The sequence below is a fragment of the Burkholderia sp. AU45251 genome, assembly GCF_030482905.1.
Taxonomy (GTDB): domain Bacteria; phylum Pseudomonadota; class Gammaproteobacteria; order Burkholderiales; family Burkholderiaceae; genus Burkholderia; species Burkholderia aenigmatica.
The window spans coordinates 1-57,671 of the sequence record NZ_JAUJQH010000015.1 but is presented as its reverse complement, the minus strand read 5'-3'; the positions used below and the strand labels follow the sequence as shown (position 1 = coordinate 57,671).

The 57,671-nt window shown below is 65.0% G+C and carries 44 protein-coding genes and 2 pseudogenes (1 of these 46 running past the window's edge); 18 read left to right on the top strand and 28 right to left on the bottom strand.

Going from position 1 to position 57,671, the window contains the following annotated elements; all coding sequences use genetic code 11:
• The 3 genes in view from QZM67_RS25620 to QZM67_RS25610 are tightly spaced (at most 54 nt apart) and all read right to left on the bottom strand, a layout consistent with a single transcriptional unit that may run on beyond the window.
• On the bottom strand, nucleotides 1-1,451 hold the 5' portion of the coding sequence (locus QZM67_RS25620; RefSeq protein WP_301807553.1) for a TonB-dependent receptor. The gene continues 1,126 nt to the left of window position 1, outside the view; the window shows 1,451 of its 2,577 coding nt (coding positions 1-1,451); the start codon lies at nucleotides 1,449-1,451; its stop codon lies beyond the left edge, outside the window.
• Between the two features lie 54 nt (nucleotides 1,452-1,505).
• The gene (locus QZM67_RS25615) at nucleotides 1,506-2,492 is read right to left on the bottom strand and encodes a FecR domain-containing protein (RefSeq protein WP_301807550.1); all 987 of its coding nucleotides are present in this window, start codon (nucleotides 2,490-2,492) and stop codon (nucleotides 1,506-1,508) included.
• Between the two features lie 3 nt (nucleotides 2,493-2,495).
• Nucleotides 2,496-3,005, bottom strand: a complete 510-nt coding sequence (locus QZM67_RS25610) for a sigma-70 family RNA polymerase sigma factor (RefSeq protein ID WP_301807547.1) — start codon at nucleotides 3,003-3,005, stop codon at nucleotides 2,496-2,498.
• Nucleotides 3,006-3,570: 565 nt separating this feature from the next.
• Here QZM67_RS25610 and QZM67_RS25605 point away from each other — a divergent pair.
• Together QZM67_RS25605 and QZM67_RS25600 are read left to right on the top strand one after the other, a co-directional pair.
• Entirely contained in the window at nucleotides 3,571-4,731 is a 1,161-nt protein-coding gene (locus QZM67_RS25605; RefSeq protein WP_301807544.1) for a porin, read from the top strand.
• 408 nt (nucleotides 4,732-5,139) lie between these two features.
• Nucleotides 5,140-6,381 (top strand): transglycosylase SLT domain-containing protein, encoded by a 1,242-nt coding sequence (locus QZM67_RS25600; RefSeq protein ID WP_301807542.1) that lies wholly within the window; start codon nucleotides 5,140-5,142, stop codon nucleotides 6,379-6,381.
• Nucleotides 6,382-6,601: 220 nt separating this feature from the next.
• Here QZM67_RS25600 and QZM67_RS25595 read toward each other — a convergent pair whose 3' ends face one another.
• The 5 genes from QZM67_RS25595 to QZM67_RS25575 form a co-directional block, all read right to left on the bottom strand.
• Nucleotides 6,602-7,078 carry a hypothetical protein gene (locus QZM67_RS25595; protein WP_301807538.1) on the bottom strand — a complete coding sequence of 159 codons (477 nt, stop codon included), beginning with the start codon at nucleotides 7,076-7,078 and terminating at the stop codon, nucleotides 6,602-6,604.
• Nucleotides 7,079-7,450: 372 nt separating this feature from the next.
• The gene (locus tag QZM67_RS25590) at nucleotides 7,451-8,467 is read right to left on the bottom strand and encodes a hypothetical protein (RefSeq protein WP_301807536.1); all 1,017 of its coding nucleotides are present in this window, start codon (nucleotides 8,465-8,467) and stop codon (nucleotides 7,451-7,453) included.
• Nucleotide 8,468: 1 nt separating this feature from the next.
• Entirely contained in the window at nucleotides 8,469-8,882 is a 414-nt protein-coding gene (locus QZM67_RS25585; protein ID WP_301807535.1) for a hypothetical protein, read from the bottom strand.
• Between the two features lie 116 nt (nucleotides 8,883-8,998).
• Nucleotides 8,999-9,328, bottom strand: coding sequence for a hypothetical protein (locus tag QZM67_RS25580; protein WP_175023965.1), 330 nt, complete (start codon nucleotides 9,326-9,328; stop codon nucleotides 8,999-9,001).
• A 326-nt stretch (nucleotides 9,329-9,654) separates the two neighbouring features.
• Nucleotides 9,655-10,401: a MipA/OmpV family protein gene (locus tag QZM67_RS25575; RefSeq protein WP_043182380.1), complete on the bottom strand. Its 747-nt coding sequence runs from the start codon at nucleotides 10,399-10,401 to the stop codon at nucleotides 9,655-9,657.
• A 245-nt stretch (nucleotides 10,402-10,646) separates the two neighbouring features.
• On the opposite strand from QZM67_RS25575, the gene QZM67_RS25570 reads away from it, so the two are divergent.
• Nucleotides 10,647-11,372, top strand: coding sequence for a response regulator (locus QZM67_RS25570; protein WP_114176716.1), 726 nt, complete (start codon nucleotides 10,647-10,649; stop codon nucleotides 11,370-11,372).
• Complete coding sequence (locus QZM67_RS25565) at nucleotides 11,373-12,749, top strand: ATP-binding protein (RefSeq protein WP_301807527.1); 1,377 nt, start codon at nucleotides 11,373-11,375, stop codon at nucleotides 12,747-12,749.
• An 80-nt stretch (nucleotides 12,750-12,829) separates the two neighbouring features.
• Here the strand turns inward: QZM67_RS25565 and QZM67_RS25560 are convergent, their stop codons facing one another.
• The 6 genes from QZM67_RS25560 to QZM67_RS25535 all read right to left on the bottom strand — a co-directional run bounded on the left by QZM67_RS25560 (nucleotide 12,830) and on the right by QZM67_RS25535 (nucleotide 20,025).
• Nucleotides 12,830-13,870 (bottom strand): iron ABC transporter permease, encoded by a 1,041-nt coding sequence (locus QZM67_RS25560; protein WP_301807525.1) that lies wholly within the window; start codon nucleotides 13,868-13,870, stop codon nucleotides 12,830-12,832.
• Entirely contained in the window at nucleotides 13,867-14,877 is a 1,011-nt protein-coding gene (locus QZM67_RS25555; protein WP_301807523.1) for an ABC transporter substrate-binding protein, read from the bottom strand. The genes QZM67_RS25560 and QZM67_RS25555 overlap by 4 nt, the downstream gene beginning before the upstream one ends.
• Nucleotides 14,874-15,641, bottom strand: a complete 768-nt coding sequence (locus tag QZM67_RS25550; protein WP_301807520.1) for an ABC transporter ATP-binding protein — start codon at nucleotides 15,639-15,641, stop codon at nucleotides 14,874-14,876. The genes QZM67_RS25555 and QZM67_RS25550 overlap by 4 nt, the downstream gene beginning before the upstream one ends.
• 29 nt (nucleotides 15,642-15,670) lie before the next feature.
• Complete coding sequence (locus QZM67_RS25545; RefSeq protein ID WP_301807745.1) at nucleotides 15,671-17,761, bottom strand: TonB-dependent siderophore receptor; 2,091 nt, start codon at nucleotides 17,759-17,761, stop codon at nucleotides 15,671-15,673.
• Nucleotides 17,762-18,030: 269 nt separating this feature from the next.
• The gene (locus tag QZM67_RS25540) at nucleotides 18,031-18,939 is read right to left on the bottom strand and encodes a transporter (RefSeq protein ID WP_367620452.1); all 909 of its coding nucleotides are present in this window, start codon (nucleotides 18,937-18,939) and stop codon (nucleotides 18,031-18,033) included.
• Between the two features lie 162 nt (nucleotides 18,940-19,101).
• Nucleotides 19,102-20,025: a LysR family transcriptional regulator gene (locus QZM67_RS25535; protein ID WP_301807517.1), complete on the bottom strand. Its 924-nt coding sequence runs from the start codon at nucleotides 20,023-20,025 to the stop codon at nucleotides 19,102-19,104.
• 118 nt (nucleotides 20,026-20,143) lie between these two features.
• Between QZM67_RS25535 and QZM67_RS25530 the strand changes: the two genes are divergently transcribed.
• From QZM67_RS25530 to QZM67_RS25510, 5 genes are read left to right on the top strand one after another with little or no spacing between them, the layout of a single operon-like run.
• Nucleotides 20,144-21,025: an intradiol ring-cleavage dioxygenase gene (locus QZM67_RS25530; protein ID WP_301807515.1), complete on the top strand. Its 882-nt coding sequence runs from the start codon at nucleotides 20,144-20,146 to the stop codon at nucleotides 21,023-21,025.
• The gene (locus tag QZM67_RS25525; RefSeq protein WP_301807513.1) at nucleotides 21,022-21,324 is read left to right on the top strand and encodes a Dabb family protein; all 303 of its coding nucleotides are present in this window, start codon (nucleotides 21,022-21,024) and stop codon (nucleotides 21,322-21,324) included. Before QZM67_RS25530 ends, QZM67_RS25525 begins: the two co-directional genes overlap by 4 nt.
• Before the next feature lie 7 nt (nucleotides 21,325-21,331).
• The gene (locus QZM67_RS25520; RefSeq protein ID WP_301807510.1) at nucleotides 21,332-22,399 is read left to right on the top strand and encodes a maleylacetate reductase; all 1,068 of its coding nucleotides are present in this window, start codon (nucleotides 21,332-21,334) and stop codon (nucleotides 22,397-22,399) included.
• 50 nt (nucleotides 22,400-22,449) lie between these two features.
• The gene (locus QZM67_RS25515) at nucleotides 22,450-24,096 is read left to right on the top strand and encodes a bifunctional 3-(3-hydroxy-phenyl)propionate/3-hydroxycinnamic acid hydroxylase (protein ID WP_301807507.1); all 1,647 of its coding nucleotides are present in this window, start codon (nucleotides 22,450-22,452) and stop codon (nucleotides 24,094-24,096) included.
• 13 nt (nucleotides 24,097-24,109) lie between these two features.
• Nucleotides 24,110-25,186, top strand: coding sequence for a S9 family peptidase (locus QZM67_RS25510; protein ID WP_301807505.1), 1,077 nt, complete (start codon nucleotides 24,110-24,112; stop codon nucleotides 25,184-25,186).
• Nucleotides 25,187-25,234: 48 nt separating this feature from the next.
• Here the strand turns inward: QZM67_RS25510 and QZM67_RS25505 are convergent, their stop codons facing one another.
• The gene (locus QZM67_RS25505) at nucleotides 25,235-25,966 is read right to left on the bottom strand and encodes a transporter substrate-binding domain-containing protein (RefSeq protein WP_301807500.1); all 732 of its coding nucleotides are present in this window, start codon (nucleotides 25,964-25,966) and stop codon (nucleotides 25,235-25,237) included.
• Nucleotides 25,967-26,022: 56 nt separating this feature from the next.
• Nucleotides 26,023-27,183 (bottom strand): pyridoxal phosphate-dependent aminotransferase, encoded by a 1,161-nt coding sequence (locus tag QZM67_RS25500; protein ID WP_301807498.1) that lies wholly within the window; start codon nucleotides 27,181-27,183, stop codon nucleotides 26,023-26,025.
• 167 nt (nucleotides 27,184-27,350) lie between these two features.
• Between QZM67_RS25500 and QZM67_RS25495 the strand changes: the two genes are divergently transcribed.
• Entirely contained in the window at nucleotides 27,351-28,784 is a 1,434-nt protein-coding gene (locus QZM67_RS25495) for a PLP-dependent aminotransferase family protein (protein WP_175023976.1), read from the top strand.
• A 32-nt stretch (nucleotides 28,785-28,816) separates the two neighbouring features.
• Here the strand turns inward: QZM67_RS25495 and QZM67_RS25490 are convergent, their stop codons facing one another.
• Nucleotides 28,817-29,257, bottom strand: coding sequence for a nuclear transport factor 2 family protein (locus QZM67_RS25490; protein ID WP_301807495.1), 441 nt, complete (start codon nucleotides 29,255-29,257; stop codon nucleotides 28,817-28,819).
• A 43-nt stretch (nucleotides 29,258-29,300) separates the two neighbouring features.
• A complete protein-coding gene (locus QZM67_RS25485) occupies nucleotides 29,301-31,325 on the bottom strand; it encodes an NADPH-dependent 2,4-dienoyl-CoA reductase (protein WP_301807494.1) in 2,025 nt (674 codons plus the stop codon).
• 150 nt (nucleotides 31,326-31,475) lie between these two features.
• On the opposite strand from QZM67_RS25485, the gene QZM67_RS25480 reads away from it, so the two are divergent.
• Nucleotides 31,476-32,012, top strand: coding sequence for a PadR family transcriptional regulator (locus tag QZM67_RS25480; protein ID WP_301807493.1), 537 nt, complete (start codon nucleotides 31,476-31,478; stop codon nucleotides 32,010-32,012).
• Between the two features lie 22 nt (nucleotides 32,013-32,034).
• The gene (locus tag QZM67_RS25475; RefSeq protein ID WP_301807491.1) at nucleotides 32,035-32,679 is read left to right on the top strand and encodes an SGNH/GDSL hydrolase family protein; all 645 of its coding nucleotides are present in this window, start codon (nucleotides 32,035-32,037) and stop codon (nucleotides 32,677-32,679) included.
• Nucleotides 32,680-32,735: 56 nt separating this feature from the next.
• On the opposite strand, the gene QZM67_RS25470 is transcribed toward QZM67_RS25475, so the two are convergent.
• The 6 genes from QZM67_RS25470 to wecB form a co-directional block, all read right to left on the bottom strand.
• A complete protein-coding gene (locus QZM67_RS25470; protein ID WP_301807490.1) occupies nucleotides 32,736-33,716 on the bottom strand; it encodes an NADPH:quinone oxidoreductase family protein in 981 nt (326 codons plus the stop codon).
• 148 nt (nucleotides 33,717-33,864) lie between these two features.
• A complete protein-coding gene (locus QZM67_RS25465; RefSeq protein ID WP_301807488.1) occupies nucleotides 33,865-35,694 on the bottom strand; it encodes an acyl-CoA dehydrogenase in 1,830 nt (609 codons plus the stop codon).
• Between the two features lie 107 nt (nucleotides 35,695-35,801).
• Nucleotides 35,802-36,569 carry a class II aldolase/adducin family protein gene (locus tag QZM67_RS25460; RefSeq protein WP_301807487.1) on the bottom strand — a complete coding sequence of 256 codons (768 nt, stop codon included), beginning with the start codon at nucleotides 36,567-36,569 and terminating at the stop codon, nucleotides 35,802-35,804.
• A gap of 68 nt (nucleotides 36,570-36,637) precedes the next feature.
• On the bottom strand, nucleotides 36,638-38,962 hold the full coding sequence (locus tag QZM67_RS25455; RefSeq protein ID WP_301807486.1) for a xanthine dehydrogenase family protein molybdopterin-binding subunit: 2,325 nt from the start codon (nucleotides 38,960-38,962) through the stop codon (nucleotides 36,638-36,640).
• Complete coding sequence (locus QZM67_RS25450; RefSeq protein ID WP_301807485.1) at nucleotides 38,959-39,420, bottom strand: (2Fe-2S)-binding protein; 462 nt, start codon at nucleotides 39,418-39,420, stop codon at nucleotides 38,959-38,961. Before QZM67_RS25450 ends, QZM67_RS25455 begins: the two co-directional genes overlap by 4 nt.
• Nucleotides 39,421-40,261: 841 nt before the next feature.
• The gene (wecB, locus tag QZM67_RS25445) at nucleotides 40,262-41,479 is read right to left on the bottom strand and encodes a non-hydrolyzing UDP-N-acetylglucosamine 2-epimerase (RefSeq protein WP_175023987.1); all 1,218 of its coding nucleotides are present in this window, start codon (nucleotides 41,477-41,479) and stop codon (nucleotides 40,262-40,264) included.
• Between the two features lie 1,329 nt (nucleotides 41,480-42,808).
• Here wecB and QZM67_RS25440 point away from each other — a divergent pair.
• On the top strand, nucleotides 42,809-43,897 hold the full coding sequence (locus tag QZM67_RS25440; protein WP_301807484.1) for a hypothetical protein: 1,089 nt from the start codon (nucleotides 42,809-42,811) through the stop codon (nucleotides 43,895-43,897).
• A 49-nt stretch (nucleotides 43,898-43,946) separates the two neighbouring features.
• Entirely contained in the window at nucleotides 43,947-45,764 is a 1,818-nt protein-coding gene (glmS, locus tag QZM67_RS25435) for a glutamine--fructose-6-phosphate transaminase (isomerizing) (protein ID WP_301807483.1), read from the top strand.
• Between the two features lie 138 nt (nucleotides 45,765-45,902).
• Here glmS and QZM67_RS25430 read toward each other — a convergent pair whose 3' ends face one another.
• Complete coding sequence (locus QZM67_RS25430; RefSeq protein WP_301807482.1) at nucleotides 45,903-46,520, bottom strand: recombinase family protein; 618 nt, start codon at nucleotides 46,518-46,520, stop codon at nucleotides 45,903-45,905.
• 497 nt (nucleotides 46,521-47,017) lie between these two features.
• On the opposite strand from QZM67_RS25430, the gene QZM67_RS25425 reads away from it, so the two are divergent.
• From QZM67_RS25425 to QZM67_RS25410, 4 genes and pseudogenes are all read left to right on the top strand, one after another.
• Nucleotides 47,018-48,961: a DUF262 domain-containing protein gene (locus QZM67_RS25425; protein WP_301807481.1), complete on the top strand. Its 1,944-nt coding sequence runs from the start codon at nucleotides 47,018-47,020 to the stop codon at nucleotides 48,959-48,961.
• 791 nt (nucleotides 48,962-49,752) lie between these two features.
• Nucleotides 49,753-51,174, top strand: a complete 1,422-nt coding sequence (locus QZM67_RS25420; RefSeq protein WP_301807479.1) for an integrase family protein — start codon at nucleotides 49,753-49,755, stop codon at nucleotides 51,172-51,174.
• A gap of 374 nt (nucleotides 51,175-51,548) precedes the next feature.
• The gene (locus QZM67_RS25415) at nucleotides 51,549-53,645 is read left to right on the top strand and encodes a helix-turn-helix domain-containing protein (RefSeq protein WP_301807476.1); all 2,097 of its coding nucleotides are present in this window, start codon (nucleotides 51,549-51,551) and stop codon (nucleotides 53,643-53,645) included.
• A gap of 836 nt (nucleotides 53,646-54,481) precedes the next feature.
• Nucleotides 54,482-54,758 (top strand): annotated as a pseudogene (locus QZM67_RS25410) (4Fe-4S dicluster domain-containing protein); the annotation flags it as partial.
• 140 nt (nucleotides 54,759-54,898) lie between these two features.
• On the opposite strand, the gene QZM67_RS25405 reads toward QZM67_RS25410, so the two are convergent.
• The 3 genes and pseudogenes from QZM67_RS25405 to QZM67_RS25395 form a co-directional block, all read right to left on the bottom strand.
• On the bottom strand, nucleotides 54,899-55,900 hold the full coding sequence (locus QZM67_RS25405; RefSeq protein ID WP_301807474.1) for an NADP-dependent oxidoreductase: 1,002 nt from the start codon (nucleotides 55,898-55,900) through the stop codon (nucleotides 54,899-54,901).
• A 55-nt stretch (nucleotides 55,901-55,955) separates the two neighbouring features.
• Nucleotides 55,956-56,939 (bottom strand): NADPH:quinone oxidoreductase family protein, encoded by a 984-nt coding sequence (locus QZM67_RS25400; RefSeq protein WP_301807471.1) that lies wholly within the window; start codon nucleotides 56,937-56,939, stop codon nucleotides 55,956-55,958.
• A gap of 123 nt (nucleotides 56,940-57,062) precedes the next feature.
• Nucleotides 57,063-57,542, bottom strand: a pseudogene (locus QZM67_RS25395) (alpha/beta fold hydrolase); the annotation flags it as partial.
• Nucleotides 57,543-57,671 lie beyond the last annotated feature (129 nt).

Genomic DNA, 57,671 nt, shown 5'->3' with positions numbered 1-57,671 from the left:
GCGTCGTTGCTGCGCGTCATCGTGCCCTTCACCGGATCGACGCCCGTCGTGCGCAACTGGTTCGCGTCATAGGTCTCGCGGTTGTAGCTGTAGCCGACATGCGCGCTCCAGTCCGCGTTGAACTGGTGATCGACGCTCAACTGCGCGAGGTGCGATTCGCCGTCCATGTTGTTGAACGGCTCGTCGATGCGCCGTCGCGCGGGAATGTCGAGCGGCGCGTTGGTGCGCGGGTCGAGCGCGGTACCGCGGTCGAACGGCGAATGGAATTTCCGGTACTGGTAGGACACCGTGACCTGCGTATCGCGGCCATACCATGCGAGCGACGGCGCGACGAAGGTCTGCCGGTATTCGCCGAAGTTGCGCCAGTACTGCTCGTTCGACTGGTCGACGATCAACCGGTACGCGAGCCGCGAATCGCCGACCGGCCCGGTCGAATCGAAAGTGGCACTGCCGCCGTTCTTGCCGTGCCCGAACGTCGACGCGCCGAGCGAGATCGCGTTGTAGCGCTTGAGCTGCGGCTGCTTGGTGACGACGTTGACCACGCCGCCCGGGTCCATCAGTCCGTACAGCAGCGACGTCGGCCCCTTCAGCACCTCGACGCTGTCGACCGCCGCGTTGAACGCGCGCCCCTGCACGAGCGGCATCCCGTTCTGCATGATCGAGCCGTCGCGGTTGCCGCCGAAGCCGCGCTTCATGATGGTGTCCTGCGTGCCCGCGAGCGTGTTGCCCTGCGTGATGCCGCTGACGTTGCCGAGCGCGTCGTCCAGATTGCGCGGACGCTGGTCGCGCAGCACCTGCGCAGGCACGATGTTGACGGCCTGCGCGGTGTCGAGCAGCGGGATGTCGGAGCGCAGCACGCCCGCCTCCTTCGGCGCGCGATAGCTTTCGGCGCGCAGCGCGCTGGTGCGCACATGGATCGCGGGCAACTCGGCGCCCGCGCCCACGCCGGCCGCCACGGGGCGCGCCACCGCGCCGTCCGCGCGCTTCACCGTGTAGCCGCCGCCCGGCTGGCGCAACGCGACGAGCCCGGTGCCCGCCAGCAGGCGGTCGAGCGCGCCGTCGACGTCGAAGCGGCCCTGCACGCCACCGCTCGTCAGGCCGGCCGTCAGCTCGGCCGGAAACGCGACCAGGATGCCGGCATCGCGGCCGAACCGGTTCAATGCCGCTTCGAGCGGCCCGGCCGGAATGTCGAACGCACGGCGCGCCGCGCGCTGCGCGGCCGGCGCCGCATCGGTGTCGGTGTCGGCCAGCGCAGGCAGCGGCAGCAACGCCGACACCAGGACGGCGCCGGCCAGCCGGCGCGCAAGGCGACCTGGCATGGCGGGGACGGCCGGGCGCGTGGCGCGCGGCAGATGTCGGGCGGGCGCCGGACGGCGCCGATACGTGAGACGGATGGAAACCATGATCGGGAAGTCGGTGGACGATGGGCCAGTGCTGCTTTCATTACCCATGTCACGCGAACATCGAGAAACAGCTCAGGTCGGCGGAAAATTTTTTCGACGTGCTCACGAACGGGCCGGAACGACCGTCGCCCAGTAGCGCGTCAGGTAGTGAACGTCGATCGGCAAGGCCGCCTTCAGCGTGTCGAGCACGCGCGCAGGATCGTCGAGCGGATAGGTACCCGACACGCGCAGGTCGGCCACGGCCGCCTCGCAGCGCAGGCTGCCGCGGCGATAGCGGTCGAGTTCGGCGACGAGGTCGGCCAGCCGCATGTGCGACGCGACGAGCATGCCGCCCGTCCATGCAGACGCATACGCGTCGAGCGGTGCCGGCACGCCGATCGCGTCACGCGTGAAATCCGCGCCCTCTCCAGCCGCGATCACGCGCGCGTCGGCCGCCGCATCGTCGGGCTGCACGTGGACGGCACCGGCAAACACCTCGATACGCGTCGCGCCATCGCGCTGCCGCACCGCGAAGCGCGTGCCGAGCGGCCGCAGTTCGCCCTGCGCGGTCGCGACGACGAGCGGGCGCGCGGGCACACGCTCGTCGTGGCCGCTCGTCACCATGATCGTGCCGCGCAGCAAGCGCAGGCGGCGCGCGGTGTCGTCGAAACGCACGTCGAGCGCCGTGTCGGTATCGAGCACGACGACCGTGCGATCCGCGAGCGTCACCGTGCGCCGTTCGCCGACCGCCGTGCGCAGGTCGGCCGGCCAGATCGCCGCGCGCCGCGCGGGCTCGGCCATCCATGCGGCGCCGCCCGCGAACAGCAGCACCGCCAACGTTTTCACGGCCGCGCGGCGGCGGCCCGCGCGCGGCGGCAGCAGCGCCGCGCGTGCAGCCTGCGGGTCGAGCCCGGCCGCCAGCCCGCCGAACCTGCGCTGCATCGTTTCGATATGACGCCATGCCGCGTCGTGCGCGGGATCCTCCGCGCGCCAGCGCGCGAGCGCCGCGTCGAACGCGTCGCCCGTCTGGCCGGCCTGCCGGTCGACCCACCATTCGACCGCGCGCCGCGCAACCTCCGGCGGCACCGCCGGCACTCCCGGGGCGGCCATCGGTCAGGCCGCCATCGCGAAGAAGCACTGCGCGCCGGCCTTCACGAGATGGCGCTTCACCGTCGCCAGCGACACGCCGAGTTCGCGCGCGATCTCGGCCTGCGTGAGCCCATCGAGTTGCGCGAGCAGGAACGCACGCTTCGCCGCGAGTGGCAGGCCGTCGAGCAGCCGGTCGATTTCGAGCAGCGTCTCGAGTACGACGGCCCGCTCCTCCGGCGATGGCGCACAGGCTTCAGGGCGCTGCGCGAGCACATCGAGATACGCGCGCTCGATCTGCTCGCGCCGCCAATGGTTGCTCAGCACGCGCTGCGCGACCGTCGTCAGGAACGCGCGCGGCTCGTCGGCGCCGATCGGCTCGTCGCGCGCGAGCAGCCGCATGAACGTGTCGTGCGCCAGATCGGCCGCGCGGTGCGCGCAACCGAGCTTCCGGCTCAACCAGCCGCGCAGCCACGCGTGATGGCCGGTGTAGAGGGCGTCGATTTCTCGATGGAGAGACAGCTTGTCAGCAGACATGGCCGGGTTCCGGGGTGCGCAGGCGTCAACGATTTTGTAAATGAGAATGATTATTATATACAAAACGAGACAGGCGGCCGGGGTTTCGGTGGGGATGGCGGGTGCTGCCGCGCTCTGGCGGGCAGCGTGCTCCTGCCGGTCACGCCGTGAGAGCCCAGGCACGGTGTTCCACGCACGCCGCGGCAATGAGACGGGAATGGGCGACCACGCCGCGATGCCGTCGCCGGGCGCGCGCGACGCGTCGCTAACACATTCGCCACACCCGGCCAATTCGATTCATTAAATAATTATTTGACGTATCAATAGCAATATCCCGGCCGCCTTAATTCCTCCCCCAATTGCCCGGAATTATCGCGAGATATGCAAGTCGCAATGACGAAATCGCAAAATGACCGCCAATTGATACGCATTTTTCAACAATTCAAATCCGTCGATCGCAGCGATCGGAGCACATCCCTGTCTTTCTCAGGCCACAAAAGAGAATTTCATTTTCCCGTTTTAATCGAGCTCGGTAGTCTCCTGCCATTCCGGATCACGAACACAAGCCAATGCGCAAGGAGATGACATGAAACGCACGACCCTCTCGCTGATTTCCATCGCGTCATTCGCGGCGATACCCGTTGCGCATGCGCAGTCGAGCGTCACGCTGTATGGCGTGATCGACACGTCGATCACCTACGTGAACCATGCGCAGGGCAAGGACAACGCGTGGATGCTCGGCAACAGCAGCGCGGGCAACCTGGCCGGCAGCCGCTGGGGCGTGAAAGGCACCGAGGATCTTGGCGGCGGGCTGAAGGCGCTGTTCCAGCTCGAGGACGGCTTCGATCCGAGCAGCGGCCGGCAGGGCCAGGGCGGCCGCCTGTTCGGCCGGCAGGCATTCGTCGGCCTGACGAGCGACCGCTACGGCACGCTCACGTTCGGCCGCCAGTACGATCCGCTCGTCGATCTCGTGCAGGGCATCACCGCCGACAACTATCTGGGCAGCGTGTTCGCAACGCCGGGCGACGTCGACAACTACGACAACAGCTTCCGCGTCGACAACGCGGTGAAGTACACGTCGGCCGTCTATTCGGGCCTGCAGTTCTCGGCGATGTATTCGTTCGGCGGCATCGCCGGCAGCACCGGCGCCGCAAATTCGTATTCGGCCGCCGTGTCGTACAACAACGGGCCGTTCAGCGTCGCGGGCGGCTACTTCCACACGACCAACAGCCCCGCGTCGAACACCGTGCGCAGCGGCTGGACCAGCTCGTCGGACGGCACGTTCGACGGCCCGATCAACAACGGCTATGCGAGCGCGCATTCGATCGGCATCGCGCGCATCGCGGGCCAGTACGTCGCGGGCCCGTTCACGTTCGGCCTCGGCTACAGCAACGCGCAGTACCGCCGCGATGGAAGCTCGGTGTTCGGCTCGAACGAGCACTACAACACGGGGCAAGGCTTCGTGAACTACCAGGCGACGACTGCGCTGCTGGTCGGCGTCGGCTACGGCTACACGCGCTCGGGCGGCGACACGTCGGCCACCTATCACCAGGTATCGGCCGGCGCGGACTACAACCTGTCGAAGCGCACCGACGTCTACCTGACCGCCGCATATCAACACGCGAGCGGCCAGACCGGCGACGGCAAGGGCGGCTCGATGGCCGCGCAGGCGTCGATCGGTTCGTACGGCTATGCGGGCACGAGCTCGCAGACGATGGTCAACCTCGGCCTGCGTCACCGCTTCTGATGCCAGACGGCCGGCTGCGCGCCGCGCGGCCGGTGTATCCGCATGAACCGGCACGGCGGCTTCGGCCGCCGTTGTTTCCGGATCGCCGGTTCATCGCTCTTTCAGCCCGGATATCGACTGCCACGCGATTTCCATCCGGTTTGATTCAGCACCGACTTCCCCAAGCGAATGACGCGACGCGTCAGTATTCCCGCACCCCCACTGCCCCGGCATTCACGCGAAAATCCGGCCATTTTTACCGATAATGCTTCGCTGAACCCCGTGATCGGACGCGATAAAAATGCGTGGCGAACGCATGGGCAAATGCAAAGGAAAGTTTGACGTGAGCCATTTGCCGGCTCGCTATGGCACACTTCGCGTCTGCGTAATTTCCTTGCACCGGGCGGCCGGATTCCGCCCCATCCTGCCATGCCGCGTCAGACAACCCGTTCGATCAGCCGAGAAACGCTGAAAATCGCCGCGACGATTGCGATGTCGTGCGCGCTCGCCGGCGTCGCACGGGCCGATTGCCTCGACGACGCGGCCGCGTTCCAGCACGTGAGCGTCAGCCTGATGCGCGGCATCGCGCAAGTCGAATCGGGGATGAATCCGAACGCGCTCAACACGAATACCAACGGCACGGTCGACATCGGCCTGATGCAGATCAACAGCACGTGGCTGCCGACGCTCGCGCGCGAGGGCATCACGCGGGAGAGCCTGTTCGACGCGTGCACGAACGCGTATGTCGGCGCGTGGATCCTGTCGCAGAACATCCGCCAGCTCGGCCCCAACTGGAACGCGATCGGCGCGTACAACGCCGCGTCGCCCGACAAGCGCCTCGCGTATGCGCGCAAGGTCTATGATGCAATCCGGACCATGCCGGATTCGCCGGATACACCCATGCCTATCCTTCCACCGTCCTTTACGCCGCCGCAACAGGCCCAGGCGTACAACCCGTTCGCGAGCCTGAGCGTGTCCGCTCCCCAGGGGGTCACGCGCCCGCGCACGATCTCGCCGGCCCCGCCGCCTCCGCCGCAAGGCGGCCCCGCCGGCCCGGCCGGCACGTACAACTTCGGATGGTCGGTCACCGGTGCGGATCAGGCGAAGCCGACCCAGGTCTTCGACGACGGTGCGCGGATCTACGTGCAGTTCAGCGACATGAAGCACGTGCCGGCGATCTTCACCGAGACGTCGGCCGGGCGCGTGCTGATGTCGTGGGAGCTGCAGTTTCCGTATGCCGTTCTGACGCGTCCCGCGCAAACGTTAATCTTCCAGCTCGGGCCGTTCGAGGCGCGCGCGCAGCGTGGCGCGGGCAATGGCGCCGGCATGACGGCGCAGGCCGGTACGGCAGGTCCGGCGGCGGCGGCCGCTGCTTCGAAGAAGCCGGCCGGCGCGGCGACGAATGCGGCAGCCAGTCCGGCTGCGACAGCCGCAACGGCTGCAAAACGCTCGGCGTCGACCGATGCGCTGTGGTACCTGAATACGCCGTCGACGTCGGGAACGGCAACAGCCGCGAACACGGCCACGCCCTCATCCACGTCGAACGCGCCGGCCACGTGGCCCACCGCGGTGACGTCGAATACGCCGCCTGCCGCCACGCCCCAGGCACCGGCCGCGACGACGCCGGCTACGCGTGTCAGCACCGACGCGCTCTGGTACATCTCGAAGTAACGCGCGGGCCGGTTGCGCGTCGGCAACCGGCATGCGCCACGCCTTGGCCGCTATCGAGCGGCCGTCGTACCGGACAGTGCCGATACCTACCGACGACACCAGCGAGTGATAGACGTCTGATAGAAGCTGACCCACAGCATCTGCTCGGCTTCCGCCTTGACGCGATCCGTCTCCGCGCTTGCGGCATCCTTCTTCAGGTTGATTTTGGCCGTGGCACTCGCTAATCCTGAGTCGGCTTGAGCTCGGGCGCGTTCATGTCGTCGACCCACTGCAGCTCGGCGGTACCGTTCTTGCGGAAATACACGCGCAGATAGCGCGACGTCGACGATTCCGGCTGCGGGATCGTCACGTCGATCGTCTTGCGTTCCGGTTGAATGCCGTGCTGAATGTCGTCCAGCGGCTGCGCGAACTCCCAGAACAGCTTCACCTTCTGCCCGGGCGTCACCTTGCAGCCGCACGCGAATCCGCCACCGCCACCGAAGGCCTCGCCGTCTTCCCGTGCCGACGGATTGCCGAAGCATCCCGACTTGTGCTCGTGGTCGAGCCAGAACTCGTGAAGCTTGCGGCCGTGCTCGTTATATCCGGTGACGCACACGTTGTGCGGCTCCGCCGACGCATCGACGCCGTGCTTGCCGCATGCCGCGAGCACACCGAGCCCGACCAGCGCCAAACCATGCATCCCTGCCCTGAATTTCATCGATATCCTCACAAACTTGCGTCGTTGCTGCTGACTTCCGGTCATGGCGGACCGAACCGATTGCGTGCGCCGTCCCCGCGATTGAACCCGTTCATCGCAATGGCGACGAGCGTGCCGCCGCCGTGAGCGCTGGGCACCGCATCGGTCATCGCCGACATGCCGCTCAGTCGTTGCCCGATCGTGCCCTGTACGTCGGTGCCCACATTAGCGCCCGCGACGCGCACTCACGAACCGCCGGATACTGCCGCGCGGATCGCCGTCGCTCGTCTGGTGGAATCCGACCGAGATCGGATCGGGGCGACATGATGGGTGGGTTCGGGGATCGCGAAAGGCGATACATTCAGTGACTGCGTCGATGCATCGATGCACGCCTTACCGTTCGGTCAAATCGACGGCGGGTTGTTCGTCCATCCGTATGAATGCCTTGCCTTTCATTGCCGCGGGCGACTGGATGTCGACGTTTGCGACGCCGACCATCAGGAAGGTGCCCCCTTGAATCTGTTGCGCCGACGAACCCGGATCGAACGTCAGCTCGTCGTACGGCACGACGAATTCGACTTTTACCCGCTGTCCCGGCTTGACGGAAATGGAGGACGCGTAGGGACGGGAAGCGGGACTCAGGTACTTCTCGACAAGTTGGACGTCGAAGCCGACACGGGCGTCATTGAGCGCACCGATGTAAACGTATTGCTTTTTCGGGTCTACCCGCTGCGGCAACCATTTCCCGGGACCGTCGATGACCACTTCCTGTGCCCCGTCATTCCCGAACACCACCTCGACCACCAGATTTCCCGACGCGGCATGCGCGGTGAACGCCGGGCGCAGATTGATTTCCGACGTGCCGCGGTCAAGCAGATCCTGTGCAAGACTGTACAAAAACGATAGCGTGCCGCCGATCGGGTCGCTGTATCGATACTGAAGGTTGCCCTCGTAACGCTTTCCATTCAGATCGAACGAATACGCGAGGACCGATCCGATATTCCGGCCCGGAACCGAAGCGATCTCGCCTCCGGCCAGGATCCGCTTCAGCTGGTCGAGCTTCGTCCTGTATTGATCCGTCAGTTGTGCCGTGTATTTTCCGATGCCCGAATATTTCGCCGGCGGCATGACGTCCATATCCCGTCCGAGCGAATAGTAAGCAACGCGATCGCCGTCGACCGTGAATGCCATTGGAGGCGAAGGCTTGATCTGCCCCGGGCTGTTACGTATCGTGAAGTAGTCCTCGCGTGCTTCTGCCGTTGCGGCCAACATCATGCCGAACAGAAACACCACCATCAGAAAACATGGCAGGCGCCCCCTGATTCCACCCGCCCGGATTCCCGCGCGACGCGCATCGTTTCCCTTCCTGACCGCCAGTGTCGCGCGCGACGGGTGTTCAGTCTGAATCATGTCACTCCCGCGTCAAACCGACCGACGGAACCGGATCCGTCCACGTGAAGAACCTGCCGGCCATCTCGTCCGGCTTGTCGAAATTGCCCTGCATGCGACCGACAAAATCGTAGGTGCCGGTTTCCACCCGCTGGATGGACGAATCGCGGTCGAACGACAACGCGTCAAAGGGAACCGCGAATCCAACACGGATCGCTTCGCCTGGCTTGACTGCGATTTCGCTGGCGTAGCGCCGCGATGCATCGATCAGATACTTGCTGTCGAGGCGGATCCTGAACTCGGCACCCGCGCTGTTACTTCCCTGGACTTCGACATATTGCCGGCTCGGAATCGCGAGATTGTCCGTCCAGGTTTCCGGACCATCGATGAGCACCGCCTGCCGGCCTTCGTTCCTGAATTCAAGTTCGATCAGCAAGCGATTCGAGACGGAATGAATCGACGTCGATACGCGAACCGGTTACCGGGGCGCCGTCCGACGTCCGCCGCACCGGCCCGCTCAGCCACGCGCCGTTTCGTGCAGGCTGCAACGCGTCAGCCGCGCCGCACCCAGATCACCTTGCCGTCGCGGATGCCGAGATTGCGGCGTTCCTGCCGGTAATCCATCGTGCCGGGCAGCGCCTTGCCGTCGCGTTCGAGCACGCGCCACAGGCAGCCGTCCAGTTGCGCCGTCGCATCGGCCTCGGTCTTGCCGACCAGTGCGTCGTCCGGCCCTGCGTCTGCCTTGCAGGCCTGCGACGTGCCTGCCGGCTCGCCATTCATCACCATGCCGCCTGCGGTCGCATTCCTCGTCTTCATGTCCGTACATCCCGCAAACGTTGCGCTCGCAACCAGCGCCATCATCATCGCGATCGTCTTCTTCATCGGTTTCTCCCTTTCGCGCCCGGTGGATCGGGTTCATGTCCTCATGCCAGCGCCGACCGGGCGTTGCATGCATGATCGGTTCCGCACGGCGCCGGCCGTTTCCGGACGGTTGCCGGCCAGCGAACCGCGGCTTCGCGCCCGCCGGCCGCGCTGCTTCGGCGCACCGGCGTCGCCACCTCGGCCTGGTGCCGAAGCCGCCTGCATGTTACCGCACGCTGCGCGGCGAGACGGCACGCGCAAGCGCCTGACCGTGCTCGACGGCATGGTCGAAACCAGCACGCGTCGGGACAGTTCGCTTCATTCCAGTCGACTCGCCGGACGGCTACTCAGAACTTGTAGGTCGCGCCCACGATGCCGTAGTAGTTGCTGCGCGACTGGACGATCGGGCTGTCGCCGTAGCGGCCGAGCAGCCGCGTCACGCCGCCGGTCGCGAGCACCGACCAGTGCTGCGACAGGGTCCAGTTCCACGCGACCGCCATCGACGCACTGTCGATCCCGCCGCTCGTCGAATACGGCCGGAACCGGCTCGTCATCGACTGTGCGTCGGTCACGCCGTAGAACGTCTGCGTATAGCGCCCCGAGCCCGCATGCACGGTGCCCGTCACGATGATCTCGTGCTGCGCGGTCTTGAACACCGGCACCGCGAGATCCATGTGCCCCGACACGCCGCGCGACGTGTGCGTCACGGGGGTGTCGATCGTGACGCTCAGTTCCGCCGCGTTGAACAGCGTCACGCCCGCGCGCACGCCGACCAGCACCGAGCCCGGAATCCGGCCCATGCCCTTCAGGTAGTCGGAGCCCGGCATGTCGAACCGGTTCTCGTCGGTGCGACCCGCGTCATAGCTCACGGCCGCCGATACGAACGCGCCGTGCGGCAGGTCCAGCCGGTAGCCGGCGCCCTCGGTGCTGTCGATGAAGAAGCCGTTGCCGAACTTCGCGGAAAAGCCCGGCGCAACGACGCCGCGGTACTGGTTGCTGCCCTGATAGCGTGGCGCGAAACCGCCGCCGAGCGACAGCGAATACTGGTTTTCCGCGTGGGCGGCGGCGGCGAGGGTCAGGCCGGCGAGCGGCATGCAATAGCGGTAGCGGCGGAGTATTGGGCGCACAATATTGAGATAGGAGTGACGGAGCCCGCAGTCTAGGTGCCGCCCTGCGCCAAGACTGTCCTGAATCTTCGGGGAATCTGTGCTCAATTGTGTTCGATTGTTCGAGATTGTCGTCCCGCTCCCCCGGCCGTCGGTGCGCCGGATAGAATTCGCGTGCCGCGCCGCACACCGGCTTGCCCGGATGTGAAGTGGCGCGTGCATCCGAGGAGACCATGAACGAAGATCCGCTTAAATACCGCGTACTGCTGATCGAGGACGACGACCGCCTTGCGCAGCTCGTCCGCGAATACCTCGACGGCTATGAATTCGCGGTGACGGTCGTCCGGCGCGGCGACCTCGCCGTCGCGGCGGTGCGCGAGCACCAGCCCGCCCTCGTGATACTCGACCTGATGCTGCCGAACCTCGACGGGATGGAGGTCTGCCGGCGCATCCGCGCGTTCACCAACGTTCCCGTGCTGATCCTGACCGCGCGCGCGGACGTCTACGACCAGGTCGCGGGCCTCGAGACGGGCGCCGACGACTACGTGACGAAGCCGATCGAGCCGCGCGTGCTGGTCGCACGCGCCCGCGCACTGCTGCGCCGCGCGCAGCCGGCCGCCGCCGAAGCACCCGTGGCCGCACCCGAAGCGCTCGTGTTCGGCGAGCTGGCGATCTCGCCGCCAAACCGCACCGTCACATGGCGCGGCGATCCGGTCGACCTGAAGACCGCCGAGTTCAACCTGCTGCTGATCCTTGCGCGCGCGGCCGGCACCGTGCTGAGCCGCGACGACATCCTGAAGCAGCTACGCGGGATCGAGTTCGACGGGCTCGACCGCTCGGTCGATTCCGGCATCTCGAAGCTGCGCCGCCGCTTCGAGGATGCGTCGTCGGAGCCGCACAAGATCAAGACGATCTGGGGCCGCGGCTACCTGTTCAGCCCTTCTGCGTGGGACGAATAAATGCTCCGCCCGTTGATTCGGCTGTACCTCGTCGTCATCCTGTTCGTCGCCGCGTCGATCCTGTTCATCCAGCTGTCGTTCGACCGGATCTTCTACGATCGCAGCGCGCAGGCGCAGCGCGACTCGTTGACAACTTATGCGTTCGTGCTCAACGACTACCTCGAACGCCATCCGGGCGCGCAGCGCGAGCTTGCGTTGCGCGAGCTCGCGAAACACGGCAACGAAGGGTTCGGCTTCCTGTCGATGACCGCCGCCCGTGCGCAATTGAGCGGCGCGCCGCTGCGCGATCTCGATGCCGGCCGAATTGCGATCAGCTATAACGGCAAGGATTACTACATGCCGCTCGCGGATGGGTCGGTCCTGCATGCGCGGCCGATCGAAGCGTCCGATCTCGACATCCGGATCTATGCGTACCTGCTGCTCGCGCTCGGCACGCTGTTCGCGGTCGTGCTGTGGATTCACTATCACTGGCGCGACCTGCGCAAGCTGCAGGACGCCGCACGCGCATTCGGCGCCGGCACGCTGTCGACACGTGTGAAGTTGTCGGGCAAGTCGAACATCTACGAACTGTCGCAACAGTTCAACGACATGGCCGAGCGCATCGAGGCATCGATCAAGCAGCAGCGCGAAATGATGCACGGCATCTCGCACGAACTGAAGACGCCGCTCGCGCGGCTCGAATTCGGGCTCGCGCTACTCGCCGAGCCTGACGAAACGGGACGGATGCGCGAACGCCGCGACGCGCTGCGGCGCGACGTGCGCGAACTCGACGAGCTCGTCACCGAGCTGCTGACGATCGGCCGGCTCGAACAGGGCGCGAGCGAGCTCGCGCCGATGGAAGTCGTCGTCGATGCGCTGATCGACAGCGTCGCCGGCAACGTCGCGAACGACATCGCCGATCGCGGCATCTCGCTCGACGTGTCGACGCTCGGCGCACCCGCCGCCCACGTGTGCGACCCGAAGCTGGTCGCCCGCGCATTGCTGAACCTGATCCGCAACGGCGCGCGCTACGCGTCGCGCACGGTGCTGCTCGCCGCCGAGAGCGACGCGTCCGGCGCGCTCGTACTGAGTGTCGACGACGATGGCCCCGGCATTCCGGCCGCCGAACGCGCCCGCGTGTTCGAACCGTTCCAGCGGCTCGACTCCAGCCGCGACCGGCAGACCGGCGGCTTCGGGCTCGGGCTCGCGATCGTGCGGCGGGTCGCACAAGTACATGGCGGCGACGTGCGGCTCGAGGATTCGCCGCTCGGCGGCGCACGCTTCGTGATCACGCTGCCCGCGCGAACGGTGCCCGACAATCTGTTCGACATGCCGGGCGCCCTCGCCCATGCCGACGCATTCGGCGGCAGCGCGGGCATGGCCATCCCGCGGCAATGACGCGCGCGGCAGGCACCCTCGCTGCCCTCGCCTGACCGCTCGACTGTCCGGCCGCCTGCCGCCGGTGCGAGCAACGCCGCTCAGCTGCGGCGCAGCAACGCGACGAAGAACAGGCTGCCGAACATCGCGGTCACGATCCCGATCGGCAGATCCTCCGGCGCCGCGAGCGTGCGGGCGGCCACATCGCCCCAGACGAGCAGGATCGCGCCGGTCAGCGCGGCCACCGGCAGCAGCCTGCCGTGCTCGGCGCCGACGACGCGACGGCACAGATGCGGCGTCACGAGCCCGACGAAGCCGATCGCGCCGCTCACCGCCACCATCGCCCCCGTCGCGAACGACGCGACGACGAAGACCTCGCGCCGCATCCGCGCGCTCGGCACGCCGAGCGCGGCCGCGGCAGCATCGCCCGACATCAGCGCATTCAGTTCGCGCCGGCGCGCGTACAACGCGCCGCCGGCGAGCACCGCGCACACGGCCGGCACCGGCAGCAGATCCCAGCGCGCGAGCCCGACGCCGCCAAGCATCCAGAACAGCACCGACGATGCGGCGCGCTGGTCGCCGAGATACAGCAGCAGGTTGCCGAACGCGGCCATCATGAACGACACCGAGACGCCCGCGAGCAGCAGCCGGTCCGATTCGAGCCGGCCGCGCCGGTAAGCGAGCGCGACGACGCAGGCGGTCGCTGCGAGTGCCCCCGCGAAGGCCGCGGCCGACAGCGTGAACGGGCCAAATGCCGCACCGGCCATCACGGTGACCGCGACGGCGCCGAGCATCGCGCCCGCGCTCACGCCGAGCAGGTGCGGATCGGCCAGGCGGTTCGCGGTCGCCGCCTGCAGCGCGACGCCGACGGCGGCCAGCGTCGCGCCGACGATCGCGGCCAGCAGCGCGCGCGGCATCCGGATCAGCCAGACGATGCTGTCGTCGCCCGCCCCCGCCGCGAACGCGCCGGCCTCGCCGAACGCCGGCACGATGTGCGTGGCGACGATCCGCACCGCGGCCGGCATCGCGATCGGCGCCGGCCCGAACGCGGCCGACGCGACGATCGACACGACCAGCAGCAGCGCCAGCACCGGCAGCACCACGCGCATGCCGGGCCGCGACGCACGCACGGGCACGCTCATCGCGCCGGCCCCGCGAACGCGGCCGGATACAGCGCGCGCGCCAGCGTCTCGACGGCCGCGACGTTCTCGGGGCCCGGCGTCGCCGCATCGTACGGAATCACGATGAAGCGCCGGTCGCGGATCGCGGCCACCCGCGCGAGCGAAGGCTGGCTCAGCAGGAACTGCTGCTTCTGCGCCGCCGTCACGGCCGAATAGTCGACGATCACGATCACCTGCGGATCGCGCGCAACCACGCTTTCCCAGCTCACCTGCGTCCAGCTGCGCGGCAGATCGGCCATCACGTTGCGTGCCCCGGCCGCCGCCAGCAGCCCGGTCGGCATCGCGAGCCCGCCGGTCGTCATCGGCTTGTCGGTGCCGCTGTCGTAGACGAACACGCGCAGCGGCTCGGGATGCCCGATCGCACGCGATACCGCCGCGAGACGCGCACGCATCGCGGCGATGACCTGCGCGGCGCGCGCGTCGACGCCGAAGATCCGGCCGAGATTGTTCAGGTCGCGGAACACGTCGTCGAACGACGCGGCCGCCTGCTTCATCACGTGCGAACACGATTCGGTCAGCTCGTACGTGCGGATGCCGAACGGGGCAAGCGTCGCGGGCGTCACCGGGCCGCCGACATGCATCCCGTAGTTCCAGCCCGCGAGATAGAAGTCGGCACGCGCGGCCGCCAGCACCTCGAGCGACGGATACTGGCTCGCCAGTTCGGGCACGCCGCGCAGCGCGTCGCGCACGCGCGCGGTGCCCGTCTTCCAGCCGCCGATGCCGGTGTAGCCGACGAGCCGGTCCTTCAGGCCAAGCACGAGCATCATCTCGGTCAGGTTCACGTCGTTGCTCACCGCGCGCGTCGGCGCGCGCTCGAACGTCACGTCGCGATCGCAACTGCGCACGGTAACGGGATAGGCCCCCGCCTGAACGGCTGCGCAGCCGAGCACGGTCGCGGCAACCAGCCGGCGGGATACGGACGACAACGACAAGGCGGAGGACAAGACAGGAAGCGGCATGGCGGTCATTCCCGATGAAGCGGCGTAATGCGCGGCCGGCCCGTGACGGGATGGCGATCGACGAGCGCGGCGACACCGAACACGTCGCGCAGCAGCGCTTCGGTCAGCACGTCGGCCGGCGTGCCCGATGCGACGATCCGGCCATGCGCGAGCACGTGGAGCCGGTCGCAATACGCAGCCGCGAGATTGAGGTCGTGAATCGTGGCGAGCGTCGCGATGCCGAGGCGCCGCACGCGCGCGAGCAGTTCGAGCTGATGGCGCAGGTCGAGGTGGTTGGTCGGTTCGTCGAGCAGCAGCAATTCAGGCTGCTGCGCGAGCGCGCGGGCCAGCAGCGCGCGCTGCTTCTCGCCGCCCGACAGCGACGCGAAGCGTTGCGCACGGCGCTCGACGAGGCCGACGTCGTGCAGTGCGGATTCGACGATCCGGCGATCGTCCGCCGACTCCGTATCGAACGGCCGCAGGTGCGGCGTGCGCCCCATGCCGACCAGTTCGTCGACCGTCAGCCCGAAATCGTCCGGCGTCTCCTGCTGCAGCACCGCGATGCGTTGCGCGACCGCGCGCGGCCGCATGCGCCACACGTCCTGCGCGTCGAGCGCGACACGGCCGGCATCGGGCCGTGCGTAACGGAACACGCAGCGCAGCAGGCTCGTCTTGCCGCTGCCGTTCGGCCCGACCAGCCCGACGAACTCGCCTTCGGCCACGCTCAGCGTCACCGAATCGAGCACGCAGATCGCGCCGCCGGGAGACCAGCTCACGCGTTCGATGTCGAGCATGTGCGCCACGGGAAGCTCGCCGCGCCGCACTAGAAGCGCATCGTCGCGACGAGCTCCGCCGAGCGCGACGGGCCGAGCAGCCATTGCTCGCCGCCGTTCGACGTCGTCACCGCATACGTGCGGTTCGCGAGATTGCGCAAGTACAGCGCCAGCTCGGTACGCGACGTCGGCTGCCAGCGCAGCGACGCATCGAACACCGTGTACGACGGCACCTGCACGCGGTTCGCGTCGTCGCCATACGTCGCGCCGACGTAACGCACGCCCGCATTCGCCTGCCAACGCTCGGCAAACGCCCAGCCGAGCCACAGGTTCGCCGTCTGCTGCGGCACGTTGGCCGGCGCATTGCCGGCGCGCGACACCGTCGTACCGCCGACCTTCTGGTTGAACGCGTCGTAACGCGCGCGCAGCAGCGCGACGTTCGCATCGACCGTCCAGCCATGCGGCAGCCGCGCACCGCCCGTCAGCTCGATGCCGCGCGACGATTGCCGGCCGACCTGCTGGCGCAGCGCGGGATTGAGCGGATCGGTGCTGAGCAGGTTGCGCTTCGTGATGTCGTACACCGCGAACGTCCAGTACGCGCGGCCGTCGAGCAACGTCTGCTTGATTCCGGCTTCCCACTGTTCGCCGGTCGCGAGCCGATAGTTCGCCTGCGACGCGGACAGCGTCACGAGCGAGCCGAGCCCCTCCGCGCCCGTCGTGTACTGCGCATACGCGCTGAGTGTCGGCGCGACTTCGAACACGAAGCCCGTACGCCAGCCGACGTTCGCGAAGCGCTTGTCGAAGCCCGCGCCGGTCGCCGCCTGCTCGCGGTTGAACGCGATGTGGTCGTAGCGCAGGCCGCTCACCCACGCGAGCCGCGGCAGCACTTCGAGCCGGTTCTCGGCGAACACCGCGACCTGCCGCGCCCGTGAGCTGAACTGCGGCACCGTCGGGTCGGGACTCGTGAACACGCCGGGATCGAAGCCGTGCGCGGGCACCGTCGATTCGCCGCCGTACGGCGCATTGTTGGTCCCGCTGAACGTGATCTGGCTGAATTCCGTACCGACGACGAAGCGGTTCGCACGGCCGAACAGCATGCCGTCGAAACGCGCGCTCAGCCGATCGCCGATCTGCCGCTGGTGGTGGCCGATGTCGAGATAGTCGCTGCGCGTGACGAGACCCGTCGCGGCATCGAGCGCATACGATTCCGCATTGCGCCAGTGCCGGTTCGACGTCAGGTAGTAGAGCTGGTTGTCGATCGTCACGCCGGCCGTCGGCCGGTAGCTGGCCGACAGGCGCGTCGACTGGTCGTAATAGGAAATCGTCGCATCGCCGACGTTGTAGTTGAGCTTGCGCAGCGTCGGATCGAGCACGCCGTTCGGCGCGGGCACGCCATAGTAGGTCGCCGGCATCTGGCGGCCGTAGTCGAAGTCGAGCGTCAACGTGAGCTTCGGGCTCACGTCGAACTTCAGCGCGCCGCCGACGGCCGTCGTATGCGTGTCGGCCCGCTCGGCGAGGCCGTTCGCGCGTGCATCGCTCGCATAGAAGCGGTACGACAGCTGCGGACCGAGCGCGCCCGTCGTGTCGAACGCGGCGCGCTTCGCACCGTCGAGGCCGACACCGACCTGCAGCGTCGTCTCGCGCGTGCGCTGCGGCCGCTTCGGCACCACGTTGACGACGCCGCCGATCGCCCCTTCGCCGTACAGCACCGACGCCGGGCCGCGCAGCACTTCGATGCGCTCGACCGACCACGTATCGAACGGGAACGTGATCGTGCCGGCGGCCGGCATCAGCCGCACGCCGTCGAGCAGCGTCATCACCGATTCCTGCCCGCTGAAGCCGCGCACGCTCAAGGCGGTGCCCCCCGTGCCGGGCGCCATCGCGCTCGAGAAACCCGCGGTGCGCGTCACCGCATCGAGCACCGTGCGATCGCCGCGCGCGTCGATCGTGTCGGCCGTGACCGTCTCGACGCTCGCGGGCGTGTCGAGGCTCGCAAGCCCGAGCCGCGAGCCCGTTTCGAGCGGTTGCGTCAGCGGGTCGACCGGTGCGGATTGCGCGCTGACGTTGATCGCCGGCAGCGCATGCCGCTCGTCCGGTGTGGGTGCGGCCGCTTCGGCGGCCATCGCGCCGGAGGTCGCCATCGCGCAACCCAGCAGGGTCGTGCAGCCGCGTGCGCGCCACGCGCGGGTGGGCCGGCGCGGCGCGGCAGCGTGCCGCTCCCCGCGCGCCGGGTTATATCTGGTGCTCGTCACGTCGTATCGATCTTCGTTTGGCGTCGTCGCACGCGGCCGCACCCGGTAGCCCGGGCGGCCGGCGACGCAAAACGTCAGATGATACGAAATATCAACCTGATTCGTCAGGAATTTGTCAGGTTGTGCCGGCCGCCCTGCCGACGGGCGGCGCGCCGCGTCTACAACGGGAAACTGAACTGCACCCACAGCTTGTCGCCCTGCGGCCGGTTGCGCACCGCGAACTCGTGCTGGTATTTCACGACCACGCCCGACGCGGGCCCCCACATGTAACGCAGCTGCGGGCCGATCGCGACCGACTGCCCGCGAAAGCCGTCCGACGCGACCTTGATGCCGTCCTGCGTATCGTCGGTGAACTGCTTCAGGAACGTGCCCTGCACGCCGAGCTGCACGCGCCGGTCGAGCGAATAGCCGACCAGGTAGTCGAGCACGGCGACCGCACCCGAGTGGTAGTGCGTCGCATGGTTCGGCGAATTCAGCTCCAGCAGCGTGGTCGTCGAGATCTCCCAGTCGCGGCCCGGAAACCAGGTCGTGCTGACGTACGGCAGGAACGCATACGTGTTCAGCCCCGTGTTCGCGATCCGGTTCGCCGCATACGCGCCGGTCGGCACCGCGAACGACGGCGAAAAGAACGCGAAGAAAGTCTTCGATGCGTTCGCATAGTTGATCATGAACGGCTCGAGGATCACGTCGCCGAGCGATGTGCGGTTTCCCGTACCGCCCGGCGTCGACAGATGCAGGTGCACGATCGGCACGATCGCGCTGCTCGACAGCGAAAACGGTCCGAAGGTCGCGCCCCAGGTGTGGACCACGCGCGGCGTTTCCGCGACGACGTTCAGGTGGAACCCCGGCACCGCGCTGCCGCCGTCCGGCCCGGCAAACCGGTTCGATGCCGAGTACAGCGCGTAGTTGAAGTACTGCGTGTTGCCGGGCGGCGGGAGCATCCCGTTCAGTACCGTGTTGACGCCGAACGGATAGCTGATCTGTCCGTTCTCCGTCGCCGACGCCGGAGCCTGAATGGCCCCGGCGATCAGGAGTGCCAATGGCACTCGTCGCAATGCGAATTTCATGTCGTCTCCAGACCGGGTTGTTATCGTGTCATCGCAAGCCGGGCATCGCAGGCCCGGGGAGACGCAATGTAAAGCGCACGACAGCGGCGAAAAAGACGACGTTCGGGAGAACAGTTCTCCGTCACACGGAGAAATGCGCGACGGCGCAGCGCCGGCCGGCGATCAGCGGCCGACGTCCTTCCACTTGCGCGCGAGCCCGAGGCGTTCGAAACGCTCGATCAGGAACTCGGTGAAGACGCGGATCTTCGCCGGCTGGTGACGGCGGCTCTGGTACGCGATGTTGACGGTGAGTGCCGGCAGTTGCCAGTCGGTGAGCACCGGCACCAGCTTCCCCGCGACGATATCGTCGTGAATGATGTAGAGCGGCTGGATCAGGATGCCGAGGCCCGCAAGCGCCGCAGCGCGGATCACCTGCCCTTCGTTCGCATCGAGCACGCTCTTGATCGTGACCGACTGCTTCCTTGCGCCGTGACGGAAATGCAGGACGTACGGATCGTTCGCGAGGTTGTAGACCAGCAGCCGGTGGTCGCACAGCGCATCGGGCGTCGTCGGCGCACTGTGCTTCGCCAGATACCCGGGCGACGCCGCCAGCACGCGCCGCGTCTCGGCGAGCTTGCGCACCGTGATGCCCGAATCCGCTTCATGCTCGCGCGTGCGGATCGCCACGTCGATGCCGGCCTCGATGAAATCCGGGTAGCGGTTCGCCGCGACGATCTGCACGTTCAGGTTCGGGTAGCGCCGGTGAAACTCGGGCAATGCGGGTGCGATATAGATCGATGCGAACGAGACGGACGCGGTCACGCGCAGCGTGCCGGCCGGATTGACGCTCGCTTCGTTGACCGCCGCATCGGCCTCCGACAGTTCCGTCAGGATCGCGACGCAACGCCGGTGGTACTCGTGCCCCGCGTCGGTCAGCCACAGGCGGCGCGTGGTGCGCTCGACGAGCCGCGCCCCCAGTCGCTCCTCCAGCGCGTTCAGGCAGCGGCTCGCCGCCGCGCTCGACATGCCGAGCCGCTCGGCGGCCTTCGACAGGCTGCCCAGCTCGGCGACCTGCACGAAAAATTCGATCTGCGTCCACTTGTCCATGCGTTCAATTCTTCCACCTGGCGGAGAACAAAACTCCTCCAAACCATCTTTTTTACGATTCAAGGAGGAATTAATGTTACGTCAACGCGCCATCCAACGACATCAGGAGACAACCCCTATGCGCAATCTCAACGAAGACACCATCACGCAGGCCGTGATCGCGTCGCTGAGCGGCTGTCGCGACGAGCGGTTGCGCACGGTCATGACCAGTCTCGTCCAGCACCTGCATTCGTTTGCGCGGGAGACGAAGCTCACCGAGGCCGAATGGCAGACCGCGGTCGGCTTCCTGACCGCTGTCGGTCATATCACCGACGACACGCGCCAGGAGTTCATCCTGCTGTCCGACGTGCTCGGGCTGTCGACCCTCGTCACCGCGCAGAACCATGCGAAGCCGGCCGGCTGCACGGAAGCCACCGTATTCGGTCCGTTCTATGTCGAAGGCAGCCGCGACTTCGGGATGTTCGACGACATCGCGAACGGCGCATGCGGCGAGCCCTGCTTCGTGTCGGGCCATGTGCGCAGCATCGACGGCATGCCGATCGCGCACGCGTCACTGGAAGTCTGGCAGGCCGATGAAGACGGACACTACGACGTACAGCTCCCGGCCAACGACGGATCGGTCACGCACCGCGCGCGTGGCCGGCTGCGCACCGGCGCCGATGGCCGCTACGCATTTCGCTCGATCCTCGCCGAGCCGTATCCGATTCCGCACGACGGTCCCGTCGGCGCGATGCTCGATGCGCTCGGCCGTCATCCGTGGCGCCCCGCGCACCTGCACTTCATGATCGAGGCACGCGGCTATGAAACGCTGATCACGCACGTGTTCCGCGACGGCGACCGCTATCTCGACTCCGATGCGGTATTCGGCGTGCGCTCGACGCTCGTCGCCGACTGGGTCCGGCACGCGCCCGGCCTCGCGCCGGATGGATCGCGCATGGACACGCCGTTCTACACGCTCGACTACGACTTCGTGCTCAATCCCGCGGAGCGCGTCGCATGATCCGGCACGTCGTGATGTGGAACGTCGCCGGCGCGACCGAGCCCGAGCGCGCGGTGGCACGCACCACAGTCAAGACCGCCTTCGAAAGCCTGCGTGGCCGGATTCCGGGCATGACGCACCTCGAGGTCGGCGCGGATTTCAGCGCGGCCGATTGCGCGTGCGACCTGATTCTCGTCGCCGACTTCGAGTCGCGCGAAGCGCTCGACGTCTACGCGACGCATCCTGAACACACACGCGTACGCGACGCACTGACGGGCCTGCGCATCGCGCGCCATCAGGTCGATTACGCAACGGAGTGACGAAAACATGAACTTCATCTATCAGGCACGTCCCGCCCGCGTGATCTTCGGTGCGGGCAGCCTCGATCATCTCGAACGCGAAGTGCTGGAACTGGGCGCGCAACGCGCAATCGTGCTCTGCACGCCGGAACAGCGCGACCTCGCGCAACGCATCGTCGAGCGGCTCGGTGCGCGCGCGGCCGGACTCTACGATCGGGCGACGATGCACGTGCCGATCGAAATCGCCCGCGATGCGCAGGCGTTCGCGAGGTCGTGCGACGCGGATTGCGCGATCGCGATCGGCGGCGGCTCGACGATCGGCCTCGGCAAGGCGATCGCGCTCGAAAGCAGCCTCCCGATCCTCGCGATCCCGACGACCTACGCCGGCAGCGAAATGACGCCGATCTACGGCCTGACCGAAGGCGGCCTCAAGCGCACGGGCTCCGACGCACGCGTGTTGCCGAAAACGGTGATCTACGATCCCGCGCTCACCGTCACGCTGCCCGTCGAGCTGTCGGTAACGAGCGGCCTCAATGCGATCGCGCACGCAGCCGAAGGCCTCTACGCGAACAACGCGAACCCGGTCATGAGCCTCGTCGCCGAAGAAGGCATCCGCGCGCTCGCGCGCGGCCTGCCCGGCGTGCGGCGCGACCCCGCCGATCTCGACGCGCGCGGCGACGCGCTCTACGGCGCGTGGCTGTGCGGCATGGTGCTCGGCAACGTCGGCATGGCGCTGCACCACAAGCTCTGCCATACGCTCGGCGGCAGCTTCAACCTGCCGCACGCGCCGACCCATACGGTCGTGCTGCCGCATGCGCTCGCGTACAACGCCGCGCACGCGCCGGATGCGATGCAGCGGATCGCCCGCGCGATCGGCACGAACGACGCCGCACGCGGCCTCTACGCACTGGCACTCGACAACGGCGCGCCGGTTTCATTGAAGGCGATCGGCATGCAGGAAGCCGACCTCGATCGCGCCACCGATCTCGCCGCCGCGAATCCGTACTGGAACCCGCGCCCGATCGAACGCGACGGCCTGCGCGCGCTGCTGCAGGATGCGTTCGACGGCAACCTGCCCGGCTCGACCGCGCGCTGAGCCGAATACTCGACAAACCAACAAACGACCCCGTCATGGAGACACCCCACATGAATACCGAATCGAGCGCGCACGGCGACAGCACCGTCGAACACTGTGACATCGCCATCGTCGGCTACGGCCCGACCGGCCTCGTCGCCGCATCGATGCTGGGCCGCGCCGGCCATCGCGTGATCGTCCTCGAACGCTGGCCGACGCCCTACGGCCTGCCGCGCCTCACGCACATCGACGGCGAAACCGCGCGCATCGTGCAGGCCAGCGCCGACGTCGATCACGCGCTGCGCAACGCGAAGGCCGTCGACACCTACCACTACCGCGACGCGAACGGCGACCTGCTGCTCGAACTGAACTGGACCGGCCGCGCATGCGGCTATCCCGCGCACATCTCGATCTACCAGCCCGACATCGAGGACGCGATCGACGCGCGCGCCAGCACCTTCACGAACGTGACGATCCTGCGCGGCTGGGAAGTCGACACGCTGCTGCAGGACGACGACGGCGTCACGCTGACCGCGCATCCGTCGCGCGGCAGCCAGGACGCGCAATGGACCGGTAAGCCGCGTGCCATCCGCGCCCGCTACGTGATCGGCGCCGACGGCGCGAACAGCTTCGTGCGCCGCACGCTCGGCATCGAACGATCCGATTTCGGCTACAACGAGCGCTGGCTCAATCTCGATTCGGAGAACAAGCGCGATCTCGGCGACGGCTGCGCACGCACGACGATCTACTGCGATCCGTCGCGCGCGTACATGCACATGCCGATCGGCACGAAGCGCACACGGTTCGAGCTGCGCGTGCTGCCGAACGAATCGACCGACGAATGGGAAACGGAAGCAGCCGGCTGGAAGTGGCTCAACGACCACTACGGCTACGGCCCGGACGACCTGACGCTGCTGCGCCACGTCGTCTACACGTTCGAGACGCGGATGGCCGAACGCTGGCGCGCCGGCCGCGTGCTGCTCGCGGGCGATGCGGCGCACACGATGATGCCGTACATGGGACAAGGCGCGTGCTCCGGCATGCGCGACGGCATCAACCTCGCGTGGAAGCTCGACCTGGTGCTGACCGGGCGCGCCTCCGCCGACCTGCTCGACACCTTTGAAGCCGAACGCCGCCCGCACGTGACCGCGATCACGCAGATGTCGCTGTTTCTCGGGCAGGTCGTCAACGAGGACGATCCGCGCAAGGTCGCCGAGCGCGACGCGGCGTTCCGCGCCGGCAACATGCCGCCGATGCCGCCGTTCCCGAAGATCGAGCACGGTATCGTGCACGACGAAGCCGACGGCACGCGCCTGCCGACGACCGGCGCGCCCGCACCGCAAGGGCGCGTTCGCCGCGGCGCAGCCGAAGGCCGTTTCGACGACGTGGTCGGCCGGGGATTCCAGCTCGTCGTGCGCGAACACCCTTCCCGCTACCTCGACGACGCGCAGCGCGCGTTCCTCGCGCAGCTCGGCTGTCGCGTGGCCGTGCTGTCCGACGACGTGAGCGCACCCGATGCCGTGGTCGATCTCGACGGCGACCAGCACGCGTTCATGCAGGCGCACGGGATCGGCGCGTATATCGCGCGGCCCGATTTCGTCGTGTTCGGTTCGGTGGCCGACCTGCGCAACCTCGGCGTGCTCGTCGATTCGCTCCGCGACAAGCTGCACGGGTCCGCCGCGTCGGCAGCCTCGGCCGCCGTCACCCACGCATCGTGAAGGAGACCTACGCATGACGACCGAACTGTCACCGTTCGCGCTGTCCCTGCAACGCGCGATGCCCGTCACGCGCTTGCTCGACTGCGGGATGGACTATGCCGACGCAACGGCGCTGCACGCGCGCACGTCGGCAGGCGAACCATGGGATGTCGCGGCCGAAGCGCTGGCCGACGTGCAACTCTCGCGCGCCACCCAGGCCGCGGATGCCGGCCACCTGGTCACGGCCGCCGACGCGCAGGCGATGGCCACCGCGAACCTGCTGTTTGCGCAGATGGCGTTCAATCACGACGTGCCGCGCAAGCGCGCCCTCTATGCGCGGCTCGTCGATGCGTCGCACGGTCTCGCGCGCTGGTCCGACAAGCGCATCGAACGTGTCGAAGTACCGTTCGGCGATGCCCATCTGATCGGCTGGCTGGTCCGGCCGCCGACCGAACGCGTACGCGGCACCGTCATCGTGTTCGGCGGCCAGAGCGGCTGGGGCTTCGCGTACTGGCCGATCGCACGCGCGCTCGCGGCGCGCGGCCTCGCGACGCTGCTCGCCGAGGGGCCGGGCCAGGGCGAGACGCGGCTCGAACAGCGGATCTTCGTCGACGTCGACATGAGCGCCGCATACCGGCGCTTCGTCGATCACGTCGCCGATCGCGTGCCCGGGCCGATCGGCATCTGGGGAAACAGCATCGGCGGATTGTGGGCCGCTTCGACCGCTGCGAGCGACCACCGGATCGCCGCCTGTTGCGTGAATGGCGCACTCGCCGCGCCGACACTGCTGCCGTTCCGCACGTTCGTCGAACAGGCCGCGGCGATGCTCGGCAACGACGATCCCGATGCGGTCGCGGCGAACTTCGCGCGGATGAGCTTCTCGTCCGAACGCGACCGCATCGCGTGTCCGCTGCTGGTGCTGCACGGCGGTGAAGATCCGCTGATCCGGCTCGACGATCAGCAGCCGTTTCTCGATGCGGCGACCTCCGGCGATGCGACGCTCAGGGTCTGGCCGGACGGAGAGCACACGATCTACAACCACGCGTCCGAGCGAACCGCAGTCGTCTGCGACTGGTTCGTCGAGCGGTTGACGCAGGTTGCGGCGGCGTGATCACGCAGGCGGTGTCGACCGTGCGGACGGTCGACACCGCGCGCGGCATTACGACTTCGCGCCGCCGTTCTCCACCACGCCGTCGATTTCCGTGCGCGTGAAGCCGTACTTCGCCGTCCGCTCGCGATGATCGGCCGAGCCGAGATACTCGCGCAGCTTCGCATTCACGGCCTGCACGAGCGCGTCGCTGTTCTTGCTGAACGAAAATCCGCCAACGGGCGCGGCTGCACCCGCACCAAGCTCGTGCGAGACGGCCGCCAGCCGCTCGTCCGTGTCAGCGACCGCGCGGGCCCCGATCGCGGTGCTCGCGAACGCGTCGACCTGCCCCGCCAGCAACGCAGCCACGGCGTCGGCCTGATCCTTGAAGATGACGATCTGGCCGTCGCTCACGCCGGCCGCCTTTGCCGAATCGATCTGCACCTGGTCCGTCACGCACCCCAGCCGCGCATCGCTGCGGGCCGCGACGGCCGCGTAGCTCGTCAGCCGCTTCGGGTTGCCGGCCTGCAGCACGAAGCCGTCACCGATCGCCCACACCGGGACGCTGAACGCCACGTGCCGCGCCCGTTCGGCCGTCACGAAGATCGGCACGTTCATGTCCCAGCGCCCGGCCTGCACCCCCGGCAGCAGCGCATCGAACGACGTCGGGTGATATTCGATGTCCGTCACGCCGATCGCGCGCAGCACCACCTCGGCCAGCTCGATATCCGCGCCGGTCACGGTACCGTCTTCTGCCGTCCAGTAGAACGGCGGCTCCTCGATGTACGCAATCCTTACCTTCATGGTCTCACTCCTGACGTTCAATGATGTTCGCCGCGCCCGGACGCCGGGCGCCCGATTCATGCAACCGCTGCATCCATCGCCTGCGACAGCGCCGACAACGCCGGCTGGAAACGCTCTGGCGGAAGATAGCCGAACCCCAGCCTGAACACGCGGCTGCTTTCGCCAAACCACGTGCCTGATGCGAGCTGTACGTCGTGGTCAGGCAATACCTGCCAGAAGCGCGACACTGCCTGCTCGTCGAAAGCATCCTGACGCAACCGCACGCAGCACAGTGCGCCGGCGTCCGGCCGCACCCACTCGACACGTCGCCTTTCACGTTCGCACCAGCCCGACAGTGTATCGAGCGCGCCGGCAAGCAGCCGGCGGCGTGGCGCGAGCACGTGCTCGCGGTTGCGCAACACGGTTGCGGCCAGCGTCTCGTCGAGCACCGAACCCGAGATCACCGTATTCAGCTTCGCGACGAGCAGACGCGCCCGAAGCCCCGCGTCGGCCACCGTGAGCCACCCCGTGCGCAGACCAGGTGCGCCCAGCGCTTTCGACACCGACGAACCCGTGACGATGCGCGGATCGACACCCGCGAAACTGGCAGCCACGGCAGTCTCGCCATAAGTCGCTTCGCGATAGGTCTCGTCGATGAACAGTATCGCGTCCGGACAGCGTTGCGCCATCAACGCCAGCAATGCATCGATTTCGGCGCGCGATGCCTGAACGCCGCCAGGATTCTGCGGGGACGCGATGCTGACCAGCCGCGTCTTCGACGACAGGCGCGCGTCGAACTGCGCGAGGTCCAGCCGGTAGCCGTTCTCGAACGACAACCGCACTTCACGCACCGTCGCGCCGGCGCCGACCAGGCAGTCACGGCTCGGCGGAAAGCACGGCGTCGCGAGCACGGCCTCGTCGCCGGGCCGGCACACTTCATAGGCCAGCAGAAACAACCCGAGCGCGGTGCCTTGCGTCGTCACGATTTGCTCAGCCGGCACATGGCAGATATCGGCAATCGCGTCGCGCAGCACGGCAGCACCCGCCGACTGGCTGTAGCCGAGCTTCAGGTTACGGACCGCCTCGACACCGGCCAGATCCAGCAGCTCGCCGACCGTCAGGTCTTGCGACGTGCTCTCCGCCAGGTTGAAGGTCCGGTTCACGTCGAGCAGCGAGATGATTTCGTTGTGCGGAAATCGTCCGCGCCACTCACTGGAATACGCTTGGGTCGTCTGCATGGGCAAGCCTCGCTATGGCCGATCGATGGATCGAAACACCGCCATCGTAGCGTTCGTACAAAAACCATAACAGCCACAATTTTCGGTCGATTGGATCAACACAATTCTGCGTGGCGCACGCTCGTCGTACGGTCGATAATCAGACACTTCCCTGTCGCTGGTGTCCCATGGAAACGCAAACGTCATTCCGCTACAGGCAGCTGGCCGACCTCATCGTCGGCATGATCGAGAACGGTACGCTCGCACCCGGCACGCGGCTGCCGTCCGTGCGTGCCGTCAGCGAACAGCAACGCATCAGCGTCTCCACCGCGCTGCAGGCATACCGCCTGCTCGAAGATCGCGGCATCCTCGTATCGCGGCCGCAGTCGGGCTTCTACGTCGCGGCCGCACGCGGCGGCACGCTTGCATTGCCGAGCGCATCGCGCTCGCGCGCAAAGGCATCGACGGTGTCGATCAGCGGCGCCGTCGCCGCGATGCTCGAACACGCGGCCAATTCGGCGCTCGTGCCGCTCGGATGTGCGGTGCCCGATCCGGCGCTGCTGCAATCGAAGCGGCTCGATCTCGCCCTCGCTCGCGCGGCGCGCCAGCATGGCACGCGCTACAACGTGTATTGCGCGCCTTACGGCGAACCGGCGCTGCGCCGCGAAATCGCGCGGCGTGCCATGCGCTTCGGGCACCCGCTGTCCGCCGACGACATCCTCGTCACGAATGGCTGCACCGAGGCGTTGACGCTCGCGCTGAATACCGTGGCAACGCGCGGCGATACGATCGCGGTGGAATCGCCGACCTACTTCGGTCTGCTTCACACGCTGGAGGCGCTGGGACTGAAGGCGCTGGAGTTGCCGACCGACCCGCTGCGCGGCGTCGACGTCGGCCTGCTCGCGCAGCGGCTCGAATCGGAATCGATCGCCGCCTGCGTGCTGTCGTCGAGCTTCGGCAATCCGCTCGGCTCCGCGATGAGCGACGACGACAAACGGGCGCTGCTTGCGCTGCTCGCACGCCATCGGGTGCCGCTGATCGAAGACGACGTGTACGGCGACATCCACTTCGGGCGGGATCGGCCGAGGCCGTTCAGCGCACTCGACAGCGAGGCCGATACGATCTACTGCAGTTCGTTCTCGAAGAGCCTCGCGCCGGGATACCGGATTGGCTGGATCGCGGCGGGGGCTCGCACTCAGCAGGTGATGGAACGCAAGCTTGCGCTCAGCCTGTGCGGCCCGGTGTTGCCACAGGTCGCGCTGGCCGACTTCCTCGCGAGCGGCGCATACGACGCGCATTTGCGCCGCATCCGGCGCGTGTTCGAGGACAACCTGGCGCGGATGACGCGCACGATCGAGGCCAGCTTTCCGGCCGACACGAAAGTGAGCCGGCCGGCCGGCGGTTTCGTGCTCTGGCTCGAACTGCCGAAGCGATTCGATTCACGCGCGCTGTTCGATGCCGCGCTCGAACAGGGTGTCTGCTTTGCGCCGGGCGACATCTTCTCCGCCAGCCGGCGCTTTCGCCATTGCCTGCGCCTGAGCGCGGGGCATGTGTGGAACGCACGCATCGAGGACGGGGTCCGGTGCCTGGGCCGGCTCGCGCGGGCACAACTCGCGCGCTGAGCGCGGCGGCCGCCGCCCCGCGATCGCCCCACTCAACCGCCGATCTTGAACGTCGGCAACTGCTGCCCGAGCCGTGCGCCCATTTCCGCGCCGAGCGCCTGCAGCGCATTGAACGGCCGGATCATGACCTCGAATTCGACGATCCGTCCTTCGTCGTCGAAGCGAATCATGTCGATCCCCTTCAGCGCCTTGTCGCCGATGGCCGCGCTGAACTCCAGCACCACGCTCTTGCCGTCGTCGGTGACGAACTGGCGGTGATAGGTGAACTTCTCGAGGATCGTGATCACCGTGCGCAGCGCCAGCAATAGCGCGGGCGCCGGCCCGTAGGGCTTGAACGCCATCGGCGAACGGAACACGGCGTCCGGATGGACGATCGATTCCAGTGCGCCAAAATCCTTGCGTTCGATCATCGCATGCCACTTGTCGAGCGATTGCGCGACAGCGGGTTGAAGGTGCTGCGGTGCGTTCGTCATCGAAGTCTCCTGTCTCGTCGGGCGGAAAAGAAGCGAATCAGTCTCAAAGCGTGGCGGCAAGCGTCGTGCCCTGGTGAATCGCACGCTTCGCATCGAGCTCGGCGGCTTCGTGCGCGCCGCCGATCACGTGAACCTTGCGCCCGGCGGCCTCCAGTTGCACCGCCAGTTCGCGCAACGGCTCCTGCCCCGCGCAGATCACGACGTTGTCCACCGGCAGCGTCTGCTCGACGCCGTCGATCGTCACGTGGAAGCCTTCGTCGTCGATGCGCCGGTAGGTCACCGCCGACGACATCCCGACGCCGCGCGCCTTCAGTGCCGTGCGGTGGATCCATCCGGTGGTCTTGCCGAGCCCGTCGCCGACCTTCGACGCCTTGCGCTGCAACAGATGGACTTGCCGTGCCGCCGGCTCGGGCCGCGCGTGGCGCAAGCCGCCTGCGTTCGCATACGACCGGTCGACGCCCCACTCGGCAAGGAACCCGTCCACGTCGACCTGTTCGCCGCCTGCACGATGGACGAGATATTCCGCAACGTCGAAACCGATGCCGCCGGCGCCGACGATCGCGACGCTGCGGCCCACCGCCTTGTCGTCGCGCAATACGTCGAGGTAGCCGAGCGTCTTCGCATGGCCGACGCCGTCGATCGGCGGCGTACGCGGCACGATACCCGTCGCGATCACCACTTCGTCGAATTCGCCTTGCAACAGCATCTCGGCGGTCGCGCGCGTGTTGAGGTGGAGCGTCACGCCGCGCAGTTCGATCTGCCGGCGGAAATAACGCAGCGTCTCGGTGAATTCTTCCTTGCCCGGCACCTTCTTCGCGATATTGAACTGGCCGCCGATCTCGGCGCCGGCTTCGTACAGCGTCACCGCATGACCGCGCTCGGCCGCGGTGACCGCGAAGCCGAGGCCCGCCGGCCCGGCGCCGACCACGGCGATCCGCTTGCGCTGCGGCGCCGGGCGAATCACAAGCTCGGTTTCATGGCACGCGCGCGGATTCACCAGGCACGACGTGATCCTGCCGCTGAACGTATGGTCGAGGCACGCCTGGTTGCAGCCGATGCACGTGTTGATTTCGTCCGGCCGCCCTTCCCGCGCCTTGCGGACGAATTCGGCGTCGGCGAGAAACGGCCGCGCCATCGACACCATGTCGCAATAGCCATCGGCGAGCAGTTGCTCGGCGACTTCCGGCGTATTGATCCGGTTGGTCGCGACGAGCGGGATGCCGACCTTGCCCATCAGCTGCCGCGTGACCCACGCGTACGCGGCACGCGGCACCTTGGTTGCGATGGTCGGAATGCGCGCCTCGTGCCAGCCGATGCCCGTATTGATGATCGTCGCACCGGCCGCCTCGATCGCCTGCGCGAGCCGGATCACCTCGTCGAGTGTCGAGCCGCCTTCGACGAGATCGAGCATCGACAGCCGGTAGATCAGGATGAAGTTCGTGCCGACCTGCTCGCGCACGCGCCGCACGATCTCGACCGGGAAACGGACGCGGTTCTCGTAGGCACCGCCCCATGCGTCGTCGCGATGGTTCGTGCGCGCGGCGATGAATTCGTTGATCAGGTAGCCCTCCGACCCCATGATCTCGACGCCGTCGTAACCCGCATGCTGCGCGAGCGCCGCGCATCGGACGAAATCGGCAATCGTCTCGTCGACTTCATCGCTGCTCAGCGCATGCGGCGTGAACGGGTTGATCGGCGCCTTCAGCGCGCTCGGCGCGGCGAGCGCCGGGTGATACGCGTAGCGCCCGAAATGCAGGATCTGCAGCGCGATCTTGCCGCCCTCCGCGTGCACCGCACGCGTCACGACACGGTGACGCTCGGCTTCCGCTTCGGTCGTCAGCATTGCACCACCCGGCGCCGGACGGCCCCGCTCGTTCGGCGCGAATCCGCCCGTGACGATCAGGCCGGCCTCGCCTCGCGCACGCTCCGCGTAGAAGGCCGCCATCCGCTCGAAGCCGTTCGGCGCTTCCTCGAGCCCTACGTGCATCGACCCCATCAGCACCCGGTTCCTGAGCGACGTGAAGCCGAGTTCGAGCGGGGTCGTCAGATGCGGATAACGCGGTGTCATGGGGTGTCTCCATTTTTATGCAACAAGTTGCACAGATAGTAGTTCACCACTTTCGTTTATGCAACCCGTTGCATAAACGCATCCGTCATCTTGTACTGTGGCCCCGATATGGCAAGATGCGATTCATTCCGCGGCCTCCTCCGATCCGACATGTCCCTGCCCCACGCACTCCTCACCGCTCTTGCCGAACGCCCGGGTTCAGGCTCCGAACTCGCCGACCGCTTCGATCGTTCGATCGGCTATTTCTGGCAGGCGACACACCAGCAGATCTATCGCGAGCTGGGGCGTCTCGAGGAAACGGGCTGGATCGAATCGCTGCCGGCCGAATCGGGGCGCGGCCGCAAGCGCGCGTACCGGATCCTGCCGGCCGGCAAGAAGGAGTTGCGGCGCTGGATCGCCGAACCGGAAGATCCGACGCCGCTGCGCGAAGCGTTGATGGTGCGCCTGCGCGCGGAAGCGGTGCTCGGCCCGGCCGGCCTCGAGGACGAAATCAGGCGGCGCATCGCGCTGCACCAGGAGAAGCTCGACCTGTATCTGCGGATCGAGGCGCGCGATTTTTCGGAAGGCGCCGATTCGCGCACGAAGCGCCTTCAGCATCTGGTACTGCAGGCCGGCATCGCGAACGAGCGGTTCTGGGTCGAATATTCGCAGCAGGCGCTTGACGTGCTGCGCTTGCCGAAAGACTGAACGACCAACGGAGGAAATGACGATGACGCAGAAAACCGTGCTCTGCTACGGCGATTCGAACACGCACGGCACGCGCCCGATGACGCGTGCCGGCGTACTGGAGCGGTTCGCACGCGAAGAACGCTGGACCGGCGTGCTGGCGCAGACGCTCGGCGCAGGATGGCGGGTCATTGAAGAAGGATTGCCCGCGCGTACGACCGTGCACGACGATCCGATCGAAGGCCGGCACAAGAACGGTTTGTCGTATCTGCGCGCGTGCGTCGAAAGCCACTTGCCGGTCGACGTCGTCGTGCTGATGCTCGGGACGAACGATCTGAAGACGCGCTTCTCGGTCACGCCCGCCGACATCGCGACGTCGGTCGGCGTGCTGCTTGCCGAGATCGCCGCGTGCCGTGCCGGCCCGTCCGGTGCGTCACCGAAGCTCGTGCTAATGGCGCCTGCGCCGATCGTCGAGGTCGGTTTCCTCGGCGACATCTTCGTGGGCGGCGCCGCGAAATCCCGACAGCTCGCACCGCTGTACGAACAAGTCGCCGTGAACGCCGGCGCCTATTTCCTGGACGCCGGCACCGTCATCGAAGTGAGCCCGGTGGATGGCGTTCACTTCGCGGCCGATCAGCATCACGCGCTCGGGCAGCGGGTCGCGGCCCTTCTGCAGCAGATCGCGTAACGCACACGCGCGCTGAACCGCAGCCGCGCGGCCTCGACCGGCGCGCGGAAGGCCGATCACGCGTCCGGCAGGATCACCACCTTGCCCTTCACCTGCCGGTTCGCCATCCGCGCGATCGCGTCGGCCGCGCCGGCCAGCGACACGCGCTCGGTGATCGCGGGTCGCACCTTGCCGGCCGCGAACCATTCGGCAAGCAGGCGCATGTTCGCGACATGCTGCTTCGGATCGCGGCGCACCGCATCGCCCCAGAACACGCCCAGAATGTCGCGCTCCTTGAGCAGCGCCAGGTTCAGCGCGATCTTCGGGATCTCGCCGGCCGCGAAGCCGACCACGAGGAACCGGCCGCGCCAGGCGGTCGCGCGCAACGCCGCCTCGCTGTAGGCGCCGCCCACCGGATCGTAGACGACGTCGGCACCGCGCCCGCCGGTCAATTCGTCGACACGGCGGCGCAGGTCTTCGGTCGAATAGTCGATCGTCTCGTCGGCGCCCGCTTCACGACACAGTGCCAGCTTGTCCGCACTCGACGCCGCCGCAATCACGCGCGCGCCGAGCGCTGTCGCAATCTCGATCGCCGCGAGGCCAACGCCGCCCGCCGCGCCCAGCACGAGCAACGTCTCGCCTTCTTGCAGCCGCGCACGCTGCTGCAATGCGTGCAGCGACGTGCCGTACGCGAGCACGAGCGCCGCGCCTTGCTCAAAAGTCATGCCCGGCGGCAGTGCGGCAATCTGGTGCACGTCGGCCACGCACTGTTGGGCGAACCCGCCGTGCCCGGTGAACGCGACCACCGAATCGCCGGGCTGCCACGCAGTCACGCCCTCGCCCACCGCGTCGATCACGCCGGCAAATTCCGCGCCCGGCGAAAACGGCAGCGCCGGCTTCACCTGATACAAACCCTGGACGATCAGCGCGTCGGGGAAATTGAGCGATGCGGCCTTCACCTGAACCCGGACCTGGCCCGCGGCCGGCTCGGGAATCGCGACGTCCTCGATGCGCAAGCTGTCGATCGGGCCGAATGCGGTACACAACAGGGCTTTCATGTTCGTCTCTCTCCTTGTGCGGCGTAGGCTGGCATCGGGTCGGCCTGCGGGGCACGCCCGCACGGCCGGTTCACGACGAGTACGCGACAGCCGGTGGAATCGGCATCCGCGACCTCGTCGGCATTCCGGACTGTCGGTGAAGCAATGATCAGAACCACGCGTCGCGCATGTCGAGCGTCGTCGTGTCGACGCTCGCGAGCAGATCGAGCTGCGCATCCACTTTCGGCAATTCCCAGTTGAAGAAGTAGCGGGCGGCCGCACGCTTGCCGTCGTGGAAATCGTCGGCCTGCCCGTGCGCAGCGAGCGTCACGTCGAGCCACAGCCACGCGACGACGAGATGGCCGAACGCTTCCAGATAGACGCTCGCGTTCGCGAGCCGCGCCTGCGGATCGCCGATCGCGCTCAGCTGTCGCGTGACATCGCCGAGCCGTGCCCAGCGCCGCGCCAGCGCGTCGGCGTGCTCGCGCAGGCCGGCATCGAGCGTCCGCGCACGTTCGACGGTCGCGCCGATCCGCGCATCGAGTGCACGCAGCGACGCACCATCGTCCTGTGCGACCTTGCGGCCCAGCAGATCGAGCGCGTGGATCCCGTGCGTGCCTTCGTGAATCGGATTGAGACGATTGTCGCGATAGAGCCGCTCGACCGCGTAATCGCGCGTGTAGCCATAGCCGCCGTGCACCTGGATCGCGAGGTCGTTCGCCGCGAGACACCACTGCGACGGCCAGCTTTTCGCGATCGGCGTCAGGATGTCGAGCAGGCGCGTGGCATCGGCGCGCACGGCCGCGTCGTCGTGCGCGCGTGCTTCATCGACCAGCTTCGCGCAATACAGGATCAGCGCGAGACCGCCTTCGACATAGGCCTTCTGCGCGAGCAGCATGCGCCGCACGTCCGGATGTTCGACGATCGGCGCCTGCGGCGCGGCGGCATCCTTGCCCGCCGGCCCGAGCGGGCGCCCTTGCGGCCGGTTGCGCGCGTAGTCGAGCGCGTGCAGATAACCCGTGTAGCCGAGCGCCACCGCGCCCGCGCCGACACCGATGCGCGCTTCGTTCATCATGTGGAACATGTAAGCGAGGCCGTGGTTCGCCTGGCCGACCAGATAGCCGATCGCGCCAGCGCGCCCTTCCGGGCGGTAACGCGTGCCTTCGCCGAAATTCAGCAGGCAGTTGGTGGTGCCGCGGTAACCCATCTTGTGGTTCAGCCCGGCGAGCACCACGTCGTTGTGCTCGCCCTGCGCCGCGCCGTCGGTGCCCGGCAGGTACTTGGGCACGATGAACAGCGAGATCCCGCGCGTGCCGGGCAGCAGCCGGCCGTGTTCGTCGGGAATCTTCGCGAGCACGAGGTGGACGATGTTCTCCGTCAGCTCGTGTTCGCCGCCCGAGATCCACATCTTGTTGCCCGTCAGCCGGTAGCGCGGGCCGAGCGGCGAGTCGCCTTCGAAATCCGCGCGCGTCGCGATGTCGGACAGCGACGAACCGGCTTGCGGTTCCGACAGGCACATGGTGCCGAAGTAGCGCCCTTCCAGTTCCGGGCGCGCGAACGCGTCGATCTGCGCGCGGCTGCCGTGCGCGACGAGCAGGTTCGCGTTGGCGACGGTCAGGAACGGATAGGCGGCCGTCGCGATGTTCGCGGCCTGGAAGAACAGGAACGACGCGGCTTCGACCAGCTTCGGCAAGCGCATGCCGCCGAGCGCTTCGTCATGGCCCGCGGCGATCAGCCCGGCGTCCGCAAAGGCGCGCACCGCCGGTTCGACGTCCGGGATCAGCGTCACGCGCTCGCCGTCGAACTGCGGCTCCTCGCGATCGCCACGCGCCGCATGCGGCGCGAACAGGTCTTCCGCAATCCGCTCGCTGGTATCGAGCACCGCGTCGAACGTCTCGCGACTGTGCTCGGCGTAACGCGGCAGCGCGACGAGCGCTTCCGCGTCGAGCCAGTCATACAGCAGGAACGCGAGATCGCGTCGCGACATCAACAAGCTCATCGTGCTGCCTCCCGGGGCCGGCTTCGTCAGCCGAATGAAGGGTTCCGTGACTGCAAGGGCTGGCAGGAATTTAGCACGGTCGTTCTAAAACGACAACGACGGATGCGCTAGTCCGCGTAACCGGGATTGCGTCGATCGAGCCGGCGCAGCAAGCCGGGCCAGACGAGCGCCCCGGCGCCCATCCCGCGCGTCACGGCGGCGATCTGCTGCTTGATGCCGTCGAGAATCGGCTGCCCGATCGGCAACAACGCCGAGCCGCCGGCCTGCGCGCGGACCTGGATCATGCAGGCCGCTTCGAAGAAGTACATCGCGACGAACGCGTCTGCCGGCGTCGCGCCGACGGTCAGCAGGCCGTGATTGCGCAGCATCAGGTTCGTGTTGGCGCCGAGATCGCGCACGAGGCGCGCTTTCTCGCCCTCGTTGAGCGCAATGCCCTCGTAGTCGTGATAGCCGAGCGATGCCAGCACGCCGAGCGACTGCTGCGACAGCGGCAGCAGCCCCGCTTCCTGCGCCGACACCGCGACGCCGTTGATCGAATGCGTATGCATCACGCACAGCGCGTCGTCGCGGGCCGCGTGCACCGCGCTGTGAATGGTGAAGCCGGCCGGGTTGATCTCGTAAGGTGATTCGGACACCTTGCGGCCGTCGAGATCCACCTTCACCAGCGACGATGCGGTGATCTCGTCGAACATCATCCCGTACGGGTTGATCAGGAAATGATGCTCCGGGCCGGGCACGCGCGCGGAAATATGGGTGAACACGAGATCGTCCCAGCCGAACAGCGCGGTGAGGCGGTAAGCGGCCGCCAGGTTGACTCGCGCGTCCCATTCGGTGGGGGAAACTGCCTGCTTCACGCTGACATCGGATGAGGCCACGTCGACACTCCTTGTTCAAGGATGGATGCGTACCGGGCCGCACGATGCGGCCCGGCCTGGGAATTGTGTCACCCTGCCCGGGGCTTCGCGAGCTGATCGGCAACCGGCAGGCTGCGGATGCGCGTGCCGGTCGCCGCGAAAATCGCATTGGTCAGCGCCGGCGCGACGGGCGGCAGGCCCGGCTCGCCCACGCCGCCCAGCGGCGTCGCAAAATCGTCCGGCGCGACGAGATGCACGCGGATTTCGCGCGGCGCTTCATTCATTCTCAGTACCTGGAAGCCGTTGAAGTTGCTCTGCTCCGGATGGCCGTCCTTGAACGTGATCTCGCCGTGCAACGCGATGCCGAGCCCCATCACCACCGCGCCCTCGAGCTGCGAGCGTACACGCTCCGGATTGACCTGCGGCCCGCAGTCGATCGCGATGTCGACCCGCGGCACCGTGATCTTGCCGTCGGCATCGACCTGCACCTCGCACACCGCCGCCGTATACGACACGAAGCTGCGATGCGCGGCGATCCCGAGCCCGTGCCCCTTCGACAGCTTGCGCCCCCAGCCGGCTTCGCGCGCGACCGTCTCGACCACGCGCCGCAGCCGCCCGGTATCGACCGGATACAGCGCCGGATCCTCGCCGTAGTTCACGTTCTTCACCGCGATGTGCGGCTCGAAACGCCGCGCGGGCCCGATCAGTTCGAGCAGGAAATCCTTCGGGTCGCGGCCGGCCGCGTGCGCCAGCTCCGACACGAAGCTCTGGATGCCGAACGCATGCGGGATGTTGTAGACCGAGCGGAACCAGCCGATCCGCGTGTGCGCTTCCGCGGCCGGATTCTCGATCCGAACGTTCGGAATCGCGAACGGCAGGTCCGCAATGCCCTGCGCGAGCTCGCCCGGCTGCTCGTGCGCGACGCCGGCCCTGAACGTCGACTGGATCGACGGCGCGACCGTGCGATGCTGCCACGCGACCACTTTCCCCGACGCGTCGATCCCGCCGTCGAACGCTTCGAGCGACACCGCATGGAAATAGTCGTGCGCGATGTCGTCCTCGCGCGTGAACGTCAGCTTGACGGGCGCGCCGACCGCCTTCGACAGCAATGCCGCCTCCACGACGTAGTCGGGCTTCGACTTGCGGCCGAAACCGCCGCCGAGCAGCGTCACGTTGACCGTCACGCGCTCCGTCGGCAACCCGAGCGCTTTCGCGATCTCGTCGCGCGTGGTCTGCGGCGCCTGCGTGCAGGTCCACACTTCGCAGCGGCCGTCCGCCACGCGCGCGACAGCCGCGGGCGGCTCCATCGTCGCGTGCGCGAGATGGGGAATGTAGTACGTCGCACGCACGCGTTTCGCGGCGCCGGCCAGCGCCGCCGCCGCGTCGCCGTCGTTGCGGATCACGTCGCCCGGTTGCGCGGCCGCCGCTTCGAGGGTCTTGCGATACGCGGTCGAGTCGTAGGTCGCGTTGGGCCCGCGCTTCCAGTCGATCTTCAGTTGCGCGCGCGCCTGGATCGCTGTCCACGTATCGCGCGCGACGACGGCCACGCCGCCAAGCGGCTGGAAACCGGACGGCAGCGGCGTCGGCGCAAGCTGCACGACCTTGACGACACCCGGCAGCTTCTCCGCCGCCGACGCGTCGAACGACGCCACGGTGTCACCGTAGGCCGGCGGTCGCGCGACGACCGCATACAGCATCCCGTCGAGCCGCGTGTCGATACCGTAATGCGCGCGGCCGCCGACGATGTCGCGCCCGTCGATCAGCGCCGTTTCGCCCTTGCCGATATAGCGGAATTCGGCCGGCGCCTTCAGCACCACCGATGCCGGATCCGGTGCCGGCAGCGCAGCTGCCTTCGCCGCCAGTTCGCCGAAGCCGAGCTTGCGCCCGCTCTTCGTGTCGACGACCTCGTGCACCGTCGCCTTGACCTGACGCGCATCAACGCCCCACGCAGCAGCGGCAGCCTGTTCGAGCATCGTGCGCGCGGCCGCACCCGCGCGACGCAGCGCGGCGAAGCTCTGGCGCAGGCTGCGCGACCCGTCGGTGTTCTGGTTGCCGTAGCGCGGCTCGTCGCCGACGGCCTGCGCGACCTTCACGCGCGCCCAGTCCGCGCCCAGTTCGTCCGCCACCACGAGCGCGACGCTCGTGCGTACACCCTGCCCCATCTCGGAGCGGATGCAGGTCACGGTGACCGTGCCATCCGGCGCGATCGCGACGAACAGGTGCGGATCGTCGCGCAACCCGTGCGGCATCCCCGCGCCGCCGTACTGCGAATTCGCGCTGACGGGCGGCTGCACCGGCACGGCCGCGCGCACGAGCGACGGCACGCCGAACGCGAGCAGCAGCCCGCCGGACGCGAAGCCGAGCAGCAGCGCACGGCGGCTTTCGTTTTGGACGGAGAGTTCGGGCGCGCTCATGCGGCACCTCCGCGGCGCACGGCCAGACGGATCGCCGCGCGAATGCGCGTGTAGGTGCCGCAGCGGCAGATATTGCCGGACATCGCATCGTCGATGTCGGCGTCGGTCGGATGGGGATTCGTCTTCAGCAGCGACGCGGCCTGCATGATCTGCCCGGACTGGCAGTAGCCGCACTGCGCGACGTTCAGTTTCTGCCAGGCCTGCTGCAGCGGATGGGTCAGATCGGTCGACAGACCCTCGATCGTCGTCACGCGCTTGCCGGCAGCGGCCGCGACGGGCGTGATGCACGACCGGATCGCAACGCCGTCGAGGTGCACGGTGCACGCACCGCACAGTGCCATGCCGCAGCCGAACTTCGTGCCGGTGTGGCCGAGGACATCGCGCAGATACCAGAGCAACGGCATGTCGGGATTGCCGCCGAAGTGCTGTTCGCTACCGTTGACGGTCAGCGTGATCATCGTTCACCTCCTGGTCGAGGCGCCCGCATCGCACCACGGGTGCCCGGTGGGGATTCGAACGGCGGCGGGTGCGTTCTCCTGCGCCGGCCCGGTGCCGTCGTGTAGGCTGCTCCGCCGGCAGAACCGGCAGTCAATGCGTCGTTATCGGTACGGCTGGCCGAGGATGGCTATCGGACACGCGATCCGGATTGATAGCGGACACGCACCCGCCCGGATTCTGCCCCATGCCAACCGTCATTCAGGCAACGCGACCCTGTCGGGACTGCCAGAAACGGCGCCGCGAATCGCGGCACCTGCGCGCGATGTTCAGCTCCGGCGGCGTCTGCATCGCGCCGGGGAGCCGGAATCGTATGCGGAATGGCCCGGGCTCCAACTCTAACTGATGTGCGGCAGTTTTGCGCAGACGGTGCGTAGCGGCACTGACGTGGCGAACCGGGGAAAGGTCGAAGGGGAATCGATGACGCATGACGTGCATCATGCAACCGGGACCGACTGGCACGTCGGTCCCGGCGAGCGATGGGCGCGTGAGGTAGCCGCTCCGCCACGACGGATGTGGTGCGTGCCCAAGGGGTCGAGCGCCATGCCCGGGCGGGACATCCCGCGAATATGGACACGCCCGAATTGATGTCGCCGACTACCGCGACGACGCCGTCATCCACCAGCTTCTGCGCAACCCGCGCTCCGGCACGCGAAAGCCGGATAGGCGCGATCGAAACGCACCGTCTCGATCAAGTCCGGCATCATCCGTCTCGCGCCGCCGGGCCTGACGAATCTTGAACGAAACACCGTCAGCTTCACATGGTGTCGAAGCCGAGCGCAGGCGCTTCATGCAACCGCACGTTCAGCGCGACCTCAGCGCCTGCAACCCCAGCGTGAGCGGATTGAGCGGCATCTCCGACGTCCCCATCGAAAAGCTCGTCGCCTTCGTGGGTGCCCCCGGATTACGCATCAGCGCGTGAACGATCCGCTCGCTCGCATGACCGTCGCCGTACGGATTGCTCGCGTGCGCCATTTCCCCGTACGCGCTCTCGCTGTCGAACAGACGCGAGGCCTCCCACACGATCCGCTCCTGATTGGTTCCGACGAGCCGTGCGGTACCGGCCTGGATCGCTTCCGGCCGCTCCGTCGTCTCGCGCGTGACCAGCACCGGCTTGCCCAGTGCCGGCCCTTCTTCCTGAATGCCGCCCGAATCGGTGATGATGAAATGCGCGCGCGACATCAGGAATACGAACGACAGATATTCCTGCGGCTCGATCAGGTAGATATTGGCCACGTGGCCGAGCCGTGCGCGCGCCGGCTCCCGCACGTTCGGATTCATGTGCAGCGGATAGACGAACTGCGCATCGGGATAGCGGTTCGCCAGCGTACACAGCGCATCGCAGAAATTCTGGAACGGCTCACCGAAACTTTCGCGACGATGGCCGGTGATCAGCACCACGCGCCGCGACGGTTCGAGAAACGGAAACTGTCCCGCGACCCGCTCCGTCAGCGCCGCGGTGCAATCGAGCATGCGCTTGACCTCGTGCAGCGCGTCGATCACGGTATTGCCGGTCAGCACGACCGCCCCGCCCGGTACGCCCTCGCTGAGCAGGTTGTCGCGTGCCTGCCCGGTCGGCGCGAAATGCCACGACGACACCGCGTCGGTCACGCGGCGATTCAACTCTTCAGGCCACGGCGACCAGATGTCGCCGCTGCGCAAGCCGGCCTCCACGTGCCCGACCGGCAGATAGCGGTAGAACGCCGCAAGACTGACCGCAAGCGTGGTCGTCGTATCGCCGTGTACCAGCACGACGTCCGGACGCAATTCGTCGAAGACGATGCCGATCGCCTGCAGAATGCCCGTCGTCACGTCGGTCAGGGTCTGACTTTGGCGCATCACGTTGAGATCGTAGTCGGGCTTGATGTCGAACAGCGTCAGCACCTGATCGAGCATTTCGCGGTGCTGCGCGGTCACGCATACCCTGGCGTCGACACCCGCTTGTGCTTTCAATGCACGCACCAGCGGCGCCATCTTGATGGCCTCCGGCCGAGTCCCGAACACAAGCAAAATCTTCTTCATCGTTATCCTCGTTGAGCCATTTCGCGCTGAATGACCCTGCCCGTGGCGCGAAGCATGTATTCAGGCGGCGCCTCCCGTACTCGCACGCGATCGACACGTTGCGATGTCGCGGAGCGAGCGCGCCGCCCGGTCCGCGTGGTCTACGCCACGCGAATCGTCGTACTACCGGCGTCCCGTTGCACTTGATCAGTCACGTCATGAGTCTTTCCTCGCTGAGCCTGGCGTCACGTCTGTTGTTCACTTCCCTTCCACACCACTACAGCAATATTCAAACCAGCCGCCCTGCAGCCGTGTGCGGTTCACACTGCGTGCACCGCGCACGCGCAGCGCGCGACGGAATGTTTCACAACTGCTACGCGTGTCGCAGCCCCGGATACACGCGACACAGGCACCTATACGGGCAGTCGCGTGGTTCCCTCGGCGACGTCGTCCGACGAATCGCGACCCCATGTCGAGCGTTCGTCGCTCATCGCATCTCACGCATCTCTCGAAGCGCGTTGCGCTTCCTTGATCGGCCACTTTTGTCTGCGCAGGGGGCGGCGCCATCGCCCCCTCGGCCGCGGTCATGCACGAGGGATTTACCCGGCACGCAACGTCGTTCACGTCGCACGAATCAAGAGGGTGGGAAATGTTGCGAATGTGTAACGCGGGTCCGGAACTGGGGGGGTGCATCAGATTCCGGTCCATGCAACGCATGCGCTCTCATGGAACACAGCGACATTCCGGCCGATGCACACGCAACGAACGACGCGATGCATGTCACCGCGCATAGTCGTGCGGCCGAGGTCACACAGGTTCGGCAGACAATTCGCTAGACGCATGACGCTTACGGGCCGCGACGCCGATCGCGCTCGGGTATTCGGCCCGTGCACGCTGATTCTTCGATGAATCAAAATCCGCCGCCTCCGTCCGCGCCAAGCATCCGGACGCCCCCCCGCCCCTTGCTGCGCGCGGCATCTCGGCCGATGGCTCACGCCTTGCTTAATGACAGTCAGGTGTGCCCCGAAGCGCCCGCCCGACTGCGGACGAACGGGGACGCCCAAGCAACGAAGCAGGGGCGAAATGCAACGCGTCCACCTGGAGCGACAGACAAGCGCTCCTGCGTGCCGAACGTGCCGACGTGTCCTGTTGAAGTACGCGCGATCCGCGAGCCTGGTTCCGGCTCCGCTGTAAAGAACCGGACCGTGGACGCAACTATCGGTACCCGCCTCGGGTTCACCCGCGCCACGGTGAACCGAGCCACAACGTCGACGCGCTCGCCAGGTGCGACGCGGCCAACGCCGCGCCCGGCGACGATTGAACAGGACCGCCGCGCAGGCGCCCAAAACCATGAACCGGCCCGCGCTTTGCCCGACCTCACGCGCGCGCGTAGCGGCCACCGTCGCGCTGTGCCGCCTGTGGCACGTCGCCTGCTGTATCGCCGCGTGTGGCTTCGCACTGCACGCGAGCGCCGCCGAACTCCGGCTCAACGGGATGTACCAGCGTACCGACGGCGCGATCACCGTGCGCCAGAACGGCGTCGGCATCGACCCGTATTTCGCGGCGAAAGCGCTGCTCGCCGCGTCCGACGCGCAGCTCGACGCCCGTCAGGCTGCACTCGCGTGGATCGCATGGTTGCTGCCGCGCCAGCGTCCGGATGGCGGTTTCGAGCGCTACTGCGTGAAGAACAGCCGCTACCGCGCATGTGCCGATGCGGAAACCGACGACGCAATGATGGCGACCTGGATCGAACTGCTCGCCCGTTTTGCGCCACCTGACGGCTTGCCTGCCGCATGGGAACTGAGCATGAACCGGGCCGGCCTGCATCTGGACACGCTGCTCGACAAACCCTCCGGCGTCTATCAGATCTCGTCGTCACTGCACGTCGCGTTGCTGATGGACAACGTCGAGGTACACAGCGCGTTCCAGGCACTCTCTGCGTACTACGTCCGGCGCGCCGACTACACGCACGCGGGCCCTTGGAGCCAGCGCGCCGACCGGCTGGCATCCGCGATCCTGAAGGTGTTCTGGCGCGGCACGGAATCCGGCTTTCGCGCCAGCACGCAGCAGGTCAGCGACACGAGTTTTTATCCCGCGAAGATCGCGCAGATCCTCCCGCTTCTGTCGGATATTCAGGTTCCCGAACAATCTGGCGAGACGATCTACGCGCAGTGGATGAGGAAGTACGGCAAGAGCTGGCCGCAACTCGCCGACACCGATTATCCGTGGGGTTTGATCGCGCTGGTCGCGGTCAAGATGAACGATTGGGGCACGGTCGCCTGCTGGCAAGCGCGATCAGCGCCATACCGGCACGGCGCGCACTGGAACGTACTGGAGGAGTCGCTTTATCTGGCATTCGAAAAACGGATGGCCGCCCCCGTCATCCCCGCCCGATGCGGATTCACGACGGCGGCGGCAACGGCGACCGCATCGCGCTGACGCAACGGTGCGCGCGGTCCATGATGACTACAAGGGAAGGAGACGTGTCATGTGTGGCATCGTCGGCGCGGTCGCGCAACGGGACATCGTCCCGATTCTGATTGAAGGTTTGCGTCGTCTCGAATATCGCGGCTACGACTCATGCGGCGTGGCGACGGTCGTCGACGGCCAGGCGCGTCGCGAGCGCAGCGTGTCGCGCGTCGCCGACCTCGACGCGCACGTGCGCACCGCCGGCCTGACCGGCAGCACCGGCATCGCGCACACGCGCTGGGCAACGCACGGCGCGCCGGCAACCTGCAACGCGCATCCGATCTTCTCGCGCGATGAAATCGCGCTCGTGCACAACGGCATTATCGAAAACCACGAAACGTTGCGCAAGCAACTTTCAGACGAGCATTACGAATTCGATGGCCAGACCGACACCGAGGTCGTCGCGCACCTGATCCACAGCCAGTATCGCGGCGACCTGCTCGCCGCCGTGCGCGCGGCAACGTCGCAGCTTCACGGCGCCTACGCGATCGCCGTATTCAGCAAGCACGAGCCACAACGGCTGATCGGTGCGCGTGTGGGCTCGCCGCTCGTCGTCGGCGTGAAGGACGGCGAATGCTTTCTTGCCTCCGACGCGCTCGCGCTCGCCGGCATCACCGACCGGTTCATCTTCCTCGAGGAAGGCGACATCGTCGAATTGACGCCGGGCGGCGTGCGCGTGCTCGACCGCAGCGGCGCGCCGGTCGAGCGTGCGGTACAGACCATTTCCTCCGCGCAGGCTGCCGTCGAACTCGGGCCGTACCGGCATTTCATGCAGAAGGAGATCTTCGAGCAGCCGCAGGCCGTGGCCGCGACCATCCCGGATGCCGGGCTGTTCGATCCAGCCGTATTCGGCCCCGACGCCGCGCGGGCGTTCGAGCAGATCGACAACGTGCTGATTCTCGCGTGTGGCACGAGCCACTACTCCGGCCTGACCGCGCGCCGCTGGCTCGAAACGATCGCGCGCGTGCCGGCACAGGTGGAGATCGCGAGCGAATACCGTTACAGCGACGCGCTCGCGATGCCGAATACGCTGGTGGTGAGCGTGTCGCAATCCGGCGAGACCGCCGACACGCTCGCCGCGCTCAAGTATGCACAGGCCCTCGGCCATATCGACACGCTGGCGATCTGCAACGTGCCGACCAGCGCGATGATGCGGCAGACCGGCCTGCGCTTCCTGACGCGGGCCGGCCCGGAAATCGGCGTCGCGTCGACCAAGGCGTTTACGACGCAGCTCGTCGCGCTGTTCATACTCGCGGTCACGCTCGGGCGGCTGCGCGGCTACGTCGACGATGCGCAGCTTGCGCGCTATACGATGCAACTGCGGCGGCTGCCTGGCGCACTCGAGGATGTGCTCGGGCTCGAGCCGCAGATCGAGCGCTGGGCGGCGGAATTCTCGCAGCACGAGAACGCGCTGTTTCTCGGGCGCGGGCTGCACTACCCGATCGCACTCGAAGGTGCGCTGAAGCTGAAGGAGATTTCGTATATCCACGCGGAAGCGTATCCCGCGGGCGAGTTGAAGCATGGACCGCTGGCCCTCGTGACCCACACGATGCCCGTCGCGACGATCGCGCCGAACGACGCGCTACTCGAGAAGCTGAAGTCGAACATGCAGGAAGTGCGCGCGCGCGGCGGGCAGCTTTACGTGTTCGCCGACGCGGATACGCGGATCGACAACAGCGAAGGTGTGTCGGTGCTGCGGATGCCGGATTACTACGGGCTGTTGTCGCCGATCCTGCATGTCGTGCCGTTGCAGCTGCTCGCGTATCACGCGGCATGTTTGCGCGGTGCGGATATCGACAAGCCGAGGAATCTGGCGAAATCGGTGACGGTTGAGTGAGGGGGTTGGGGAACCGGGGGCGGACTGGTGAAGGTCTTCAAGGGATCGGACTGGCCCGTCCTAGACGATTCGGATAGGCTCCGGTCGATCCGCCAAGACTGAACCGAGCGTTACTGTGGTGCGTGCGGTGCCAGCGCCCTACTCGGCGGTGCCTCCTTCGGCCCCAGCCGAACCGGCAGCAATCGCGGATTGCGCCGCCTTCATGATGGTCACGTGCGTTGTGCCGTATTCCTTCGCCAGTGAGCGCGCCGACGCACCTCCATCTAGCCTCGCCCGAATCGTGCGCTTCTCGTCCGGCGTGAAACGCTCGGGCCTGCCGCCGACGCGGCCCTCCGCCCGCGCTCGCTCAAGCCCCGCGTGCGTCCGCTCGACGATCAAGTCGCGCTCAAACTGCGCGAACGCAGCGAACATGCGCAGGATGAGATCGCCCGCTGCGCTCGTCACCTCCTGCACGGGCAAGTCCAGCACAACTACCCGGACACCTGCGGCGCGTAGCGCCTGCGCCGTGCCGTCAACGTCGGCAGCATTCCTGCCCAGCCGGTCCAGCTTCGCGACGACAAGCACGTCGCCCGCCTCTAGCTTCTCCACTAGCTTGCGGAACTTCGGGCGCTCCATCGCTGGAACTGTGCCGCTGATAGTCTCAACACACACTCGATGCGGCTCGACCTCATACCCCGCCTGCTTCGCGACAAGCTGCTGGTTCGTCGTGTCCTGATCCTGCGTCGATACGCGGCTGTACAGAAATGTTCGTGACATGGTTCGTGCGTGGGAATCGTCATGGATAGAATCATTATCCGGATAGAAAACGTTGCCAAGGACTTTCTATCCAAATTCAGCGCACCGAATCCCCTGGACGTTTAACGAACGTTATCTATCCACGTTTCAGCGAATGTCGCTGCCATGGCGTACATGCAGCAGCAGATAAGGCCCTACTTTCGGCGTGTTGTAGGCCAGCCAGTGCGCAACGGCGGCACCCTCGGCCCGCGGCGCGGCTAACCTTGTGCGCAGCAGCCCGTATTGAAGCGGATTGGTTGCCCGGCGATCAAGCCGCTGGATAAACGCGCACGCTGGCGCACGGGGGAGCGCGGGTGCGAGCGGGCGCGAATAGTCGGTGAATTTTTTGCTCGGTCTCTTCGAAAACGAACCAAGAACCCCACCCCATCGGCAGTCAGCAGCAGTTGTGCACGAAATCAAATCGCGAGATCATACACTGCCACACGAGACGAACCTGCAAGCATAATCATCAAACCAAAATGGACATAACATTTGACCGCCGAACTGTTGCGCAATGCCTTCAGCAGCGCTTCGCCTTACCGACGTATCAGCGAGATTACAAATGGGAAGTAAAGCACCTTCAAGAACTGCTTACCGATGTCCAAGAGTCATTCCTCGCGAATTATGATCCGACACACGGCCGGATCGAAGTTGCCAAGTACTCCCCGTACTTTCTCGGGACAATCATCACAACACCGGCAGAAAGTGGGCAACGAGCAATAGTTGACGGTCAGCAGCGGATTACGACGCTTGCATTGATCATTGCGTATTACTGTCAGCTCGCCCTCAAAAAACCCGAGCTGAACATCTCAGATATCTCAGCACTTCTTCGTCAAAAAATATTTGGGCAGCACGAGTTCAACATTGCGTTTGATGGCCCCCGCAAGGAACTATTCAATCTAATTATCGATGGCATCGACCCAACAGACGAGAATCAAGAACTCGATCAGAGAATCGACTCCATCCCCGGTTTAGATCACAGTTCACGCCAACTTTACAAGCTGTACACAAATATCGAAAACTTCATAGGCAAGAGAATTCAGGACGAGCTCACACCGCACTTCGTCGATTACCTGACTCAATGCGTTTATCTTTTCGAAATTGGCGTACCCCGGGAACAAGACGGTCATAAGGTTTTTGTGACCATGAACGACCGAGGTCTAAAGTTAAGCCCAATTGATTTGTTGAAGGGATATTTCTTATCCAACATCAGGGACGATGCTGCAAATCAAACAGCGCACCAAAAATGGAACGAATGCCTAGCAAAATTGAAGGATCTAGGCAGCGACGAAGACTCCGCGTTCTTCAAGACTTGGCTTCGGGCACAGTACGCGGACTCCACTCGGGGTAAAAATCGAGGCGACGCACCCGGCGAATTTGAGATCATCGGTGACAGCTACCACCGATGGGTCACGGACAATAAGACCAAGCTTGGCCTGAACACGGCCGATGACTTTTACGACCTTTTAACGGTAACGATACCGACGTACGTCGATCACTACCTCAAAATCAAGAAGGCTGAGGAGCAGTTCCGCACTACGTTCCCACACGTCTATTTCAACGGCGCGCGCGATCTAACGCTGCAAGCGATGGCAATTCTATCGACTATCACGCCAAATGACACCGGCTCTGACGTAAATAGAAAAATCCAGATGGTCAGCTATTATCTCGACTTTCTTGCAGTCAGTCGCATTGTAAGCAATCAAGATAATACGTACGACAACGTCCGAGATCCAATTTTTGGGCTGGTTAAATCAATCAGAAGAAAATCGGTGGTTGATCTACGCTCCATTCTGACAAACTTGATTGACACACAAGAATCCACTCTTGATCAACTCAAGAATCTCAGTTATTGGGATGCCAAGAAGCAGAACATATTACATCTACTTGCCCGAATTGCCACCTATCTTGAGGACAGCATCGAACAAACGAACCGCGTGGGTTTCCCTACCTATGCAGACAGAAGTCGAGGCAACCGCAATTTCGATATTGAGCATATTTTGGCGGGGTCGCACGACAGCGTGAAAGCGGCGCTCGGAGCCGATTATGATTTTTCAAGCACCACCGACTTCGCTAGTGAACGCAACAAAATCGGAGGCTTGATACTGCTCCCAAGGGGAAGAAATCGATCGCTACAAGACAAACAATACTCGGACAAAGTCACCGTCTATGCGACCGAGAATGCGCTAGCGCAGACGTTGGCAGCCGGTTTCTACGCGAACAACCCGTTGCTGCAGCGATTTATGGAAATGAATTCCATCATGATGAATCCGATCTCGGTGTTCAATCGAGCCGCCATCACGGAACGAGGCGAATTGTACGCTTTGCTCGCCCGCCGCATTTGGGGAAAGGCGGCATTTGAGGCAATTGCTCCGACGCCCGCACCGGACGCAATTGCGTCCAGTGCGGGCCCGACCTCGTAAATAATTAACGACAACGCACCGGCCTCCTGCCGGTGCGTCGTCTGCTCCCCACCCATGAACAATAAATAGCCAACAAGGAACTTAGACGAGGAACTGCAATGGGCCCGTTACCGCAAACGCTCGAAACACTGGCACGACTCGGCGCGCATCTCGACCTCTCCGAGCACCACTATCTTCCACAAACATTGGAGGCTTTGGTTCGCCTAGTCGCCAGTTATGAAGGTCACGTAACGATCAACGCATCTAAGTGTCTGCCCGCTACTCTTGAAAATCTCGCTCGAATTGGCGGGAAGCACATTACGTTCCGCTTCTGACCTCCTTAGCAATTCACTTGAGTCGGCCTGCCGGGCCGGGGCGTATGCCTCGGCCACACACGAATTCACACTGAATCGTCTGTGCAATGAACGGCAAGTTTTCGGTCAGGCAGTTGTAGAGGATGCACCCGAGAGCAGTAGAATACCGCCACACTCTCGCCACAGCCGGAGTGCATTAGACGTGCATCCAATCCTAACCAAGCGGCTCACGCGGAATTGGAAGTGCTTGAATAAGCGAAGAATTCTGGCCCGCCCTACTGGATTCGAACCAGTGACCTACGGCTTAGAAGGCAGCATCTAACCCTTCCGTGTTGGTTCAGCGAAATCCGACATACAACACAAATATCCCTATAAATCAAATACTTACATCGACACCATATCCTCTTCGCTCCGTCGAATTTCGCTGAGTTCCACCTGAGTAGTGTAGACCTAGTGTAGACTCGGATTGTCACTTTGCCAGTTGCAGTGGAGGCGAAAATGCTGACAGAACGGACCATCGCGGCGGCTGTCCAGGATGCCCGTCGATCCAGGAAAGTATGCTGGTTACATGAATCGCGCGGGCGAGGACAAGGCGCGTTGTCACTGAAAATCGCCGCGTCGGGTACGGCCGCGTGGTACTACCGGTACTCTGTAGAACGGAAAAACAAGTATTTCCCACTCGGGGCCTACGGGGACCAATCCGATCGACTTACCCTCGCCGATGCTCGGGTCCAGTGCAGCAACGCAGCAGCGAAGCGTCAGAATGCAATTGATGGCGACCTACACGCGAGCGAGCGCGAGAAGCTAGCCGCGGAGCACAGGCGAAAAGAGAATGAGTCGCGCGCTGCAACTGACGCTGCAGCCGAAGCCCTAGCGAGAACAAAATTCACGCTCAAAGCCTTGATGGACGCCTACATCTCGCATCTAAAAGGTGCAGGTAAGCCAAGCGCTGGCGATGTCAGACGGATGGTCACTCTGCACGTCTATGAAGCGTTTCCGAAATACGCGTTGTCACCCGCGAAAGATCTCACGCGCGAGCAAGCAACCGAAATTTTTCGCAGGCTGGTCGAGGTTGGCAAGGGCCGGACGGCGGGCAAAGTACGCACATCATTGCACGCAGCTTTTGAACTGGCACTGGGTATCGATGGTGATGCGGCCGCTCCGTCAACCATGACCGGGTTCAGCATTGCGTTCAACCCAATCGCCGCTACAAAGGCTCTGAACCAGTTCAACCGTGTGGGACAGCGCCACCTGTCTACTACCGAGTTCCGCGCGTTCTGGTCGCATCTCTCGCAAACAGAAGGACTCGCAACAGCAGCGGTAAGGGTCGCCGTGCTCGCCGGCGCGCAACGTATTGCGCAACTCTTGCGAGTGAAACGTCCGGACTACGACTGCGATGCAAAAATCCTAACGCTATTCGATCACAAGGGACGGCGACAATCGCCACGCCGCCACGACATCCCCTTGCCTGCCGGAGCGATCGCTATCGTCGAGCAATGTCTTTCCCTCATTCAGAATGGCGCCGAAGACCAACGGATATTCGGCACGACGGTACCCGACACCGTGAGTGACGTAATATCGAAGATATCTGCTGCAATGATTGCCAGCGGTGAAGCCGTGGCGGGATTTGGGTGGACCGATATCCGGCGCACCGTCGAAACACTGCTGATCGAAGAGTTCCACGTGTCGAAGGATCTCCGTTCACAGATCCTCTCTCACGGACTTGGGGGCGTTCAAAATCGGCACTATGACCGTGCCGATTACACCCGCCAGATTCGGCCGATTTTGGCTCGCTGGGATGCATGGGTGATAGGCAAGAAGTGCATCGGTTCGAACACCGTATTCCAAATTCAACCGGAACGAAGAAAGCAACAAAATCGTCGCAGGACATGGCTATTGCCCAAGCACGCAGCGCTATGACCAGTTGCGGTCGATCCACCTGATCGTTTTTATTAGCTGCCCAAGATGGGGGGTATTCCGCGTGGATCGCCCACGACTGTTGCAATGTTCCGCGACTGGCGCACATGCGGCCCATCTACGACCAGTACACAATCGATGTGTCGGTTCGCAATAGACCCGCTTTTAGTTCGCCAGCATACGGGCAAGCGAGCATCGATGCATTTGTAGCAGTAGCTATACTTTGTGCGTGAAAAAAACGACGACGAGCGATGAAAATGGGGACAAATATAAAAGCGCAACCTACGCGTGCAGCCGCGTTCTTGTTAAGAGGGGAACAAAACCACCTGGCGCAGACGACGAGGCCAGGCAACCATTCCAGCACCTGCGCATAGCCTGTGAGCGTCGAACCTCGCATACAAATCCCGCGATCGCTCGCGCACGAACTCGCGGCCCGCGCCCGCAGCCGCCGCGAGGCACTACGAAAATCGATACCGGAAATGGCGGCACTAGTTGAAGTGACGCCGCCAACTATCGCTCGATGGGAATCGGGTGACCTTCCCGACAGCATGCGCTCGACGAGAATTGACGCATGGGAAACCGCCCTACAGGCGCCCGCCGGATGGCTGCTATCGCCAGATGGAAAGATATTGCCCGATCCGGCTCCTATCGAGGCACCACCTACATCTTTGACGCGTTCGGTTCAATCCGACCGCGTGCTCATCCCGACAGAAACGAGTCAAGCATTGGGCATGCGCGCCCGCACTCGTCGACGCAATCTGGGGTTGTCACGGGCACACATCAGCGAACGGGCTGGGATATCCGTCCAGAGTTTGATCAAATGGGAAAAAGGCGAACTCCCCCGTTCAATTCACAAGAACCGTCTGCTCGCATGGGAGAACGCGCTCGCACTGCCATCTGGCTGGCTCCTCATGCCTGACGGAGACGAACCCGTCATTCCAGCGCCAAGGCAGCAGCCAGTGACCATCGTCGCCAACTCGGTTGCCGATGCGATCCGCATGGTTGCGATCTGTCTTGCCACACGGGGGCGGAATCTAGCCTTTCCCGATCGACCGGTCGAGGTCGGCGCACAACGCGACGCTGAACTCTTTGCCAGGCGCTACGGAATCTACGGTCCGGACGCCACCACGTTGGCCGAGCTCGCCGCACCCACCGGAATCACCAGAGAGCGGGTGCGTCAGATAATTGAGACGTTGACGGAACGGTCTGCGCAATTTGAATTCGACATCCCGGTACTCGACTCCCTTCAACTCGCCTGTTCCGCATATTTGCCCTGCTCTGTGTCGGTTCTGAATAGTGAGATGCGCACGCATCTAGGCGAACATCTCCGGCTCGAGGATGCGTGTCTTTTTGCCAATGACCTGCTCGGAAAACGCATCGTTCGAATGAGTGACCCGGTCAATCATCCGGGCGGCGCACGCGTCGATTCATGGGCATATGCTTCTGAACAAGATGATGTTGTGCAGATCCATGATATCAAGGTAGTCCGAAGTGTCGCATACTCGATGATCCGCTCCTGTGGCGCGGCGCACCTCCCAACAGTTGCCGGTGCCGCATCGCTCACTCATGGGCTGGAAGGTGCCAATCTAGCCAACATGCTGCAGTCGGTAGATGGCTTCGAATGGCTCGATACTGACAGGACGTGGTTCTGGTTCGGACCAGAAAAACCCGGCCGGAACATTATCCTGAGCGTCGCCCGAAAAGTGTTCGCGGTCGCGCGTGAGCGTGTCGACATAGACCAGTTGTTGGCGGCGATCATGCGCTACCGGAGCAGGACAGCGACTAGCGAGTTCGACCGCGATCGTTCTATGATGCTCATTCCGCCGATCCATATCGCACGCGCCATTTTAGAGCGGCTCGCATGGGTACAAGTGGTCCAGCACGACGACTATCGCGCACGCACTCCGGTGAACCTCGAAGAAGAACTGTCAGAAACAGAGTTGCGTCTGATAACCGCACTCGAAGCACGGGACGGAACAGCTAGTCGGTTTGAACTGAGGTCTGCACTCGCTGATATTAAGCTCATAACCTTCTCTGCGGCGCTCATGACAACGCCCGTTGTGCGTCTCGTTAGCCGCGGCGTCTACGCTATCACGGGCAGACCATTAGACCCCATTGCGTTTGCGCGAGCGACATCACCACACGAAGGAACACCACATCGAATTGAGGTGCGTCGCAATCCTGACGGAAGTTTAAGTTTCCCTTACGTCATCACTGAATTCGCCGCCGAGAGCAAGGCATGCCTGATTCCAGCAAGCGCAGTCCCACATGTTCCCGCGGGGGAATATAGCGTGCGCAATTCGACCTCGACCGCTGACTGCGTCAATCGCTCCTCGGGGGCCACGGTCCTTAATCGGCTTGTCCAAGAGATGCTCGCGCAGGGTTACGACTCCGGTGACGTCGTACGCATAACCATCCATCCTACGGCGAGGATCATCGAATTGTCGCCAGAGGACATAACAACGGCCACATAACGGTCGCGGCGCGATCGCTAAAGGTTGACTGGATCGGACACAATCGACCTCGCCGCGGCTTGGTGTCTGGTTCACGGTTACCGGTACTGGAGGGACCACACCGGAAAATCAAGGCATGCTTTCGATGAAGATCCACGAAGGCCGCGCATCTCAATGACGACCTTTGTAGAGATACCGTCGGGTTACGCACTGATTTCGAAGGCTGCTACTACACGTGTTCCGGATGAGAGTGTTAATTATGTAAAACACAAGGCTAGCAAATTCGGCAGATCTTGACCTCGCGAGTCCGGCGGTGCGCTCGCAACCCAACACAGTGGCGTTGCCACCTTCGTTGCCCGATTCAGGCAGCCCAACGTACGTCGGCGGCTAACGACGCTGAATCACCTTCCGCCGCAACGAAATCGCCCGACTGCAGTGGGCGATTTACAATGGTGTGCGCCTCGGCGCGCGCAACGCCAAGCGTCTGGAGCACAAGCGCGGCGGTTCGTTCGTGGAAGTCGCCAACGCCCTCTGCCCGTCGCTTCATCCCGCCCTTGACCACCCTGCGATTTGAATCTGCGCGGAGATTGCCGCGAGAATCGTCCCAGTCACCGCCAGAACGCTGACGACGAAGCGGCGCGCCGCGATGTCGAGCGCGCTGCCCCACCGCAAGCGCTACCCAAGCCCTCGGTCGAGCCCGCGCACTGAGAAACCCTCACGCATCAGGAACCGACCTCACATCGGATCCCGGTACGCTCGTATCAGCGTGCGGCGCGCCCAGACCGACACGACCTACGCCGGACCTGACAAACCGCCGGTCACACGCTCGAGTCGGTCCGCGAAATCGTTCAACATCTAATCACTGCGACGACGCGCCCTGCATGCGTATCGGAGGCGGCGCCATTCGCACGCGTGCCGACGACATCGTCATCACCGATCCGGACAAGGCACGAGGCCGACAGGACATCGTCAAGGCCTGCCCTTATAAGGCGATCGTCTGGAACGAAGAGCCGCAACTGCCCAGATCTGGATCTTCGATGCTCATTTGCTCGGCCAGGGTTGGTCCCGCCCGCGTTGTCAACAGTCGCCCCTACCGATGTCTTCGAGACGGTCAAGCTCGATGGCACTGCGATGTGCGCACTAACCATCCGGTTTCGCAGCCTGTCGTCCGGGAGATATTGAGGAAAGGTGCGGTCTCGGTTTCCACCTTGCTCGTGTCGAGCATCACTCATCGTTCCATCGGTCCGCACACCCCAAATCAATCAATGGATATTTCACTTGATCTTGACGACGACCTTCCCCTTAGCACGTCCTTGCGCTAGGTACTCAAGCGCTTCCTTTGCTTGTTCAAACGGAAATACCTTGTCAATCACAGGATGGATACGGTCGGACGTGAGCAATTTTCCAATTTCGGAGAGTTGAGCACCGTCTGGGCGTACGAAGAGAAATGAGTAGGTGACGTCCCGCTTTCTCGCAAGACGCATGATCTTGCGGCTCATTAGGCCGAATACAAACTTCAGGACAAAGTTCAGCCCGCGAGCACGGGCGAACGCTGCGTCCAGCGGCCCGATAAGAGAGACAATCTTGCTTCCTGGCTTCAGGATTCCTATTGATTTCTCAATCGCGTCACCTCTGATCGTACCAAGCACCACATCGTACCCCCGCAGAACTTTCTCGAACTCTTGCTTCTTGTAGTCGACTACTTCGTCCGCGCCCAGGTTTGTTACCAACTGGATATTGCCGGTGCTGGTGTTGGTTCCCACCTTAGCGCCAAAATATTTGGCCAGTTGGATCGCAAATGTTCCAATACCACCCGACCCCGCAGGAATGAACACTTTCTGACCCGGCCGAAGATCCGCACGCTCCTTCAGTGCTTGCCATGCAGTGAGCCCGACCATTGGAATTGAGGCGGCCTGCACGAAGTCCAGATTCGTCGGTTTCGGGGCCGCAGCGCTCTCCGGCACCACTGCATATTCGGCGATTGATCCTCTTCCAAGGTCGAACAGACTTGCAAAGACGGCGTCGCCTTTCTTGAAGCGAGTTACGCGGCTACCAGCATCGATCACGATGCCAGCCAGATCGCTACCCATGGTTGCTGGCAGTTGGAACTTCAAGACGGGTTTGAACATTCCCGTAGGAATCATATTGTCGATCGGGTTCACCCCCGCGGCGTGAACCTCAACTAACAGTTCGTCGGGCTTTAGCGTGGGGCGCGGAACTTCGGCGAATCCGATCTCGGGCGATTTGCCATAGCGTTTGAATGTGAGTGCTTTCATGTTGCTCTTACTCCGATGTAGCGTTGTATTGTGAAGGCTCTGAACTGAGCCGCGCTCACGCCCACGGCTGGAGAACCACCTTGCCGGTCGTATGGCGCCCTTCCAGCAAACGATGTGCTTCGGCGGCTTGCGAGAGCGGTAACACCGTTTCTGTTTGCAGCGTCACTTTGCCGGATAAGACCAGTCCGATGAGTTCTGACAGTGTCGACTGAATCAGCTCGGAGAAAGCCAGGTACGCGCCGACATAAAAACTGGTGATGGTGTGGTTGGGGACCGTCAGAGTCCATGGATCAATCAGGCTAGATTTGCCACTCGACTGGCCGATGAAGATCAAGCGCCCGAACGACGCCATAGACTTGAACGCCTCGGCAAGATTGTCGCCACCGGCTGTCTCCAGGACTATATCGACACCCTTGTCGTTGGTCAGCGCGCGTACTTGAGAGGCCCAATCGGGGGCTGTATAGTCTACGGTCGCATCCGCCCCCAAACTTTCGGCCAAGGCTCGTTTCGCAGGGGTGCTAGCGGCAGCGATGACCTTGCCCGCGCCATAAAGCTTGGCAAGTTGTACAGCGAGCGAACCTACACCGCCCGCAGCAGCTTCTACCAATACAGTTTCGCCAGGTAGAAGTCGAGCTGCCTTGCGAAGTACCAAGGCAGCGGTCAAACCGTGGGCAACCAACGCCGACGCGCGTACAGCGTCGAGCCCGGGTGGCAGCGGTATCACAATGCCAGCTGGCACACGGGCGTATTGAGCATATCCCCCCGCTCCCGGGGCAGCCATCACCGGCGTACCTACAGGGAGCGAAGTCACCGCCTTGCCGACAGCAGCGATTGTGCCGGCCACCTCGGCGCCGAGCGTGAACGGCGTGGGGGACGGCTCGGGATAGTCGTCGCCGCGACGACGCATGACATCGGCGAAATTCACTCCAGCCGCTTCGACGCGAATGAGAACCTCGTCGTCGGCGAGTGAGGGATCTGGCACATCCTCATAAACCAGGGTTTCAGGGCCTCCAGTCTTATGAAATCGAACTGCTTTCATTTCCTTCTCCAAATTTCGGTGATGTTTTCGGCAATGCGCGTCGTCGACGAATTTTGGTCGAGAATCATGCGCGCTCTGCCGGGGTTCACGAGAATCTTCATACGCCGCTGGTCCACAAAGTATTCATTGCGATAGGGACTCCAGTGCCGTGGGTACGAAGCTGGTGTAATGCTGGAAGATTCCACCGTGGCCGGCGTCTTGATAAATGATGAGTTGTGCATCGGGGATGCGGCGGGCCATATCGTGGCTCAGAGCGGTGGGTACCATGATGTCGTTATCCCCATTGGCGATCAGGACTGGCATGGGCAGATTGGTGAGGTCCTGGGGCGCCTGCTGGCCCCAAGCCTTGATCGCCTTGAGTTGATGGAGGAAGGCGCGAGGTGTCGGACCCTTGTCACGGCCAGTCTTACGTTCCTTCAACCGTTTCAAGAAGGTGCTTGCTGCCCGCCGGCCATTGGTTGTGGGGGTGAAAAACAGATAGGCCTTGGGATCGCGCAGCGTTAACAGACCTTTGAGCATCAGTGGCCAGGACACGGCACCCACACGATCGATGCCGTGACCGCCGGCGGGACCCGTGCCAGTGAGGATGAGCTTGCGCACCAAGTCGGAGGTATCCGGAATCTTGTGTGTGAGGCGGGTTAAGACTCAGATTCCGATGTTGAATCGCTCCGGGTAAAGCAGCGCAAACTGGGTCATCGCGCTCTTCCAATCGTGCCGGGAGCCGGTCCACTT

Excerpts from the sequence above, each read along its gene's own strand:
- QZM67_RS25615 (WP_301807550.1), bottom strand. The coding sequence starts at position 2,492 with ATGGCCGCCCCGGGAGTGCCGGCGGTGCCGCCGGAGGTTGCGCGGCGC.
- QZM67_RS25610 (WP_301807547.1), bottom strand. The coding sequence starts at position 3,005 with ATGTCTGCTGACAAGCTGTCTCTCCATCGAGAAATCGACGCCCTCTAC.
- QZM67_RS25605 (WP_301807544.1), top strand. The coding sequence starts at position 3,571 with ATGAAACGCACGACCCTCTCGCTGATTTCCATCGCGTCATTCGCGGCG.
- QZM67_RS25600 (WP_301807542.1), top strand. The coding sequence starts at position 5,140 with ATGCCGCGTCAGACAACCCGTTCGATCAGCCGAGAAACGCTGAAAATC.
- QZM67_RS25595 (WP_301807538.1), bottom strand. The coding sequence starts at position 7,078 with ATGAAATTCAGGGCAGGGATGCATGGTTTGGCGCTGGTCGGGCTCGGT.
- QZM67_RS25590 (WP_301807536.1), bottom strand. The coding sequence starts at position 8,467 with ATGATTCAGACTGAACACCCGTCGCGCGCGACACTGGCGGTCAGGAAG.
- QZM67_RS25580 (WP_175023965.1), bottom strand. The coding sequence starts at position 9,328 with ATGAAGAAGACGATCGCGATGATGATGGCGCTGGTTGCGAGCGCAACG.
- QZM67_RS25575 (WP_043182380.1), bottom strand. The coding sequence starts at position 10,401 with ATGCCGCTCGCCGGCCTGACCCTCGCCGCCGCCGCCCACGCGGAAAAC.
- QZM67_RS25570 (WP_114176716.1), top strand. The coding sequence starts at position 10,647 with ATGAACGAAGATCCGCTTAAATACCGCGTACTGCTGATCGAGGACGAC.
- QZM67_RS25565 (WP_301807527.1), top strand. The coding sequence starts at position 11,373 with ATGCTCCGCCCGTTGATTCGGCTGTACCTCGTCGTCATCCTGTTCGTC.
- QZM67_RS25560 (WP_301807525.1), bottom strand. The coding sequence starts at position 13,870 with ATGAGCGTGCCCGTGCGTGCGTCGCGGCCCGGCATGCGCGTGGTGCTG.
- QZM67_RS25555 (WP_301807523.1), bottom strand. The coding sequence starts at position 14,877 with ATGACCGCCATGCCGCTTCCTGTCTTGTCCTCCGCCTTGTCGTTGTCG.
- QZM67_RS25550 (WP_301807520.1), bottom strand. The coding sequence starts at position 15,641 with ATGCTCGACATCGAACGCGTGAGCTGGTCTCCCGGCGGCGCGATCTGC.
- QZM67_RS25545 (WP_301807745.1), bottom strand. The coding sequence starts at position 17,761 with ATGGCGACCTCCGGCGCGATGGCCGCCGAAGCGGCCGCACCCACACCG.
- QZM67_RS25540 (WP_367620452.1), bottom strand. The coding sequence starts at position 18,939 with ATGAAATTCGCATTGCGACGAGTGCCATTGGCACTCCTGATCGCCGGG.
- QZM67_RS25535 (WP_301807517.1), bottom strand. The coding sequence starts at position 20,025 with ATGGACAAGTGGACGCAGATCGAATTTTTCGTGCAGGTCGCCGAGCTG.
- QZM67_RS25530 (WP_301807515.1), top strand. The coding sequence starts at position 20,144 with ATGCGCAATCTCAACGAAGACACCATCACGCAGGCCGTGATCGCGTCG.
- QZM67_RS25525 (WP_301807513.1), top strand. The coding sequence starts at position 21,022 with ATGATCCGGCACGTCGTGATGTGGAACGTCGCCGGCGCGACCGAGCCC.
- QZM67_RS25520 (WP_301807510.1), top strand. The coding sequence starts at position 21,332 with ATGAACTTCATCTATCAGGCACGTCCCGCCCGCGTGATCTTCGGTGCG.
- QZM67_RS25515 (WP_301807507.1), top strand. The coding sequence starts at position 22,450 with ATGAATACCGAATCGAGCGCGCACGGCGACAGCACCGTCGAACACTGT.
- QZM67_RS25510 (WP_301807505.1), top strand. The coding sequence starts at position 24,110 with ATGACGACCGAACTGTCACCGTTCGCGCTGTCCCTGCAACGCGCGATG.
- QZM67_RS25505 (WP_301807500.1), bottom strand. The coding sequence starts at position 25,966 with ATGAAGGTAAGGATTGCGTACATCGAGGAGCCGCCGTTCTACTGGACG.
- QZM67_RS25500 (WP_301807498.1), bottom strand. The coding sequence starts at position 27,183 with ATGCAGACGACCCAAGCGTATTCCAGTGAGTGGCGCGGACGATTTCCG.
- QZM67_RS25495 (WP_175023976.1), top strand. The coding sequence starts at position 27,351 with ATGGAAACGCAAACGTCATTCCGCTACAGGCAGCTGGCCGACCTCATC.
- QZM67_RS25490 (WP_301807495.1), bottom strand. The coding sequence starts at position 29,257 with ATGACGAACGCACCGCAGCACCTTCAACCCGCTGTCGCGCAATCGCTC.
- QZM67_RS25485 (WP_301807494.1), bottom strand. The coding sequence starts at position 31,325 with ATGACACCGCGTTATCCGCATCTGACGACCCCGCTCGAACTCGGCTTC.
- QZM67_RS25480 (WP_301807493.1), top strand. The coding sequence starts at position 31,476 with ATGTCCCTGCCCCACGCACTCCTCACCGCTCTTGCCGAACGCCCGGGT.
- QZM67_RS25475 (WP_301807491.1), top strand. The coding sequence starts at position 32,035 with ATGACGCAGAAAACCGTGCTCTGCTACGGCGATTCGAACACGCACGGC.
- QZM67_RS25470 (WP_301807490.1), bottom strand. The coding sequence starts at position 33,716 with ATGAAAGCCCTGTTGTGTACCGCATTCGGCCCGATCGACAGCTTGCGC.
- QZM67_RS25465 (WP_301807488.1), bottom strand. The coding sequence starts at position 35,694 with ATGAGCTTGTTGATGTCGCGACGCGATCTCGCGTTCCTGCTGTATGAC.
- QZM67_RS25455 (WP_301807486.1), bottom strand. The coding sequence starts at position 38,962 with ATGAGCGCGCCCGAACTCTCCGTCCAAAACGAAAGCCGCCGTGCGCTG.
- QZM67_RS25450 (WP_301807485.1), bottom strand. The coding sequence starts at position 39,420 with ATGATCACGCTGACCGTCAACGGTAGCGAACAGCACTTCGGCGGCAAT.
- wecB (WP_175023987.1), bottom strand. The coding sequence starts at position 41,479 with ATGAAGAAGATTTTGCTTGTGTTCGGGACTCGGCCGGAGGCCATCAAG.
- QZM67_RS25440 (WP_301807484.1), top strand. The coding sequence starts at position 42,809 with ATGAACCGGCCCGCGCTTTGCCCGACCTCACGCGCGCGCGTAGCGGCC.
- glmS (WP_301807483.1), top strand. The coding sequence starts at position 43,947 with ATGTGTGGCATCGTCGGCGCGGTCGCGCAACGGGACATCGTCCCGATT.
- QZM67_RS25430 (WP_301807482.1), bottom strand. The coding sequence starts at position 46,520 with ATGTCACGAACATTTCTGTACAGCCGCGTATCGACGCAGGATCAGGAC.
- QZM67_RS25425 (WP_301807481.1), top strand. The coding sequence starts at position 47,018 with ATGGACATAACATTTGACCGCCGAACTGTTGCGCAATGCCTTCAGCAG.
- QZM67_RS25420 (WP_301807479.1), top strand. The coding sequence starts at position 49,753 with ATGCTGACAGAACGGACCATCGCGGCGGCTGTCCAGGATGCCCGTCGA.
- QZM67_RS25405 (WP_301807474.1), bottom strand. The coding sequence starts at position 55,900 with ATGAAAGCACTCACATTCAAACGCTATGGCAAATCGCCCGAGATCGGA.
- QZM67_RS25400 (WP_301807471.1), bottom strand. The coding sequence starts at position 56,939 with ATGAAAGCAGTTCGATTTCATAAGACTGGAGGCCCTGAAACCCTGGTT.